This is a genomic window from Phreatobacter sp. AB_2022a (assembly GCF_026847585.1).
Lineage (GTDB): Bacteria > Pseudomonadota > Alphaproteobacteria > Rhizobiales > Phreatobacteraceae > Phreatobacter.
In genome coordinates this window covers 55,061-105,660 of sequence record NZ_JAPSET010000021.1, presented here as the reverse complement: position 1 = coordinate 105,660, position 50,600 = coordinate 55,061, and the positions used below count along the sequence as shown (strand labels likewise).

At 68.5% G+C, this 50,600-nt stretch carries 49 protein-coding genes (1 of these 49 cut by a window edge); 24 read left to right on the top strand and 25 right to left on the bottom strand.

Annotated features, from left to right (window positions below):
- Both OZ671_RS16785 and OZ671_RS16780 read right to left on the bottom strand, forming a co-directional pair.
- Nucleotides 1–527, bottom strand: a 527-nt coding sequence (locus tag OZ671_RS16785; protein WP_268861814.1) for an enoyl-CoA hydratase/isomerase family protein, incomplete at its 3' end; no start/stop codon positions are given.
- A gap of 114 nt (nucleotides 528–641) precedes the next feature.
- Nucleotides 642–1,235 (bottom strand): helix-turn-helix domain-containing protein, encoded by a 594-nt coding sequence (locus tag OZ671_RS16780; protein ID WP_268861813.1) that lies wholly within the window; start codon nucleotides 1,233–1,235, stop codon nucleotides 642–644.
- A gap of 128 nt (nucleotides 1,236–1,363) precedes the next feature.
- Here OZ671_RS16780 and OZ671_RS16775 point away from each other — a divergent pair, with 128 nt between their 5' ends.
- The 4 genes from OZ671_RS16775 (at nucleotide 1,364) to OZ671_RS16760 (ending at nucleotide 4,917) form a co-directional block, all read left to right on the top strand.
- Nucleotides 1,364–2,134 (top strand): ABC transporter substrate-binding protein, encoded by a 771-nt coding sequence (locus OZ671_RS16775; RefSeq protein ID WP_268861812.1) that lies wholly within the window; start codon nucleotides 1,364–1,366, stop codon nucleotides 2,132–2,134.
- Between the two features lie 76 nt (nucleotides 2,135–2,210).
- Nucleotides 2,211–2,864: an amino acid ABC transporter permease gene (locus OZ671_RS16770; RefSeq protein ID WP_268861811.1), complete on the top strand. Its 654-nt coding sequence runs from the start codon at nucleotides 2,211–2,213 to the stop codon at nucleotides 2,862–2,864.
- 10 nt (nucleotides 2,865–2,874) lie between these two features.
- Complete coding sequence (locus tag OZ671_RS16765) at nucleotides 2,875–3,606, top strand: amino acid ABC transporter ATP-binding protein (RefSeq protein WP_268861818.1); 732 nt, start codon at nucleotides 2,875–2,877, stop codon at nucleotides 3,604–3,606.
- A 12-nt stretch (nucleotides 3,607–3,618) separates the two neighbouring features.
- Entirely contained in the window at nucleotides 3,619–4,917 is a 1,299-nt protein-coding gene (locus tag OZ671_RS16760; RefSeq protein WP_268861810.1) for an NAD(P)/FAD-dependent oxidoreductase, read from the top strand.
- 15 nt (nucleotides 4,918–4,932) lie between these two features.
- Here OZ671_RS16760 and OZ671_RS16755 read toward each other — a convergent pair whose 3' ends face one another.
- Genes OZ671_RS16755 through OZ671_RS16735 form a run of 5 tightly spaced genes read right to left on the bottom strand, consistent with a single transcriptional unit; the run spans nucleotide 4,933 to nucleotide 10,223 of the window.
- Entirely contained in the window at nucleotides 4,933–5,619 is a 687-nt protein-coding gene (locus tag OZ671_RS16755; protein WP_268861809.1) for a nitroreductase, read from the bottom strand.
- A gap of 15 nt (nucleotides 5,620–5,634) precedes the next feature.
- Nucleotides 5,635–6,855: an ABC transporter substrate-binding protein gene (locus tag OZ671_RS16750; RefSeq protein ID WP_268861808.1), complete on the bottom strand. Its 1,221-nt coding sequence runs from the start codon at nucleotides 6,853–6,855 to the stop codon at nucleotides 5,635–5,637.
- 47 nt (nucleotides 6,856–6,902) lie between these two features.
- Nucleotides 6,903–8,123 (bottom strand): ABC transporter substrate-binding protein, encoded by a 1,221-nt coding sequence (locus tag OZ671_RS16745; RefSeq protein WP_268861807.1) that lies wholly within the window; start codon nucleotides 8,121–8,123, stop codon nucleotides 6,903–6,905.
- Between the two features lie 27 nt (nucleotides 8,124–8,150).
- Nucleotides 8,151–9,392, bottom strand: coding sequence for an ABC transporter substrate-binding protein (locus tag OZ671_RS16740; protein ID WP_268861806.1), 1,242 nt, complete (start codon nucleotides 9,390–9,392; stop codon nucleotides 8,151–8,153).
- Nucleotides 9,393–9,437: 45 nt separating this feature from the next.
- Nucleotides 9,438–10,223, bottom strand: coding sequence for an enoyl-CoA hydratase/isomerase family protein (locus tag OZ671_RS16735; protein ID WP_268861805.1), 786 nt, complete (start codon nucleotides 10,221–10,223; stop codon nucleotides 9,438–9,440).
- Between the two features lie 157 nt (nucleotides 10,224–10,380).
- Here OZ671_RS16735 and OZ671_RS16730 point away from each other — a divergent pair, with 157 nt between their 5' ends.
- The 3 genes from OZ671_RS16730 to OZ671_RS16720 all read left to right on the top strand — a co-directional run bounded on the left by OZ671_RS16730 (nucleotide 10,381) and on the right by OZ671_RS16720 (nucleotide 14,349).
- Nucleotides 10,381–11,937: a long-chain-fatty-acid--CoA ligase gene (locus OZ671_RS16730; protein ID WP_268861804.1), complete on the top strand. Its 1,557-nt coding sequence runs from the start codon at nucleotides 10,381–10,383 to the stop codon at nucleotides 11,935–11,937.
- Nucleotides 11,938–11,953: 16 nt separating this feature from the next.
- Nucleotides 11,954–13,489: an acyl-CoA synthetase gene (locus tag OZ671_RS16725; RefSeq protein ID WP_268861803.1), complete on the top strand. Its 1,536-nt coding sequence runs from the start codon at nucleotides 11,954–11,956 to the stop codon at nucleotides 13,487–13,489.
- A 134-nt stretch (nucleotides 13,490–13,623) separates the two neighbouring features.
- Complete coding sequence (locus tag OZ671_RS16720) at nucleotides 13,624–14,349, top strand: hypothetical protein (protein WP_268861802.1); 726 nt, start codon at nucleotides 13,624–13,626, stop codon at nucleotides 14,347–14,349.
- A gap of 18 nt (nucleotides 14,350–14,367) precedes the next feature.
- Here the strand turns inward: OZ671_RS16720 and OZ671_RS16715 are convergent, their stop codons facing one another.
- Nucleotides 14,368–15,432 (bottom strand): IclR family transcriptional regulator, encoded by a 1,065-nt coding sequence (locus OZ671_RS16715; protein ID WP_268861801.1) that lies wholly within the window; start codon nucleotides 15,430–15,432, stop codon nucleotides 14,368–14,370.
- Nucleotides 15,433–15,728: 296 nt separating this feature from the next.
- On the opposite strand from OZ671_RS16715, the gene OZ671_RS16710 reads away from it, so the two are divergent.
- Together OZ671_RS16710 and OZ671_RS16705 are read left to right on the top strand one after the other, a co-directional pair.
- Nucleotides 15,729–16,589: a MaoC/PaaZ C-terminal domain-containing protein gene (locus OZ671_RS16710; protein ID WP_268861800.1), complete on the top strand. Its 861-nt coding sequence runs from the start codon at nucleotides 15,729–15,731 to the stop codon at nucleotides 16,587–16,589.
- A gap of 132 nt (nucleotides 16,590–16,721) precedes the next feature.
- A complete protein-coding gene (locus OZ671_RS16705) occupies nucleotides 16,722–17,222 on the top strand; it encodes a GNAT family N-acetyltransferase (RefSeq protein ID WP_268861799.1) in 501 nt (166 codons plus the stop codon).
- Here the strand turns inward: OZ671_RS16705 and OZ671_RS16700 are convergent.
- Nucleotides 17,219–18,625: a hypothetical protein gene (locus OZ671_RS16700; protein ID WP_268861798.1), complete on the bottom strand. Its 1,407-nt coding sequence runs from the start codon at nucleotides 18,623–18,625 to the stop codon at nucleotides 17,219–17,221. The genes OZ671_RS16705 and OZ671_RS16700 overlap by 4 nt on opposite strands.
- A gap of 310 nt (nucleotides 18,626–18,935) precedes the next feature.
- On the opposite strand from OZ671_RS16700, the gene OZ671_RS16695 reads away from it, so the two are divergent.
- From OZ671_RS16695 to OZ671_RS16660, 8 genes are all read left to right on the top strand, one after another.
- The gene (locus OZ671_RS16695) at nucleotides 18,936–20,060 is read left to right on the top strand and encodes a CaiB/BaiF CoA transferase family protein (RefSeq protein WP_268861797.1); all 1,125 of its coding nucleotides are present in this window, start codon (nucleotides 18,936–18,938) and stop codon (nucleotides 20,058–20,060) included.
- 23 nt (nucleotides 20,061–20,083) lie between these two features.
- Complete coding sequence (locus tag OZ671_RS16690) at nucleotides 20,084–21,340, top strand: ABC transporter substrate-binding protein (RefSeq protein WP_268861796.1); 1,257 nt, start codon at nucleotides 20,084–20,086, stop codon at nucleotides 21,338–21,340.
- Between the two features lie 68 nt (nucleotides 21,341–21,408).
- Nucleotides 21,409–22,128: an ABC transporter ATP-binding protein gene (locus OZ671_RS16685; RefSeq protein WP_268861795.1), complete on the top strand. Its 720-nt coding sequence runs from the start codon at nucleotides 21,409–21,411 to the stop codon at nucleotides 22,126–22,128.
- Nucleotides 22,121–22,825 carry an ABC transporter ATP-binding protein gene (locus tag OZ671_RS16680; protein WP_268861794.1) on the top strand — a complete coding sequence of 235 codons (705 nt, stop codon included), beginning with the start codon at nucleotides 22,121–22,123 and terminating at the stop codon, nucleotides 22,823–22,825. The genes OZ671_RS16685 and OZ671_RS16680 overlap by 8 nt, the downstream gene beginning before the upstream one ends.
- Nucleotides 22,826–22,839: 14 nt before the next feature.
- Nucleotides 22,840–23,706 (top strand): branched-chain amino acid ABC transporter permease, encoded by an 867-nt coding sequence (locus tag OZ671_RS16675; RefSeq protein WP_268861793.1) that lies wholly within the window; start codon nucleotides 22,840–22,842, stop codon nucleotides 23,704–23,706.
- A gap of 1 nt (nucleotide 23,707) precedes the next feature.
- The gene (locus OZ671_RS16670) at nucleotides 23,708–24,739 is read left to right on the top strand and encodes a branched-chain amino acid ABC transporter permease (RefSeq protein ID WP_268861792.1); all 1,032 of its coding nucleotides are present in this window, start codon (nucleotides 23,708–23,710) and stop codon (nucleotides 24,737–24,739) included.
- A gap of 88 nt (nucleotides 24,740–24,827) precedes the next feature.
- Nucleotides 24,828–25,517: a glutathione S-transferase N-terminal domain-containing protein gene (locus OZ671_RS16665; protein WP_268861791.1), complete on the top strand. Its 690-nt coding sequence runs from the start codon at nucleotides 24,828–24,830 to the stop codon at nucleotides 25,515–25,517.
- Nucleotides 25,514–26,128: a 2-hydroxychromene-2-carboxylate isomerase gene (locus OZ671_RS16660; RefSeq protein WP_268861790.1), complete on the top strand. Its 615-nt coding sequence runs from the start codon at nucleotides 25,514–25,516 to the stop codon at nucleotides 26,126–26,128. Before OZ671_RS16665 ends, OZ671_RS16660 begins: the two co-directional genes overlap by 4 nt.
- A gap of 87 nt (nucleotides 26,129–26,215) precedes the next feature.
- Here the strand turns inward: OZ671_RS16660 and eno are convergent, their stop codons facing one another.
- On the bottom strand, nucleotides 26,216–27,514 hold the full coding sequence (eno, locus tag OZ671_RS16655) for a phosphopyruvate hydratase (RefSeq protein ID WP_268861789.1): 1,299 nt from the start codon (nucleotides 27,512–27,514) through the stop codon (nucleotides 26,216–26,218).
- Between the two features lie 171 nt (nucleotides 27,515–27,685).
- Between eno and OZ671_RS16650 the strand changes: the two genes are divergently transcribed.
- Nucleotides 27,686–28,567 (top strand): LysR substrate-binding domain-containing protein, encoded by an 882-nt coding sequence (locus OZ671_RS16650; protein ID WP_268861788.1) that lies wholly within the window; start codon nucleotides 27,686–27,688, stop codon nucleotides 28,565–28,567.
- A gap of 31 nt (nucleotides 28,568–28,598) precedes the next feature.
- Here the strand turns inward: OZ671_RS16650 and OZ671_RS16645 are convergent, their stop codons facing one another.
- The 3 genes from OZ671_RS16645 to OZ671_RS16635 all read right to left on the bottom strand — a co-directional run bounded on the left by OZ671_RS16645 (nucleotide 28,599) and on the right by OZ671_RS16635 (nucleotide 30,688).
- The gene (locus OZ671_RS16645) at nucleotides 28,599–28,961 is read right to left on the bottom strand and encodes a type II toxin-antitoxin system VapC family toxin (RefSeq protein WP_268861817.1); all 363 of its coding nucleotides are present in this window, start codon (nucleotides 28,959–28,961) and stop codon (nucleotides 28,599–28,601) included.
- A gap of 77 nt (nucleotides 28,962–29,038) precedes the next feature.
- Nucleotides 29,039–29,425, bottom strand: a complete 387-nt coding sequence (locus tag OZ671_RS16640) for a FitA-like ribbon-helix-helix domain-containing protein (RefSeq protein WP_268861787.1) — start codon at nucleotides 29,423–29,425, stop codon at nucleotides 29,039–29,041.
- A gap of 126 nt (nucleotides 29,426–29,551) precedes the next feature.
- Nucleotides 29,552–30,688 (bottom strand): acyl-CoA dehydrogenase family protein, encoded by a 1,137-nt coding sequence (locus OZ671_RS16635; protein ID WP_268861786.1) that lies wholly within the window; start codon nucleotides 30,686–30,688, stop codon nucleotides 29,552–29,554.
- Nucleotides 30,689–30,864: 176 nt separating this feature from the next.
- On the opposite strand from OZ671_RS16635, the gene OZ671_RS16630 reads away from it, so the two are divergent.
- From OZ671_RS16630 to OZ671_RS16620, 3 genes are read left to right on the top strand one after another with little or no spacing between them, the layout of a single operon-like run.
- Entirely contained in the window at nucleotides 30,865–31,785 is a 921-nt protein-coding gene (locus OZ671_RS16630) for an SDR family NAD(P)-dependent oxidoreductase (protein WP_268861785.1), read from the top strand.
- 10 nt (nucleotides 31,786–31,795) lie between these two features.
- Nucleotides 31,796–33,253 carry a hydroxymethylglutaryl-CoA synthase family protein gene (locus OZ671_RS16625; protein WP_268861784.1) on the top strand — a complete coding sequence of 486 codons (1,458 nt, stop codon included), beginning with the start codon at nucleotides 31,796–31,798 and terminating at the stop codon, nucleotides 33,251–33,253.
- Nucleotides 33,254–33,265: 12 nt separating this feature from the next.
- The gene (locus tag OZ671_RS16620) at nucleotides 33,266–34,471 is read left to right on the top strand and encodes an acetyl-CoA acetyltransferase (protein WP_038306869.1); all 1,206 of its coding nucleotides are present in this window, start codon (nucleotides 33,266–33,268) and stop codon (nucleotides 34,469–34,471) included.
- A 90-nt stretch (nucleotides 34,472–34,561) separates the two neighbouring features.
- On the opposite strand, the gene OZ671_RS16615 is transcribed toward OZ671_RS16620, so the two are convergent.
- The 3 genes from OZ671_RS16615 to OZ671_RS16605 form a co-directional block, all read right to left on the bottom strand.
- Nucleotides 34,562–35,038 (bottom strand): DUF2493 domain-containing protein, encoded by a 477-nt coding sequence (locus tag OZ671_RS16615; RefSeq protein WP_268861783.1) that lies wholly within the window; start codon nucleotides 35,036–35,038, stop codon nucleotides 34,562–34,564.
- Between the two features lie 126 nt (nucleotides 35,039–35,164).
- Nucleotides 35,165–37,852, bottom strand: coding sequence for a magnesium-translocating P-type ATPase (gene mgtA, locus OZ671_RS16610; RefSeq protein ID WP_268861782.1), 2,688 nt, complete (start codon nucleotides 37,850–37,852; stop codon nucleotides 35,165–35,167).
- A gap of 185 nt (nucleotides 37,853–38,037) precedes the next feature.
- Entirely contained in the window at nucleotides 38,038–38,304 is a 267-nt protein-coding gene (locus OZ671_RS16605; protein ID WP_268861781.1) for a hypothetical protein, read from the bottom strand.
- Nucleotides 38,305–38,746: 442 nt separating this feature from the next.
- Here OZ671_RS16605 and OZ671_RS16600 point away from each other — a divergent pair, with 442 nt between their 5' ends.
- Nucleotides 38,747–39,799: an MBL fold metallo-hydrolase gene (locus OZ671_RS16600; protein ID WP_268861780.1), complete on the top strand. Its 1,053-nt coding sequence runs from the start codon at nucleotides 38,747–38,749 to the stop codon at nucleotides 39,797–39,799.
- Between the two features lie 24 nt (nucleotides 39,800–39,823).
- Here the strand turns inward: OZ671_RS16600 and OZ671_RS16595 are convergent, their stop codons facing one another.
- The 3 genes from OZ671_RS16595 to OZ671_RS16585 all read right to left on the bottom strand — a co-directional run bounded on the left by OZ671_RS16595 (nucleotide 39,824) and on the right by OZ671_RS16585 (nucleotide 42,021).
- Nucleotides 39,824–40,381, bottom strand: a complete 558-nt coding sequence (locus tag OZ671_RS16595; protein WP_268861779.1) for a YcxB family protein — start codon at nucleotides 40,379–40,381, stop codon at nucleotides 39,824–39,826.
- Between the two features lie 60 nt (nucleotides 40,382–40,441).
- Complete coding sequence (locus OZ671_RS16590) at nucleotides 40,442–41,029, bottom strand: YcxB family protein (RefSeq protein ID WP_268861778.1); 588 nt, start codon at nucleotides 41,027–41,029, stop codon at nucleotides 40,442–40,444.
- A gap of 302 nt (nucleotides 41,030–41,331) precedes the next feature.
- Nucleotides 41,332–42,021 carry a TetR/AcrR family transcriptional regulator gene (locus OZ671_RS16585; protein WP_268861777.1) on the bottom strand — a complete coding sequence of 230 codons (690 nt, stop codon included), beginning with the start codon at nucleotides 42,019–42,021 and terminating at the stop codon, nucleotides 41,332–41,334.
- A 184-nt stretch (nucleotides 42,022–42,205) separates the two neighbouring features.
- On the opposite strand from OZ671_RS16585, the gene OZ671_RS16580 reads away from it, so the two are divergent.
- A complete protein-coding gene (locus tag OZ671_RS16580) occupies nucleotides 42,206–43,417 on the top strand; it encodes an acyl-CoA dehydrogenase family protein (protein WP_268861776.1) in 1,212 nt (403 codons plus the stop codon).
- 120 nt (nucleotides 43,418–43,537) lie between these two features.
- Nucleotides 43,538–44,560, top strand: a complete 1,023-nt coding sequence (locus OZ671_RS16575; protein ID WP_268861775.1) for a phosphotransferase family protein — start codon at nucleotides 43,538–43,540, stop codon at nucleotides 44,558–44,560.
- A 165-nt stretch (nucleotides 44,561–44,725) separates the two neighbouring features.
- Here the strand turns inward: OZ671_RS16575 and OZ671_RS16570 are convergent, their stop codons facing one another.
- The 6 genes from OZ671_RS16570 to OZ671_RS16545 all read right to left on the bottom strand — a co-directional run.
- Nucleotides 44,726–45,493 carry an outer membrane protein gene (locus tag OZ671_RS16570; protein WP_038306853.1) on the bottom strand — a complete coding sequence of 256 codons (768 nt, stop codon included), beginning with the start codon at nucleotides 45,491–45,493 and terminating at the stop codon, nucleotides 44,726–44,728.
- A 314-nt stretch (nucleotides 45,494–45,807) separates the two neighbouring features.
- Nucleotides 45,808–46,731: an arginase family protein gene (locus OZ671_RS16565; RefSeq protein WP_268861774.1), complete on the bottom strand. Its 924-nt coding sequence runs from the start codon at nucleotides 46,729–46,731 to the stop codon at nucleotides 45,808–45,810.
- Nucleotides 46,732–46,838: 107 nt separating this feature from the next.
- Nucleotides 46,839–47,960, bottom strand: a complete 1,122-nt coding sequence (locus OZ671_RS16560) for an ABC transporter substrate-binding protein (RefSeq protein ID WP_268861773.1) — start codon at nucleotides 47,958–47,960, stop codon at nucleotides 46,839–46,841.
- 25 nt (nucleotides 47,961–47,985) lie between these two features.
- The gene (locus tag OZ671_RS16555; protein ID WP_268861772.1) at nucleotides 47,986–48,783 is read right to left on the bottom strand and encodes an ABC transporter permease; all 798 of its coding nucleotides are present in this window, start codon (nucleotides 48,781–48,783) and stop codon (nucleotides 47,986–47,988) included.
- An 11-nt stretch (nucleotides 48,784–48,794) separates the two neighbouring features.
- On the bottom strand, nucleotides 48,795–49,655 hold the full coding sequence (locus tag OZ671_RS16550) for an ABC transporter permease (RefSeq protein WP_268861771.1): 861 nt from the start codon (nucleotides 49,653–49,655) through the stop codon (nucleotides 48,795–48,797).
- A protein-coding gene (locus tag OZ671_RS16545) for an ABC transporter ATP-binding protein (RefSeq protein ID WP_268861770.1) crosses the window boundary here: on the bottom strand, nucleotides 49,652–50,600 show its 3' portion. 128 nt of this gene lie beyond the right edge of the window; 949 of the gene's 1,077 nt are visible here — the last part of the coding sequence; its start codon lies beyond the right edge, outside the window; it ends in the stop codon at nucleotides 49,652–49,654. The genes OZ671_RS16550 and OZ671_RS16545 overlap by 4 nt, the downstream gene beginning before the upstream one ends.

Below are 50,600 nucleotides of genomic sequence, written 5' to 3'. Positions count from 1 at the left end.
CGCTCGGCGCCGATCCGTTCGGCCAGCACCACGATGCGCTTGGCCTTGGCCGGCCCGACGAGATTGACGATGCGCGGCAACGAGCCCCAACTCATGTTCATGCCGCGCTCGATCTCCGGCACGTAAAGGGTGGCGCTCCGCCCGACGACCCTGAGGTCGAGCGAGACGGCGAGGGCGACGCCGCCGCCGACGCACCAGCCTTCGATGGCCGCGACGGTCAAGGCCTCGATCTCGGCCCAGGCGCGGCACATGCGCGGGCCGATCGACAGAAGTTCGCGCCGTTCGGCAAGGCCGACCTCGAGCCGCCCGCCGGCCGCCTTGAGGTCGAAGCCGAGCGAGAACCGGTCCGGCCGCCCGGCAAGCACCACCGCGGTCAGGTCGCGGTCGCGCTGCAGCGCCAGCGCGCAGTCGTGGAGGGCCTGCATGGCCTCGATCGAGAGCGCATTGGCCGGGGTCCCGGTGTCGAAGCCGATCTCGGCCAGACGGCCGTCCATGGCGCGGGTGATGGTGAGGGGCTGAGCCTGCATGGCCTTGCGCTTTCTTGCGGGTCGCGGAATGCCGCCGATCAGAGGCGCATAGGCGCGGCAAGGCAAGATGGCCGTTCAGGAACCCCGCGCAAGAGCGGCCGGCCGCCGCATCTGTCAGGCACGGGTCCGGGCGTTGACCCAGACGACCCGGCTCTCGCCCTCCGCGGCATTGGCGAAACCGTGCGGCCGGGAGCTTTCGAACCGGAAGCTGTCGCCGGCCTTGAGCGTCCAGGAGCGGTCGTCGACGGTCAGGGTGATGGCGCCCTCGAGGACGAGGCCCGCCTCCTCGCCGAGATGGCTGTAGGGCTCGGCGCCCGTCGAGGCGCCGGGCGCCAGGATGATCATGAAGACGTTGAGGGCGGCATCCGGCCCGTCGGGCGTCAGGAGCTGCTTGACGATGCCCGAGCGCCAGAGCTGCAGCACGCTGCGCTGATCGGCGTGCACGACCACGGCCTGGCCATCCTCGACGGGGGCCCGCGCCTCGAACAGGCCGGCGATGGGCAGGCCCAGCGCGTCGGCGAGCGAGGCGAGGGCCTTCAGCGAGGGCGAGGAGAGGCCGCGCTCGATCTGGCTGACGAAACCGATCGAAAGGTTCGCCTTGGCGGCGACCGTCTCCAGCGACAGGCCCTTGGCCTGACGCAGGGCGCGAATGCGCGCGCCCACCTCACGGTCGACGGTCGCGGGCAGGGGGAGGACCGAGCCTGGCATGTTGGCATTCCCGGGGTGATGCACTGCTATTTCATATTAGTGAAATCCACTTGCAAGCAAGCCCGGATCGTGCGCAGGATTTCATGACAATGAAAAAAGCCGGCGCAATCCAGCAGAGGAAGCCAGTCATGACGCGCGCCATCGAACGTCGCACATTCCTTGCCGCCGCGGGGGCGGGCCTCGCCGCCGCCGCGATCCGCCCGTCCCACGCCCAGCGCCAGAGGCTGCGCGTCGGCTCGACGCCGACGGGCGTTCCCTTCACCTTCCTGGACACGGCGACCAACACCATCCAGGGCATCATGGTCGACCTGATCACCGAGGTCGGCAAGGATGCCGGCTTCGACGTCGCGGTCGAGCCGATGCAGTTTTCGGCGCTGATCGGCGCGCTCACGTCCAACCGCATCGACATCATCTCGGCCGCCATGTTCGCGACCGATCAGCGCCGGCAGGTGATCGACTTCTCCGACACGGTCTACACCTATGGCGAAGGCCTGATGGTGCCGAAGACCGACACGACCGACTATGCCGACCTTGCCGGCCTCAAGGGCAAGGTTGCCGGCGTGCAGGCCGGCACCGCCTTCGTCGAGCCCCTGAAGGCGTCGGGCGTCTTTTCCGACGTGCGCATCTACGAGAGCATTCCCGACATCATGCGCGACGTGAATACCGGCCGGCTCGGCGCCGGCTTCGCCGATTTCCCGATCGCCGCCTACAACCTGCAGCTCGGCAGGTTTCCGGAGGTGCGGCTGGTGCGCAGCTACAGGCCGGCCGTGACCGGTTCGGTCGCCTTCGGCGTCCGCAAGGCCGATGCGGAGCTCGTCAAGCGGCTCAACACCTCGCTCGCCAAGCTGAAGCAGGACGGCACGGTCAAGCGTGTGCTGGCCAAATGGGGCCAGGAATAGGCGCACTTCCGGCGCGCCGCCGCCCGTCGCGGGCGATGCGGCGCGCCCTCGATCGGGCACGCGACCAGGTTCGTTCATGCAGACCTTTTACCGGCAGGCCGTCGAGTTCCTGCCCATCCTCGCCCAGGGGCTCTGGCTGACCGTCGTGGTCACGCTGGGCTCGCTGGTACTGTCGACGCTGCTCGGCCTCGTCTGGGCGCTGATGCGGGTGTCGGGCATCCGGCCGCTGGTCGTGATCGCAGCGACCGTCGTCAATGTGATCAGGGGCATTCCGATCATCGTCCAGCTGTTCTGGATCTATTTCGTGCTGCCCGATCTCGGCATCACGCTCACCGCACTGCAGGCGGCGATCATCGGGCTCGGCATCGCCTATTCGGCCTATCACGCGGAGAATTTCCGGGCCGGCATCGAGGCCATCGATCCCGGCCAGATCGAGGCGGCGCAGACCATCGGCATGGGCTGGTGGCTGACCATGCGGCGCGTGGTGCTGCCGCAGGCGTTCCGCATCATCCTGCCGCCCTACGGCAACATCATGGTGATGATGCTGAAGGATTCCTCGCAGGCTTCCACCATCACGGTAGCGGAACTCGCCCAGCAGGGCCGGCTGATCGCGGCCTCCACCTTCCAGAACAGCACGGTGTTCACGCTGGTCGCCATGCTCTATCTCGCCATGTGCCTGCCCCTGATCGGGCTCGTTTCCTGGCTCGAGAAGCGCTTCGGGCGGAAGTGAGGTCATGGCCATGATCGAACTCGTCGACGTCAGGAAGAGCTTCGGGCAGAACCACGTCGTGCGCGGCTTCACCGCCCGGGTGGAGAAGGGCGAGGTGGTCTGCATCATCGGCCCGTCGGGCTCGGGCAAATCAACCATCCTGCGCTGCATGAACGGCCTGGAGAGCTACGATGCCGGCACCATCACGGTGGAAGGCACCACCGTCGACCGGCGCCAGCGGTCGATCCGGGCGATCCGCCAGCAGGTGTCGATGGTGTTCCAGCGGTTCAACCTGTTTCCGCACCGCACGGCGCTCGAAAATGTCATCGAGGGGCCGATCTACGTGAAGGGCGAGGACCCTCAGGCCGCGGCCGCCCGCGGCATGGCGCTGCTCGGCCGGGTGGGCCTCGGCGAAAAGGCCGATGCCTATCCCGGCGCGCTCTCCGGCGGCCAGCAGCAGCGGGTGGCGATCGCCCGGGCGCTCGCCATGCAGCCGAAGGCCATCCTGTTCGACGAGCCGACCTCGGCGCTCGATCCGGAGCTGGTGGGCGAGGTGCTGAGCGTCATGCGCAGCCTGGCCGACGAGGGCCTGACCATGGTGGTCGTGACCCATGAAATGGGCTTCGCGCGCGAGGTCGCCGACCGCGTCATCTTCATCGACGGCGGCGTCATCGTCGAACAGGGACCGGCCGAGGCGGTGCTCGGCGCGCCCCAGGAGCCGCGCACGCAGGATTTCCTGCGCCGCGTGCTGCGCCCGATCTGAAGGACATCCAGGATGGCCGTACCATTCCCGCTCGCTCCCTCGCTCTGGGCCACCACCGCGCCGGCGGCGGCAGCGACGCCGCCGCTCGACCAGTCGGTGGCGGTCGAGACCTGCATCGTCGGCGGCGGCTATGCCGGCCTGTCGGCGGCGCTGCGGCTTGCCGAGCGCGGCACCGGCGTCGTGCTGCTGGAATCGCGCGAGCCGGGCTGGGGCGCGTCCGGCCGCAATGGCGGCCAGGTCATCCCGGGCGTCAAATACGATCCGAGCGAGCTCGTCGCCAAATATGGCCCGGCGGCCGGCGAGGCATTGATCCGCTTCGTTGGCGCCACCGCCGACAAGGTGTTCGACCTGATCGCGCGGCACGGCATGGACGTGCCGCATGTCCGGGCCGGCTGGATCCAGGGCGCGCACAACCCGGCCATGGTCGAGACGGTCAAGCGGCGTGCCGGCGAATGGGCCGAGCGTGGTGTCGCCGTGACGCTCTACGATGCCGACGGCATGGCGGCGGCGGTCGGCGCCCGGCAATATCTCGCGGGCTGGCAGGACGGCCGCGCCGGCGCGATCCATCCGCTCGCCTACGCGCGCGGCCTCGTCCGCGCCGCGCAGAAGGCGGGCGCCCAGATCCATGGCGACAGCCGGGTGGTGAGCATCGTCAAGCGCGGGGAAGTGTTCGAGGTGGCCACGACGCAGGGGCCGACGGTGACGGCGCGGCGGGTGATCGTGGCGACCGGCGGTTATGGCGACGGGCTGATCCCCGGGCTGCGCGAGACGGTGATCGCGCCGAACTCGTTCATCGCCGCCACCGAGCCGCTCGGCGACAACATTGCCGGCTCGATCCTGCCCGGCGGGCAGGTGATCTCGGACACCCGGCAATTGCTGCTCTATTTCCGGCGCGACCACACCAACCGCCTGCTGATGGGCGGCCGCGGGCCGTTCCGCGAGCCGAAATCGGCCGACGACTGGGCGCACCTGGAACGGGCGGCGGTGAAGCTGTTCCCGCAGATCAAGGGCATTGCCTTCGATCACCGCTGGTGCGGCCGGGTGACGCTGACGCGGGATTTCCTGCCGCATATCCACGAGCCGGAGCCGGGCCTGATCGTCGATATCGGCTGCATGGGCCGCGGCGTCGGCCTGCAGACGGCGATCGGCGAGGCGCTGGCCGACTATGCCGCGACCGGCGACAAGGCGAGCCTGCCGTTCCCGGTCGTGCCGATCGTGCCGCTGCCGTTCCACGCGCTGCACAAGCTTTACGTCTCGGCGATCATCGGCTGGTACCGCATGACCGACGGCGGTCTGAAGGCTTCGACCTGAAACCTGCGCTATCGCTCACTCGGCGACGAAGGTGACCGCATCCTCGATCGGCGCGCGGGTGGTGCGGAAGCCGTTCACCGGCGCGTCCCTGTCGGCGAAGCCGAAGGAGATGCCGCAGATGACCATGCGGTCGTCGCCGAGGCCGAAATGGCCGCGCAGGAAGCCCGAGTGCCGGGCCAGCGCCGCCTGCGGGATGGCGGCGACGCCGCAGGCCTCCGCGGCGTTGAGGAAGTTGGCGACATAGGCGCCGCAATCGAGCGCGCCATAGGGGCCGAGCGCCTCGTCCGAGGTGATCAGCGCCAGGTGCGGCGCGCCGAACAGGCGGAAATTCTCCAGCGTCTGGCGCTCGCGGCCGGCCATGTCGCCCTTGGCGATGCCGACAGCCTCATAGAGCGCAAAGCCGGTCTCGCGCCGGCGCTGCAGGTAGACGCCGCGATATTCGCGCGGCCAGCCGAGATCGGATTCCTCGTCGATCCCCTGGGCCGCCCGCGCATGGAGCAGCTTGCGCAGGCGCTCGGTGGCCGGCGGCATGGTGACCGTGACCTGCCAGGGCTGCGTGTTGCACCAGGTCGCGGTGCGCTGCGCGATCGACAGGATCCGCCGGATGGTGGCCTCCGGCACCGCGTCCGGCCGATAGGCCCGGCAGCTGAACCGGTTCGCCAGCAGCCGGTCCAGAACCATGTCGGGTGTCTCGCCGGCCATCGTGCTCTCCCTCGCTCAGCTCGCCTTCACGAAGGCTTCGGGATAGACCACCTTCAGCGCCGCGTCGCCTGTCCATTCGACCATGAGGGCGGAGGAGTCGCGGGGCAGCCGGTCCTCGGCGAAGGCAAGGCCGTTCTGGCGTGGCATGATCATGGAAGGATGGCCGAAGGGCAGGTTGATGCCGCGGATCGCTTCCGCGATGCGCCGGCGTTCGGCCGAGCCTGCCGCCTCCAGCGCCTCCTTGATGACGAGGATCGACTGCGCCGCGAACATCGAGAACTGGCCGAATGATCGCTTCAGCCGGGCATGGCGCACGACATCGTCGATGAAGGCATTGGTCGGGCCGGGCAGGCCGGGCGCGAACAGGGCGAGGCTGTAATAGTCGCGGGTCAGCACCTGGCCGGCAATGTCGCGGCCGAGCTCGTGCCAGAGCGAGGGATCGGCCGCGCCGGTGCTGCCGATGAACACAGCGCCGCGATACTGCGTGTCGTAGCGCGCCCGGTGCAGCTTGACGATGTCGCCCTGGGTGTTGAAGCCGATCACGACATCCGGCTTCAGCGCGCGGATCTTGAGGAGCGCGGCGGTATGGTCCTGCGCCCTCACGTCGAGCGGCACGTCGCCGGCGATCGTATAGCCGGCCTCCTTCAGCCGCTCGCTGGCGAGGCGGGTGAATTTCTGGCCCGCCTCGTAGTTCGACGAGGCGGTGACGACGGTGCCGAGCTTGCGGCCGCGCTTGGCGCCCAGGAAGTCGATGAAGCCCTTCATCGACTGCACGTAGCCGCGGTCATTGTGCAGGCCGAGCGAGAACAGGAAGGGGGAGGCGCTTTCCGAGGCCATGAAGGTGACCATCGGGCAGGCGTGGGCATCGAGCACCGGGCCGATGGCGAGCGCCTCGGAGGTCAGCACGAAGCCGGTGAGCAGGGCGACGTTCTCCTGGGTGACGAGCCGCAGCGCCTCGGCGGCGGCACGTGCCGGCTGGCCGGTGGAATCGGCCAGGACGATCTCCAGCTTCGCCCCGCCGAGGCTCCTGATGCCGCCGGCCGCGTTGATCTTGCCGATGAGATATTCGACCACCGGCTGGGTTTCCTGGCCATAGGCGGCGGTCGGGCCGGACATCGGCTGGATGACGCCGATGCGGATCGTCCCGCCGGCTTGTGCACGCGCCGTGCCGCGGGCGGCAAGGCTTCCGAGCGCGCCGGACAGAAGCGCCGCGGCCTGCCTGCGATTGAGCGTCATGATGCTGGTCTCTTTCCTGATCGCACGAAATTGGATGTCGGCGGCCGTCAGCGCGCCCGCGGCCGCGGCTCGCCGGCGGCGAACTGGGCGGGATAGACGACCTCCTGGCCCTTGTCGGCGCGCCACTGGACGAGCAGGCCGTAGCTGTCGGTCAGCATCCGGTCGGGGCCGAAGCGCATGCCGTCCGGACAGGCGAGATAGAGGTTGGGATCGCCGACCGGCAGGTGGAAGCGGGCGAGGGCGGCATGGACCGCCGCCGGTTCGGGGGCTTCGGCGGTTTCCAGCACGGCCTGCAGCACGCGGCCGGCCTGGGCGGTCTGCAGCGCCGCCGTGCTCAGATGCAGGCCCGGCTGCCGCTGGATCTCCTCGACCAGCCGGCCCAGCGCCGGCAGCCGCGCACCCGGCGAGACACCGACCAGCGCGAACAGGTTGCGCGTCAGAACGGCATCGCCGATCGCCTGGCCGAGGTCGTGCCAGAAGCTGATGTCGCCATAGCCGGGCGACAGGAAGACCGGTTCGTGCACGGCGAGGCTGTGCCGGGCCTGCTGCAGCAGGACGCCGTCGCGGGGCAGGATCAGGCCGGCGACGAGATCGGGCTTGCGCGAGCGGATGCGCACCATGGCGGGGGTGAGGTCCTGGGCGCGGGTGTCGAGCGGCACCTCGTCGATCACCTCGATGCCGTGAGCCTTGAGGCGGGTCTTCAGGAAGCCGTTGACCTGCTGCCCGGCCTCGTAGTTGGAGAAGGCCATGACCGCGGTCTTCAGCCCATAGCCGCGCTCGCGGTTGAGCCAGCCGGCGAAATCGGCGATCGGCTGCGCATAGCCGCGGTCGAAGGCCAGGCCGAGCGAATAGAGGTGGTTGGCGCGGACGGTTCCGGCCCAGATCGAAATCGCCGGCACCTTCAGTTCGTCGATGACCGGTCCGATGGCGAGGCTCTGCGGCGTCGTCATCGTGCCCATCAGCACGGCCACGCGCTCCTGGGTGATCAGCCGGCGCGCCTCGGTCGCGCTGCGCGCCGGCTGGCTGGCGTCGTCGGCGAGGACGAGCTCGAGCGGCGCGCCGCCGAACTTGCGGATGCCGCCGCCGGCATTGATCTGCTTGACGATGAAGTCGAGGGCCGGCTGGCCCTGCTGGCCATAGTTCGACAGGGCGCCGCTCATCGGCTGGATCATGCCGATGCGGATCGGCCGCGGCTGGGCGCGGACGAGCGGGGCTGCGAGCGTTGCCGTGGCGGCCGCGATGACCGTGCGGCGGGTGATGCTGGACATTGGACGATCCTTCCCCTCGGTGCTCGGTCAGCGGGCCGTGATGGCCGGCTTGCGGGTGGCGAACTGCTGCGGATGCACCACCTGCAGGGTGCGGTCGGCATCCCACTGGACGACCAGGGTCGAGGCGTCGCGGGTGAGGCGGTCGTCGGCGAAGGCGACGCCGCCGGCGCGCGGCAGGATCATGGCGGGATGGCCGAACGGCAGTTCCAGCCGGCCGAGCGTCTCGGTGAGCTTCTGCGGATCGACCGAGGCGGCCTGTTCGAGCGCTTCCTTGATGACCAGCATGGCCTGGGCGGCGAAGATCGAGAACTGGCCGAGGCCGTGCTTCAGGCGCGGCAGCTCCTTGGCCTGCGTCGCGATGGCGGTGAGCGGGGCGATCGCCAGGCTCGGGGCATAGAGCGCCAGGCCGAAGGTGTTGCGCGGCAGCACGCGCGCGCCGATCTCCGGTCCGAGATCGGTCCAGACCGAAGGGTCGGAGACGCCGAGATTGCTGATGAAGATGCTGTCGAAATATTGCAGGTCGTAGCGCGCGCGCTGCAGCAGCAGAAGCTCGCGCTGGGTCTGCAGGCCGACCACCGCGTCGGGACGCAGCGAGCGGATCTTCAGCATGGCCGCGCCGAGGTCCTGCGCCTTGGTGTCGAGCGGCACGTCGCCGACGAGATCGAAGCCGCGCGCCTTCAGCTTGGCCGTCAGGAAGCCGGTGATCTGCTGGCCGGCCTCGTAGTTGGAGCTGGCGGTGACGATCCGCTGCGCCCGCGCGCCGTGATCCTTGCGCAGCGCTTCCAGGAACGTGACCATGGTCTCGGCATAGCCGCGGTCATAGGGCAGGCCGAAGGAGAACAGGTAGGGCGAGCGGCTGGTGCCCGAGACGAAGGAGATCATCGGCACCTTCAGCTCGTCGAGAGCCGGGCCGACCGCGAGCGCCTCGTGGGTGATGATCGCGCCGGCGAGGATCGACACCTTCTCCTGGGTGGCGAGCCGGCGGGCCTCGTTCGCCGCGCGCGCGGGCGAGCCGCCATTGTCGGCCAGCACGATATCGAGCCGGGCGCCGCCGAGGCTCCTGATGCCGCCGCCCGCATTGATATTGGCCGCGACCATCTCGACGACCGGCTGGGTCTCCTGGCCGTAGGCGGAGAGCGGGCCGCTCATCGGCTGCACGAGGCCGATGCGGACAGCCGGCCCCTGGGCGCGCAGCGCGGGGGCGGCGAGGGGCATGATGATGGTGCCGGCGGCCGCCTTGACGGCGGTCCGGCGCGTCAGCGTCGGCATGGGGCGGTCTCCCTCCGTGACGCGGGCCTCTGCGGGCCCTTCGCGTCAAATGGCTGTGAAGTCGGGTTTGCGTTTCTCCAGGAATGCGCGGACGCCCTCGGCGAACTGGTCGCCGCCGAAGGCCACGGCCTGGGCCATCGCCTCCTTTTCCAGGAAGGCGGGGAAGGTCGGGCCGAGCGCCTCGTTGAGGAGCATCTTGGTCAGGCCGAGCGACAGCGACGGGCCGGTCGCGATGGTGGTGGCCAGCGCCATGGCCTCGTCCATCAGGCTTGCCGCCGGCACCGCGCGCAGGGCGATGCCGAGCGCCACCGCCTCGTCCGCCGCGACCCGCCGGTTGGTCAGGAGCAGCTCGCGGGCGCGCTGGACGCCGATGACGCGCGGCAGGGTGTAGGCAAGGCCGAGGTCGGGCGCTGCGCCGATATTCGGAAAGCCGGCGCGGAACGAGGCCGTGTCAGCAGCCAGCACGAGGTCGCACAGCATGGCGAGCGAGAAGCCGGCGCCGGCGGCTGCGCCGTTGACGGCGGCGACGACGGGCGTCCGGCCGTTGACCAGCCGCTCGACCCAGGCATAGGTCCGATGCATGCGTTCCATCACCTGGGGCGCGCGCCGGTCCTTCATGTTGCGCAGGTCGCCGCCGGCACAGAAGGCATTGCCGGTTCCGGTGATGACGATGCAGCGCACCGCGGGATCGTCGACCAGCGCCGGCACGCCGGCGCCCAGCCCGGCTTTGACCTCCGGGCTGATGGCATTCATCGTTTCAGGCTGGTTGAGCCGGATCACCGCAACCGCGCCGCGTCTCTCGATCACCACCGCGTCCACGGCATTCTCCATATGCAGAAATCGATTTTGCATCGTCACCGATGTCGGCGATGCTGTCCATCGGCCGAACGGCCATCGTTGCAGAAATCGATTTCGCATTGCGGCAAAGCGCGCCTCTGTGAAATCATGCCGGCAACTGACAACGAGACGATGCGGGAGATGCGCCACGATGGGTCTGACGCAGTGGCTGACGCGCGCCAGCCGGCAGCGCGGCGAGGCGGTCGCGCTGGTGTTCGAGGACAAGTCCTATAGCTGGCGTGCATTCGAGGACCGGGTCAGCCGGCTCGCCGGCGTGCTGCGCGACCTCGGCGTCGGTACCGGCGACAGGGTGGCGATGCTCGCCAACAGCAGCCATCGCTACATCGAATATTATTATGCGACGCTGTGGGCGGGCGGCATCATGGTGCCCCTCAACACGCGTCTCGCCCTGCCCGAAATCATCGAGCAGGCGCGCGACGCCGAACCGGTCGTGCTGATCGTCGACGAGGCCTTCGCCAGCCAGGCGCGGCCATTGATGCAGGCGGCGCCGTCGTTCCGCCATGTGATCCTTGCCGGCGACGGCCCGGCGCCCGAGGGCATGATCGGCTACGAGGCGGCGATTGCCGCTGCCAGTCCGATCGCCGATGCCGGCCGCGACGGCGACGACGTCGCCTGCCTGTTCTATACCGGCGGCACGACCGGCCGGGCCAAGGGCGTCATGCTCAGCCACGGCAACCTGATCGCCAACGCGCTGAATACGCTCGAGGTCAACGGGTTCGACGAGACGCTGGCGCATCTTCATGCCGGCCCGCTGTTTCATCTCGCTGCCGGCGGACGGGTGTTCGCGACCACGGTGGCCGGCGGCCGGCACGTGGTGGCCGCGCGCTTCACGCCGAAGGACGCTCTGGAGATCATCGCCCGCGACAAGGTCACCACGGCGACCTTCGTGCCGACCATGCTCGGCATGATCCTGCAACTGCCCGACTTCGACGCCTACGACCTCTCCTCGCTGACGCGCATCACCTATGGCGCCTCGCCCATGCCCGAGGCGCTGCTGCGGGAGGGGCTGGCGCGGTTTCCGGGGGTCGCCTTCGCCCAGTCCTACGGCATGACCGAGCTGTCGCCGATGGCGACCTTCCTCGCGCCCGAGGACCATCGTCTCGACGGCGACACCCGGCGGCTGCGCTCGGCCGGGCGGGCGGTTCCCGGCGTCGAGGTGCGGGTCGTCGACGAGGCCGACCAGCCGCTGCCGCCGGGCAAGATCGGCGAGGTGGTGGCGCGCGGTCCGACCGTCATGAAGGGATATTGGCGCCAGCCCGAACTGACCGCGATCGCGCTTCGCGGCGGCTGGATGCACACGGGCGATGCCGGCTATTTCGACGAGGACGGCTATCTCTATGTCGTCGACCGGACCAAGGACATGATCGTCTCGGGCGGCGAGAACGTCTATTCGACCGAGGTCGAGAATGCGGTGAGCCAGCACCCGGCGGTGGCGCAGTGCGCGGTGATCGGCATTCCCGACGCCAAATGGGGCGAGGCGGTGCATGCCATCGTGGTGCCGCGCGACGGCCGGGAACTGAGCGAAGCCGCGGTGATCAGCCACTGCCGGACGCTGATCGCCGGCTACAAATGCCCGCGCAGCGTCGAGGTCCGGCGCGAGCCGCTGCCGCTGTCGAGCGTCAACAAGATCAACAAGGCGGCGCTGCGGGCCCCGTTCTGGGCCGGCCGCGACCGGCAGGTGAACTGAACAGCGGGAGAATGCGATGAAGTTGAGGACCGGCCTCGTCAGCGGCGACCGGCACATTTCGGTCGCCGAGCATGACGAAAGGGTCCGGCGGGCCGCCGTCGGCTTCACCGGGCTCGGCATCGGGGTCGGCGATTGCGTGGCGCTGCTCCTGCGCAACGACTTCGCCTTCATCGAGGCGACCAGCGCCGCCCAGCGGCTCGGCGCCTATGCGGTGCCGATCAACTGGCACTTCAAGGCCGAGGAGATCCGCTACATTCTCGAGGATTGCGGCGCGCGCGCCCTCGTCGTGCACGCCGATCTCATCGCCGGGCTCGCCGGCGCCGTGCCGGCCGCCGTCACCGTGCTGGTCGTCGAGACGCCGCCGGAAATCGTCGCGGCCTACCGCATCGCCCCGGATCTCGCCCGGCCGGCGCCCGGCGCCATGGTCTGGGAAGCTTTCCTGCAGGCGCAGGACCCGGCGCTCGCCGCGCCGCCGCGATCCAGCGAAAGCATGATCTATACGTCGGGCACGACGGGGCGGCCGAAGGCGGTGCGCCGGCAATTGCCGACCGCCGAGCAGGCGGCCAAGGTGATTGCGATGCGCACCGCGATCTACGGGCTGGAGCCGGGCATGCGCACTGCGGTCAGCGCGCCGCTCTACCACTCCGCGCCGAACAGCTACGGCATGAACGCCTCGCGCCAGGGCGGCCTTCTCATGCTGCTGCCGCGCTTCGATCCCGAGCAGGTGCTCGCCATGATCGAGCAGGAGCGGCTGACGCACATGTTCATGGTGCCGACCATGTTCGTCCGCCTCACCAAGCTGCCGCCCGAGGTGAAGGCGCGCTACGACATCTCCTCGATGCGCTTCATCATTCACGCCGGTGCCCCCTGTCCGCCGGACGTGAAGGAGGCGATGATCGCCTGGTTCGGGCCGATCGTGCACGAATTCTACGGCGGCACGGAATCGGGACCCGCGGCCTATTGCACGCCGCAGGAATGGCTCGCCCATCGCGGCACGGTCGGCCGGGCGATCGACGAGGCGACCATCGAGGTGATCACCGACGACGGCCGCAAGGCCGGCGTCGGCGAGACCGGCGAGATCTTCATGCGCATCCACTACTATCCCGATTTCACCTATCACAATCAGGACGAGAAGCGCCGCGAGATCGATCGCGACGGCCTCATCACCTGTGGCGACGTCGGCTATTTCGACGAGGACGGCTTTCTCTACATCTGCGATCGCAAGCGCGACATGGTGATCGTCGGTGGCGTCAACGTCTATCCGGCCGAGATCGAGGCGGCGCTCGCCGCCATGCCCGGCGTGCGCGACTGCGCGGTGTTCGGTATTCCCGACGCCGAATATGGCGAGGCGCTGATCGCGCTGGTGCAGCCCTTCACCGAGGGCAGCCTGACGGCGGAGGCAGTCAGGGCCTATCTGAAATCCCGCATCGCCGACTACAAGGTGCCCCGGCGCATCGAGTTTCGCGCCGACCTGCCGCGCGAGGATTCGGGCAAGATCTTCAAGCGCGTGCTGCGCGAGCCCTATTGGCGGGAGGCCCGGCGCGCCATCTGAGCGCAACGGCCGGCAAGCCTGTGCAATGGTGCCGGCGCCACGGCCCGCGCGAGCCTGCGCCATGCGGCCGCCCGGAGGACGAGCGGCCGCCGGCACCTTTGCGGAGGACGACCATGGCAGGAAGGATGGCAGTCTTGGTAGCGCTCGTCCTGGCGGCGGCCTCGCCGGCCGCCGCGCAGGGCCTTGCCGCCGTACCCAATACGATGGCGCCGATCTACATGAACTCGGCGATCGGGCTCATCGGGATCGATGCCGCGCGCCGTGCGAACGAAGCTCAGGCCCGCCGCGCGGCAAGGCCGGGCGCCGAGACCGCCCGGCCAGCCGGTCCTGCCGCCGCGGTGGTGCCGGGTGGTTTCGGAATCGGCACGGACCCGGCGGTTTCGGAGCAGGTGCGCGATCAATTCTTTGCCCGGTTCCGTTCGGCGGGGCAGACCGCCCAGGCCGTGGCGGCGCTCTACACGGTGCGCCCGGTGCGGCAGGCCTTCCTGGACGCGGCGGCGCCCTACGGCCTCACCGATACCGACATGCGTGACGTCACGACGGCCCATTTCGTCACCGCCTGGATGATCGTCAACGGCGCACCGCCGCCGACCCGCGCGCAGGTGCAGGGCGTGCGTGCGCAGGTGGCGGCACGGATGGAGATCAGCAGGCCGCCCGCCGGCGCGCGCGAGCGGCAGATGGCGGCCGAGCAGATGATGTATGACGTCACCGCCATGCTCTACGCCCGGGAGGCGGCATCGCGCACCGGCACCCCGGAGGCGGGGCGGCAGCTCTCGGCGCAGACGGCGGAAAGCTACGTGCGGCGCGGCTTCGACCTGCGCAAGGTCGCCCTGACCGATCGCGGCTTCGTGCCGCGATAGCGGGGTGGGCCGGGCGCGCTATTTGCGCGCCGGCCGGGCCGGCTGGTCACCGCCGAGCTGGGCGACGATCTTGCGGGCGGCCTCCGCAAGCTGGGGGCCGGCCTCGGCGGTGACGTAGTCGGGCGAGGCGAGATAGGCGGGGCCGGCAATGCCGATCGCATAGATGCCGAGCCCATCGGGCAGCGGAATGGCCGCGCCCGCGCCGTTGATGTCCTTCTGCCAGTCGCCGATCGACAGGCAGAAGCCGTTCTCCTCCATGTCCCGGATCGCCCGGTCGATCGCCCGGCGCATGCCCGGCCATTCGTCGCCGTGCCGGTCGCGGATCTCGTCGAGCAGGGTTTCCCGCTCGGCCTCACCGATGACGGCGAGATAGGCCCGCCCCATGGCCGTGGTGGCGAGCGGCACGCGCGAGCCGGCATAGAGCCGCAGGCCGATCAGCGCCTGGCTCATCGCGGCCTCGACGTTGAGGATCATCAGCTTGTCGCGCAGGCCCAGCGCCGCGGTCATGTTGGTGCTGTTGGCGAGCTCCTGCATGAACGGCCGGGCGATGCGCCTGACGTCGAGATTGGAAAGCGCGGCATAGCCGAGCGACAGGGTGGCGCCGCCGAGCTCGTACTGGCTGAGCCGCTGGTTGTAGTTGAGATAGCCGAGCTGGGTCAGCGTATGGGTGATGCGCGAGACCGTCGGCTTGGGCAGGCCGGTGCGCTCGGCCAGTTCTTGGTTGCCGAGACGGCCTTCGCCTGGACGGAACGCGGCGAGCACGTCGAGCCCGCGCGCGAGCGCCGTGACGAACTGCCGGTCGCCGCCTTCGCCGCCGTCGAGGTCGTCCTCCTCGCGCATCCGCGGCCGGCGGGTGGCATGGCGCGAGGCGCCGGTGCTCCTGGCCGCCTCGCGCGGGCTTCGCGCCTCGGCGGCCACGGCGCGGGGGGCAACCGCCTTCACGGCACGCTTGCCGGCGGCCGCGATCACGGCCGCTTCCGACCCGCCGTCCTTGTCGAGCGGACGGGCCTCGCCGCTGTTCTTGGACTTGCCGCCATTCTTGGTCTTGGCGAGATTCCTGGCCGGCGAGGGGCTGCGCGGCATCGTGGTTCGGTCCTTTCGGTGGCGCGGCCCGCCGGCGCGAACGGCATGGATTGCGAAGCGTGGTTTCGCCGGGGCGCAAAGGCCGTCGATCGAACCGTGGAGGCGCCGTTTTTGCGGCGTCCCGCGGCGAGATCTATTGACTTCGCAGCGATCCGACAAGCCCGCCTATCGTCCCATCGACCAATGTCGCATTTCGTATTGCAGAAATCAATTCCGCATGTGTTAGCCTGCGGGTCATCGTGCGGGGGCTGCGCAGGGCGGCCCCGTGCCGGGACCCGAGCTTGAGGACATGCCCCATGCCGATCGATCGCCAGCAACTGCTGAACTGGCCGTTCCAGGACGTCGAGCAGACCTATACCGCGCGCGACACCATTCTCTATGCGCTCGGCGTCGGGCTCGGCGCCGATCCCCTCGACGAGGCGCAGCTGCCGTTCGTCTATGAGAACGGGCTGAAGACGCTGCCGACCATGTCGGTCGTGCTCGGCTATCCCGGCTTCTGGCTGAGCGACCCGCGCACCGGCGCCGACTGGAAGCGCCTCCTTCACGGCGAGCAGTCGCTGGAAGTGTTCGCGCCGCTGCCGGAGGCCGGCACGGTGATCGGCCGCACCCGCGTTGTCGATGTCATCGACAAGGGCAAGGACAAGGGTGCGCTGGTCATTTCCGAGCGCGACATCATCGACAAGGCGAGCGGCACGCTGCTGACGCGCCTGTCCTCGACCTCGTTCCTGCGCGGCGATGGCGGCTTCGGCGGTCCGTCCGGCCCGGTCGCGGCGCCCCATGTCCTGCCGGAGCGCGCGCCCGACCTGACGGTGAGCCTGCCGACCCTGCCGCAGGCGGCGCTGATCTACCGTCTGTCGGGCGACTACAATCCGCTGCACGCCGATCCGAAAGTCGCGCGCGCCGGCGGTTTCGACCGGCCGATCCTGCACGGGCTCTGCACCTTCGGCGTCGCCGGCCACGCGCTGCTGAAGGCGGTCTGCGGCTATCGCCCCGAGGCACTCAAGTCCATGCGCGTGCGCTTCACCGCGCCGGTCTATCCCGGCGAGACGATCCGCACCGAGATCTGGCGCGACGGCACGGTGGTCTCGTTCCGCTGCCTGGTCGAGGAGCGCAATCTGATGGTGCTCGGCAATGGCCGGGCGGATCTCGCGCTTTAGGCGCCCGTCGACGCGCTTTCGTCACGCGTATCGGCAGTCCCTTCGCTCGAAAACGGTCGGCCCGGGCCGGTTCCGGTTGGCGGAAGCCGGCGCGGCTGCTAGTCCGGGCGGATCGAGACGGGAGCCGATGCCATGAGCCGAACGGCCGAGCCCGTGATCGTCACGATCGACGCGGGCTTTCAGCGCTGGGACGAGTTGCTGGCGCTGATCCATGACAGCTTTGCCTATATGCAGGGCGTGGTCGATCCGCCGGCATCGGGACTGGCGCTGACGGCTGCGGCGCTGCGCGCAAAGGCCCTGTCCGAAACGGGGCTCATCGCGCTGGCAGGCGGGCGGATCGTCGGCTGCGCCTTCGTGAGCCCGCGCGAGGATCATCTCTATCTGGGCAAGCTCGCCGTCGCCCGCGACCTGCAGGGCTGCGGCATCGGCCGCCTGCTGGTGAGTCATGCCGAAGCGCTTGCGCGTGCGGCCGGCAAGCCCGCGCTGCAGCTGCAGACGCGCATCGAGCTGACCGGCAACCACAAGGCCTTCGCACGCCTCGGTTTCGTCGAAACCGCCAGGACGGCCCATCCCGGCCATGACCGGCCGACCTCGGTCACCATGCGCAAGGCGCTGGCCGGCGGGGCCGGCTAGAACAGTGCCAGCCCGAGGCTGAGCAGCGCCAGGGCGAGTGCGCTGAACAGGCCGTTCCAGCGCGGCCCGACCTCGATCGGCGTCCGCTGGATCAGCGGCGCGACCAGCAGCACGGAATTGCTCAGCGGCGCGACGCCGACCGACAGGGCCCAGCCGCCGGCGAGCGCGACCGCGAGCTTGATCGGGTCGAGTTCGGGCGGCGGGCTCTGGCCGAGCGCGGAGGCGAACAGAGCCACCGTCACCATGGGGGTGAGGCCGGCGAGCGCCAGCGCCACCACGAGCCAGACCAGCGCGACCAGGAACAGGCCGGGATGGCCGGCGAACAGGCCGACGAGCCAGGGCGCGGCACCGGCGGGGATGAGGTCGACCGCGCCGGCGCTGATCAGGCCGGAGGCGGCGAACAGCGCGGTCTCGTTGCGGCCGGCCGGAAAGCTTGCGCGCGCCGCGCCGCCGATCTGGCCGATCGATCGGCCGATCGCCGCCCTCCAGGCGGCGGGCCCGGTCCAGGCCTGGGCCGTGGCCCAGGCCAAGGTGAAGAGCGGCACGACCAGCATGGTGGCGAGCTGCAGGCTGGAGCCGGTGAGCCAGGCGGTGGCGATGCAGAGCGCGGTGAGCGCCAGGATCAGCCCCGCGAGGCCGAGCACCGCGGTCCAGGGGCCGGGATCGGCCTCGACCGGCGCGACGCTGCGCGGGCGATATTGCAAGCGGTCGACGAGCCAGCCGAGCACGATGATCGTCGCGGCGAGGGCGAAGCCGACGGGGGCGACGTCGATCCAGTGCAGCGACGGCGTGCCCTGCAGGATGGCGATCAGTGCGATCGAGGTCGGCGACCACAGCGGCATGGTGATGAAGCCGCGCATGACGGCGGTCACCATGCGCTTTTCCCGGATGTCGCGAATGCGCGCGTCGGCCGTCGTGTTGGACTGCCGGATCATGGTGGTGAGCAGCGTCAGCGCGCCGAAGGACAGGAGCAGGCCGATCAGGTGACCGCCCCAGGTCAGCGCCCAGTAGCGTCGGCCGGGCGGCTGATTGACCAGGTACCGGCTGGCCCGGAGCATCAGCGGCGAGGTGACCGCGGCCTCGCGCAGCAGCGTCATGGCCACCGGGAAGGCGGCGAAGAACGAGGCCCGGGCGACGGCCTCGGGCAGCGGGGCGGCATTGCCGCGGCGGATCATGGCGGCCACGACCACGGCGATGCCGATGGCGACGAGCAGGCGCGGCACCGGCCGGATGCCGGGCCAGCCGGCGACAAGATAGAGCACCAGGGCAAGCCCGGCCGGGATCAGCCAGACCGACGCGCCGCTCATGCCCTGCGCGATGGTGGCGGCCAGCACGGTGCCGAGCGCGACAGCGGGGACCGGGCTCGGCGCGGCGGAGGTCACGGTCGGCGATGTCACGGCCATGGGCCAGGCTCCGGCATGATCGAGGCGCCGGCCGCGGGCTGCGGCGTGGCCGCCTGCTGCGCAACCCGGCTGGACGGCAATGGGTTACGGGCGCTTGTTGAATCGGAAAATCAGGTCGCGCCCATACCCAGACTGAAGCGGATTTCAGCGCGGCACTACCAACGGCACTGCGGACCGGTCATGCGTTGAGGAAAGTTGCGAAATTGTGTTTCGCATATCCCCAACGGCCTATTGCGGCAGCCGGTGGCGCTCGGCTAGCATCGGTAAAAATAGCGATGGCGAAAAGCCGTTTCGCGTCCTGGAGGAAAACATGCAGTCACCGCTCGCCGGCGTTCGCGTCGTCGACCTGTCGGAGCTTTTGCCGGGGCCCTACGCGACGCAGCTCCTGGGCGATCTCGGCGCCACCGTGATCAAGGTCGAGCGGCCGGGCGGCGACAATGCCCGCGCCATCCTTCCGGGCCTGTTCGCGGCGGTCAACCGCGGCAAGGACAGCATCGTCATCGACCTGAAGACGGAGGACGGCGTCCGCCGCCTGCATGGGCTGGTGGCCGAGGCCGACGTGCTGGTCGAGGGCTTCCGGCCCGGCGTCGCCCGGCGCCTTCGCGTCGACTATCCGACGCTCGCGGCCATCAATCCGAGGCTGATCTATGTTTCCTTGACCGGCTACGGGCAGGCCGGCGCCATGGCCGACCAGCCCGGCCACGACCTCAACTATCTCGCGGCCAGCGGCGTGCTCGGTCTCTATCCGACCCCGGAGCCGGGGCGGCCCTACGGCATCGGCCTGCCGGTCGGCGACCTCGCCGGCAGCATGTTCGCCGTCGTCTCGGTGCTGGCGGCGCTGATGCAGCGGCAGACGAGCGGGCAGGGGCAATATCTCGACGTCGCCATCACCGACGCGCTCAAGCACTGGATGACGCCGCGGCTCGGCATGCTGCTTGCGGACGGGCCGGGCCAGCTCGGCCAGCGTCCCGGCTACGGCCTGTTCACCTGCGCCGACGGCGGCGTGCTGGTGCTCGGCGCGATCGAGGACCATTTCTGGCGCCGCCTCGTCGCCGTGCTCGGGCTCGAGGCGCTGGCAGGCCCCGACCTTGCGACCTACCGGCAGCGCCAGGCCCGACACGAGGCCATCCGCGCGCAGCTCGAGGCGGCCTTCCGGCGCGAGCCGCTCGCCGTCTGGCTCGCCCGGCTCCAGGCCCATGACGTTCCGGCCAACGGCGTGACCGCGCCGGAGGCCATGCTCGATGCGCCGGACGACCGGGTGCTCGGCCGGAGCGGCGGCAGCCTGATCGCCCGGTTCCCGGTCGCGATGCCGGCGCTGCCGCCCGACAGGCGGGCATCGCCGGCCCTCGGGGCCGATGACGCGCGCTACCGGCCCGAGCCGGCCGGGCACAAGACATCACCGGCCGGACTGGTCGCGGTCGAGGCCGGGGCATGACGCACCGGAGTGGAGAGGGAACGATGCACGGTTCGAAGCCGATGATTCTGAAGCGCCGCGCCTTTCTCGCCGGCACGGCGGCGACGGCCGCGAGCCTGTCGATGCCGGCCCTGGCGCGGGCGCAGGGCGCGCCGGTCGTGAAGATCGGCATGATCCAGCCGATGAGCGGCAATCTTGCCGCCTATGCCACCGAGGGTCAGCCGGTCTTCGACTACATGATCCGGAAGATCAACGGCGAGGGCGGCATCAAGAGCCTCGGCGGGGCGAAGATCGAGGTGATCCTCGCCGACGATGCCAGCCAGCCGGCGCGCACTGCCGCCGAGGCCAGGCGGCTCGTCACCGAGCGGCAGGTGTCGATGCTGGTCGGCAGCATCCTGTCGGCGCAGATGCTGGCGCTGACGCCCGTCGTCGACGAATTGCAGATCCCGACCCTGTCGATCTGGGCCGGGGCGGCGCGCTCGAACCAGATGTTCTCGCTCGGCTTTCCCTATGACAAGGGGTATGCCGAGACGCTGGCGGCCTTCATCCGGGAGCTGGCCAAGGCGCCGGCCTTCCGCGTCAAGACCGCGGTCATGGCCTATTCGAACTACGAGGCCGGCCAGCAGGTCAATCACTTCCTCAAGGCCAAGCTCCAGGCCGCCGGCATCCAGGTGATCGGCGACGTGCCGCTCGACACCAAGGCGCAGGACCAGACCGCCGCCATGGTGCGCATCCGCTCGTTCAAGCCCGACGTGGTGACCGGCCTCGTCACGCCGCGCGACGGCATCCTGCTGCACCAGGCGCGTTTCAACCTGAACTATCACGACAGCCTGTTCGTCGGCGGCACCGGCGGCTATTCGGACTTCTCGCTGTGGAAGGAGCTCGGCCAGAACATCGGCGCCTCGGTGCTGACGCGCAACACGTTCGGCATGACCGGCTTCAGCCCCGGCGCGAAGCTCGAATCCATGCAGGCGATCGTGCGCGAGTTGCGGGCCGCCGATCTCAAGGTGGAGATCGGCCAGGCCGCGGTGCAGGCGGCACAGGCCGCGCGCGTCCTGCAGCATGCGCTGGAGGCGGCCGGCAGCCTCGACCGCGCGGCGCTGATGAAGGGGCTGAAAGCGGTCGACATTCCCTTCGGCCACGAGCACCTCTATCTCGCCCGGCCGCAGGGACTGAAATTCGGCGAGGACCGGATGCCGGCGGACAGCACGGCGCTGATGATCCAGTGGCTGCCGGATCATCAGCAGCAGGTCGTGTTCCCCGCCCAGTTCGGCGACGTCGCGCCGCGCCCGCGCGCCTGACCGAAGCGCGGCCGGAGCCGGTGCCCGCCGCGCGCGATCTTCCCCGAGACACCTGATGAGGCGCCTTCGTGGCCATTCTTGAAGTCGACAATGTCAGCAAGCGCTTCGGCGGGCTCAAGGCCGTGTCGGATGTCAGCTTTTCCGTCGAACCGGCCGAAATCCTCGGCATTATCGGCCCGAACGGTGCCGGCAAGACCACGCTTTTCGGGCTCGTTTCAGGCTTCCTGCCGCCGAGCGGCGGCGACGTCCGGTTCAAGGGCCGGTCGATCGTCGGGCTGCCGCCGCACCGCGTCGCGCGGCTCGGCCTCTCGCGCAGCTTCCAGATCGTCCAGGTCTTCGCGGCGATGAGCGTCATCGACGTGGTGACGACCGCCGCGCTGCTGCGCCATCCGATGCGCGAGGCGATCAAGCGGGCGACCGCAGTGCTGGAGCGCGTCGGGCTGCGCGACAAGGCCGAGGAAACGCCGGCCTCGCTGTCGCTCCAGGACAAGAAGCTGCTGGAGCTCGCCAAGTGCCTCGCGACCGAACCCGAAATGATCCTGCTCGACGAGGTCATGGCCGGCCTTACCCTCGGCGAGGCGCAGGTGCCGCTCGCCATCATCCGCGACCTGAGGGCCTCCGGCATGACCTTCGTCATGGTCGAGCACGTCATGCCGGTCATCATGAACACGGCCGACCGGCTGGTCGTCCTCAATTTCGGCGAACAGGTGGCCGCCGGCACGCCTGATGAAATCGTCGCCGATGCGCGTGTCCGCGAGGCCTATTTCGGTGACGATTCCCATGCTTGAGGTCCGCTCGATCACCGCCGGCTATGACGGTAGCACCGCGCTCGACGACGTCTCGATGGAGATCCGCCAGGGCGAACTCGTCGGCCTGCTCGGCGCCAACAATGCCGGCAAGAGCACGCTCATCAACTGCCTGTCCGGCGCCGTCGTGCCGCGGTCCGGCTCGATCCGCTTCGAGGGCGAGGAGATCGTCGGCCTCGCGCCGCACGAGGTGGTCGAGCGCGGCATCATCCAGGTGCCCGAGGGCCGGCTGGTCTTCCCGCAGATGAGCGTGCGCGAGAACCTGCTGATGGGCGGCGTCGGCCGACAGGCCCGCGCCGGCCGCGCCGCGCGCATGGAGGTCGTGCTCGAGACCTTCCCGCGGCTCAAGGAGCGCCTGACGCAGGACGCCGGCACCCTGTCCGGCGGCGAGCAGCAGATGCTGGCGATCGGCCGCGGCATGATGGCAGGCGCCCGCGTCCTCATGCTCGACGAGCCCTCGCTCGGCCTGTCGCCGCTGTTCGTGCAGTACATCTTCGAGACGATCCGCAGCCTGCATGAAGGCGGCCTGACGATCCTGCTCGTCGAACAGAACTCCAACCTGACCTTCCGCCATGCCTCGCGCTGCTACGTGCTGGAGCGCGGCAAGGTCGCCATCGAGGGCCCGAGCGCCGTGGTCAAGGACGACCCCGCGACGCGCAAGGCCTATCTCGGCCTCTAGACCGGAACCGCTTCATGGATACCGACATCCTTCTGCAGGCCGTGGTTCAGGGCCTGCTCATCGGCAGCACCTACGGCACGGTCGCGCTCGGCCTCGGCCTCATCTACAGTGTCTCGGGCGTCGTCAATTTCTCCCATGGCGATTTCCTGTCGCTCGCCATGTTCGTCAGCTATGCACTCTACGCCGCCTTCGCGCTCGACCCCTATGTCTCGGTCTTCGTCACCTTTCCGGTGCTCGCGGTCACCGGCGCGCTGGTCTACTGGACGCTGATCCGACCGGTCATTTCCGGCCACCTCCTGATGATCATCCAGCTGACGCTGGGGCTCAACCTGATCCTGCAGAACGGCATGCTGATGGTGTTCGGCGGCCAGCCGCTCAGGGTGCCCTCGATCATGGAGACCAAGCTGCTGATCGTCGGCGACATCATCATGCGCTGGCCGCTGGTCATCGCCTTCTGCGCCTCGGTCGTGCTCGCCGGCCTGCTGTTCCTGATGCTCAACCGCACGGATTTCGGCCGCAGCATCCGTGCGGTGCACCAGAACCCCAAGGCGGCGGCGCTGATGGGGGTGAACGTCGCGCGCGTGCGCATCCTGGTCTTCGCCCTCGGCATCGGCCTCCTTGCCATTGCCGGCGCGCTGCTGCTGCCCGGCACGCCGCTGCATCCCAGCATGGGGCTGCGCTACACCGTCATCACGCTCCTGACCCTGGTCCTCGGCGGCATGACCAACTTCGTCGGCATCTTGCTCGGCGGGCTGGTCATCGGGCTCTCCGAGGCGATCGGCACCATCTACATCTCCGGCATCCTCGGCATGATGCTGCCCTATCTCATCCTGGTGGTGATCCTCCTGTTCCGCCCCGCCGGCCTTCTGGGGAAAGCCTGACATGCGACCGAACTTCTTCCACGTCGTCCTGTCGCCGTTCTGGTGGGCGGCGCTCGCGGCGCTCGCGACCCTGCCGCTCTGGCTGCCGAGCTATTATCTGCATATCGCGACGCTGGCGCTGATCTATGCCGGTCTTGCCAGCGCCTGGAACATTGTCGGCGGCCTGACCGGGCAGATCTCGCTCGCCCATTCGATCTTCGTCGGCATGGGGTCGGTCTTCGCCAGCGCGCTGCTGCTGCAGCTCGGCATCAATCTGTGGCTCGCGGCCGGCATCGCCGCCGCGCTGTCGGCGGCGATGGGGGCGGCGATCGCCTGGATCGACCATCGCTTCCGGCTCGGCCACCTGTCCTTCGCGCTGATCACGCTCGCCTTCGCCGAAATGGCCGAGCTCGTCGTGCTCGGCTGGGACTTCGTCGGCGGCGCCTCCGGACAGTCGCTGCCGCGCGACGAGGGCCACGTCCTGTTGTTCCAGTTCGGCGGCTCCCACGGCTATTTCTGGCTGGTGCTGACGCTCGCGGCGCTGGCGCTGGTGGTCAACCTTGCCATCATCAATGCGCCGCTCGGCTATTTCCTGCGTGCCATCCGGGACAACGAGAACGCCGCCCAGGCGCTCGGCGTCGGCCTGCTGCGCAACAAGATGATCGCCATGGCGATCAGCGCGGTGCTCACCTCGATGATCGGCACGGCCTATGCGCGCTATTCGACCTTCATCGACCCGCACCTGTTCGCCTCGCCCGTGCTGACCATCGAGATCGTGCTGTTCGCCACCATCGGCGGCCTCGGCACCGCCTTCGGGCCGGTGGTCGGCGCCATCCTCCTGGTGCCGCTCGGCGAACTGCTGCGCGGCCAGCTCGGCGGCGTGCTGCCGGGCCTGCACTACTTCATCTACGGCACCATCGTCGTCGTGGTGATCCTGGCGCTGCCACAAGGGATCGGGCCGACCTTGGCGCGGCTGTTCCGCGGCCTGCGCCGCGCGCCGCCGGCCGAAAAGGCGGGAGCATCGGCGCCGGCCGCCGAAGGGCAGGGCGGCTGAGGCCTCCAGCCTTGCAGGCATGTTGCGCCGGCGCTGGCAATCGGCGCCGGCTTTCGCCACAGTCGGCCGGTCAGGCGGAGAAACCGGAATGATCGACCTCTACTACTGGCCGACGCCGAACGGCTGGAAGATCAGCATCATGCTGGAGGAGGCCAGCCTCGACTACCGGACCGTGCCGGTCAATATCGGCGCCGGCGAGCAGTTCTCGGAGGACTTCCTGCGGCTCAGCCCGAACGGCCGCATGCCGGCCATCGTCGATCACGATCCGCCCGGCGGCGGCGCGCCGGTCAGCATCTTCGAGAGCGGGGCGATCCTCCTCTATCTTGCCGAGAAGACCGGCCGGTTCTGCCCCGCCGACGTCAAGGCCAAGGCGAAGGTCACCGAATGGCTGATGTGGCAGATGGCAGGCTTCGGCCCGATGCTCGGCCAGAACGGCCATTTCAAGCTCTATGCGCCTGAAAAGATCCCCTATGCCATCGACCGCTACGAGCGCGAGGCGAACCGGCTCTACGGCGTCCTGGACGCCCAGCTCGGGCGGACCGGGGCCTGCGTCGCCGGCGACTATTCGATCGCCGACATGGCGATCTTTCCCTGGGTGGTGACGCACAAGCGGCAGGACATCCCGATGGCGCGGTTCCCGCATGTCCAGCGCTGGTTCGCGCAGGTGCGCGCCCGGCCCAAGGTGCAGGCCGGCATGGCGCTCCTGCGCGACAAGGTATCCAACGCCGCGGCCGACGACGAGAAGGCGCGCGACATCCTGTTCCGGAGGCCGGCATGACGATGCTCGAGTTCTTCTTCGACCTGTCCAGTCCCTGGACCTATCTCGGCTTCACCAATGTCCAGCCGCTGGTCGAGCGCACGGGCGCGCGCCTGGTGCTGCGGCCGATCCTGGTCGGCGGTGTGTTCAACGCGGTCAACCAGGACCTCTACAAGCAGCGCGAGAACATGGACAGTCCGCGCATGCGGCACAATGCCAAGGCGCTCAAGGACTGGGCGGCCTTCACCGGCGTCACCATGAACTTCCCATCGGCCTATCATCCGGCGAAGAGCATCCACGCCATGCGCATGGCGACCGCGCTCGAAACCGACCAGCCGGCGCTCCAGCGCTTCGCCAAGGCGGCGTTCGAAGCCTATTTCGGCCGGGCCGAAAATCTCGACGATCCCGACGTGCTGGTCGCGGCGGCCAATGCTGCCGGCCTTGACGGCGCCGCCATCCGCGCCTCGTCGGTCACCGACGAGATCAAGACTCGGCTGAGGGCCAATACCGACGAGGTGATCGCGCGCGGCGGCTTCGGCTCGCCGACACTATTCGTCGACGGCGACGACATGTATTTCGGCAACGACCAGCTGCCGCTCGTCGAATTGGCGCTGAAGCGGCGGAAAGGCTAGCGCGCGGGCGCGCGTCGGGCGCGTTTCCCGACGCTCCTCGGCGCCGGGTGCGGTCGCGCCTGCGGGCCGCGATCGCCTGTCCGGGCCTCAGTCGAGGCGGCGCGCGGCAAGGGCCCGGTCGAAAAGGCCGCGGCCGGCATAGCGGGCCTCACTGCCGAGCTCGCGTTCGATCCGCATCAGCCGGTTGTATTTCGCCGTCCGGTCGGATCGCGAGAGCGAGCCCGTCTTGATCTGGCCGCAGCCGGTCGCCACGGCGAGATCGGCGATCGTGGTGTCCTCGGTCTCGCCCGAACGATGCGACATCATCACGGCATAACCGGCCTTGTGGGCGTGCTCGACGGTGCGCAGGGCTTCGGTCAGCGTGCCGATCTGATTGACCTTGACGAGGATCGCGTTGGCGATGCCTGAGCGGATGCCGTCGTCGAGAAGACCGATATTGGTGCAGAACACGTCGTCGCCGGTGAGCTGGCATGTCGCGCCGATCGCGCGGGTGATCGCCTGCCAGCCTTCGGCATCGGTCTCCGCCATCGGATCCTCGATCGCGCAGATGGGATATTGGCGGACCAGGTCGATCAGGTAGTGCAGGTGCTGCTCGGTGGAGCGGACGAGGTTCTCGCCCCGGTAATGATAGGCGCCGTCCTCGAAGAGCTCGGATGCAGCCGGATCCATGACGATGGCGATGTCGCGGCCGGCCCTGTAGCCCGCCGCATCGATCGCAGCGAGAATGGCGTCGATCGCCTCCGGCGCGCTGCGGATATCGGGGGCGAAGCCGCCTTCGTCGCCGACATTGGTCCGGTGGCCGGCGCGCATCAGCTGCAGCCTCAGGGCGTGGAAGACCTCCGAGCCCATGCGCACGGCTTCGGCAAAGGTGGCCGCGCCGACAGGCATGATCATGAACTCCTGGAAGTCCAGCGGATTGTCGGCATGGGCGCCGCCATTGATGATGTTCATGCCCGGCGCGGGCAGGAGATAGGCATTCGCGCCGCCGATGGCGCGATAGAGCGGCAGCTTCATCGCGGCGGCGGCGGCCCTGGCGACGGCAAGCGAGACCCCGAGCATGGCATTGGCGCCGAGGCGGCCTTTGTTCGCCGTCCCGTCGAGAGCGATCATGGCGTGGTCGATGCCGGCCTGCGACAGCGCGTTCATGCCGTTGAGGGCGGGAGCGATCTCGGTATTGACCGCCGCGACCGCCTTCAGCACGCCCTTGCCGTGGAAGCGGGTGCCGCCGTCGCGAAGCTCATGCGCCTCATGCATGCCGGTCGAGGCTCCGGACGGAACGGCGGCCGACGCCATGGTGCCGTCGTCGAGGACGACATCCACCTCGACCGTCGGATTGCCGCGGCTGTCGAGGATTTCGTGGCCGCTGATATGCCTGATCGCCGTCATCACCGATGCCTTTCCGGCTCTGCCATATGTGAGCCATGTGCACGATAGGGGAGGCCCGCCTCACTCCTGGCGTCGCCGAGCCTCCATGCCTGATGGCTATCGCGGCAAGGCCGGTTCTGCTATCGAGTTAATTGCCTCCATGCGTGAGCTTTTCTGACGAAAGGACAAGTTATGGCCCGGCGCCTTCCGCCGCTCGCCTCGCTCAAGGCTTTCGAAGCGGCCGCGCGGCTCGGCTCGGTGACCCGGGCGGCGGAGGAGCTCGGCCGCACGCATGGCGCGGTCAGCCGGCAGGTCCGCGCACTGCAGGATTTTGCCGGCATCGCCCTGTTCGAGAAGGCCGGAACCGGTCTGCGGCTCAATGCTTCCGGGGAGGCATTGCTGCCGGTGGTGACGCAGGCGCTGGACCAGCTCGAGGCGGGGTGGCAGCGCGTGCTCGACGATGCGCGCGCGCCGAGCGTCCATGTCGCCTGCAGCGCGACCTTCGCGATGCGCTGGCTCGTGCCGCACCTTGCGGGGTTCTACCGGCGCCATCCGGACATGCACGTCAGGCTGTCGATGACGTCGGCGCGCGAGATCCGCCATCAGGGCGCGGACCTGATCGTCGCGTGGGATCGCGCCACCTATCCGGAGCGTGACCAGGCCCGCTCCATCCGGGTCGCCGATGTCGCCTTCGGCCCGGTCTGTGCGCCGGACTATCGGGTTGCGATCAAGGGCCGGCGGCTGACCTGCGCGACGCGCATCCTGCACGAATATACGTCGCGGGCCTGGAGCCTGTGGCAAGCCCATGCGGGGCTGGCCGTCGCCAACACGGCCGAGCTGAGCTTTCCGCACACGCATCTGTGCATCGAGGCCGCCGTCGCCGGGCTCGGCGTGGCGCTCGTCGAGCGGCGCATGGTGCGGGACGACATCGCGCAGGGCCGGCTGGTCGCTCCGGCGGGCTTCGTCGCGTTCGCGGACGGGCTTGCCATCGTGCCCGCCTCGGAACGGTTGGAGACGCCGGCCGCAAAGGCTTTCACCGCGTGGATCGCGGACGAACTGGCCGACGGTCCGTAATCGGGCAGGGCAGCCGATTTCCTCTCAGGTTTCAGCCGGAGCCAGCCGAAATCCGCCGCAAGGTCACACAGAGGTCGGTGATTTCACGTGGAGCCTTCTGCGCGAGCACCCGTATCAGTCGCTCATCGGCGGTCACGAAGCGCCAGTTCCGGCGCGCCGCGAGACAGATATACATGCAGTCATAGGCCGGATGGCTGATATCCGCTGCCAGTGCAGTCGCTCGGGCGAGCAATGCGCGCATGCCGAACAGCTCGATATCGCTGTGCTCGAGCAAATTCGCCGCGAGTGCCGCCTCTTTGCGACTGAGTTCGCCACGTTGAACTTTTTTCGAGAGAATGTTGGCACACTCGACTATCAGCAGCTCCGGTGCCGCAAAACGATGACCTTGCCGCAGGCCGAGCGCGCGAGGCGTCGCGTCTTCTCAGGCCACGCATTTGATGGCGATGCTGGCATCGATGACCGGCGTTTCCGTCACCGCTCATCGCGCCCTTCGCGTAGCAGGACCTCGGCTGGCGTCTGTTTGCGCCGCGCCGTGAGCCGCCTCAATTGGGCCGCGAGTTCATCGAATGAGGGTTCGACCTCGGTTTCCAAGGCCTGTTTTAGAATCTCGCGATGCTCTGCTTCCGCCGAGCGTCCGTGACGGGCGGCACGCGTCTTGAGTTTGGCGATGAGGTGGTCGTCCAAATTGCGGACATGAAGGTTCCCGGCCACCCGATCCTCAATGATCTCATTGAGCACAAAGATGGCAATTGCCGCCCCGCTGATCAAGATTTCGAGCCAGTCACGCGCAAGGTCGCGGACGATTGTCCGAGTCGAGCCGGCAAAGGTGGGCGTTGCTCGTGACGCCCGATCGATCATGACGATCGCAGCGGATAAACCGCGCGAGCAATCCAGTTGTCCTCGTTCGGTCTTGCGGCGTTCGCTCGCCGCCCGATCCGGACCGCGAGCGAACTTTGCAGGTCTGATGGTCGCTGCGCCTCCTCGTCAGAGATTGCGGGCGATCAGCTCCAGCATGATCTCGTTGGCGCCGCCGAAGATCCGGCGAACGCGGGCGTCGGCATAGGCGCGGGCGATCGGGTATTCGGTCATGTAGCCGTAGCCGCCATGCATCTGCAGGCAGGTGTCGACGAGCCGGCCTTCCATTTCGGTGACCCAGTACTTGCACATGGCGGCGGTCTCGACGTCGAGCTTGCCGTCGAGCAGCAGCTCCGTGCAGCGGTCGACGAAGCTGCGGCCGATGGTCACCTGGGTCTTCATCTCCGCGAGCTTGAAGCGGTTGTACTGGAAGTCGGCGATCGACTGGCCGAAGGCCTTGCGGTCGCGGGTATAGGCAAGGGTCGCCTCCAGCGCGCCCTCGGCGCCGGCCATCGAGGACATGGCGACCAGCAGGCGCTCCTGCGGCAGCTCGGCCATCAGCGTGCGGAAGCCGCGGCCTTCCTCGCCGAGAATGTTGGCGACGGGAACGCGCATGTCGTCGAAGAACAGTTCGGACGTGTCCTGCGCCTTCATGCCGAGCTTGTCGAGATTGCGGCCGCGCCGGAAGCCCGGCTGGTCGGTCTCGACAAGCAGGAGGCTGACGCCCTTGGCCCCTTCGCGCGGATCGGTCTTGCAGGCGAGGATCACGACATCGGCGAGCTGGCCGTTGGTGATGAAGGTCTTCGAGCCGTTGACGACGTAGTGGTCGCCGTCGCGAATGGCCGTGGTGCGGATGCCCTGCAGGTCGCTGCCAGCCGCAGGCTCGGTCATGGCGAGCGCGAAGATCACTTCACCGGTCGCCATTTTCGGAAGCCATTTTCGCTTCTGCTCCTCGCTGCCCTGGTGCAGGATGTAGAAGGCCGCGATGTCCGAATGCAGGCGGAAGCCCGGCCCGCTGTAGATCTGCCGGGCGAATTCCTCGGTCATGATCGCGCTGTGGCGGAAATCGCCGCCGCCGCCGCCATATTCCGCGGGGATCGCGGTGCAGAGCAGGCCGAGCTCCCCGGCTTTTTTCCAGAGCTCGCGGCTGACCTGGCCGTCCTTCTCCCACTGGGCGTGATGGGGGGCGACCTCGCGGGCGATGAAGCGGCGCACGCTGTCGCGGAACATCTCGTGTTCGGGCGTGTAGATCGTCCTCGGCACCATGGCCATTTCCTCCTGCGAAGCGTGTCCCTGTGTGTTGGCCTATTCCGTAAGGCGGAATTGATTTCCGCACAAGTTTGACCTTTGATGGAGCCGTATCGAAGATGGGCCCGTCGGACGCAGCGCGGCGGCCGGCCTTGGGCGCCTGGAACGACGGGCGCGATGAGAGAGGAAACCAGATGAGCCAGACGACAAATCTCGACGGCAAGGTGGTGATCGTCACCGGTGCCGGCCGCGGCATCGGCCGCGAGATCGCGCTGCTGGCGGCGGCCGAGGGGGCCAAGGTGGTGGTCAACGATCTCGGCGGCTCGGCCGATGGCGATGGCGCCAGCGCCGCGCCCGCCGAGGAGGTCGTCGCCGAGATCAGGAAGCGCGGCGGCACGGCGGTGGCCAATTTCGACAGCGTCGCGGAGCCCGCCTCCGCCAATGCCATCGTCAAGACGGCGCTCGACAGCTACGGCCGGCTCGACGGCATCGTGAACAATGCCGGCATCCTGCGCGACGCGATCTTCCACAAGATGAGCGTCGCCGATTTCGAGCTGGTGGTGAAGGTGCACCTGCTCGGCAGCTTCTACGTCTCGCACGCGGCCGCCCGGCTGTTCCGCGACCAGGGCAGCGGCTCGATGGTGCACTTCACCTCGACCTCCGGCCTCATCGGCAATTTCGGCCAGGCCAACTACGCGGCCGCCAAGCTCGGCATCGTCGGCATGTCCAAGTCGATCGCGCTCGACATGGCCCGCTTCAACGTGCGCTCCAACTGCGTCTCGCCCTTCGCCTGGAGCCGGCTGATCGGCACCATCCCAACCGAGACCGAGGCGCAGAAGGCGCGGGTCGCCAAGATCCAGGCGATGGGCCCGGAAAAGATCGCGCCGCTGTCGGTGTTCCTGCTGACCGACGCCGCCAAGGACGTGACCGGCCAGATCTTCGCCGTGCGCATGAACGAGATCTTCCTGATGGGCCAGTCCCGGCCGGTCCGGTCGATCCACCGCTCCGAAGGCTGGAGTTGCCAGTCGCTCGCCGAGCACGGCATTCCGGCGCTGAAGACGGCGTTCTATCCGCTCGAGCGGTCGGGCGACATCTTCACCTGGGATCCGATCTGAGGTGACCGGCATGTCCATGGGAATCCTGAGCTACGGCGCGCATGTGCCGCGCCTGAGACTGCAGCGCCAGGCGGCGGCGGAAGCCAATGCCTGGTTCAATCCGGCCCTCAAGTCGCTCGGCAAGGGCGAACGGTCGATGGCCGGCTGGGACGAGGATCCGATCACCATGGCGGTGGAGGCGGCGCGCGACTGCCTCGGCGACCTCCCGCGCGAGACGCTCGGGGCGGTGCATCTTGCATCCACCACCTTGCCCTTCGCCGACCGGTCGAACAGCGCGGTGGTGGCCGCCGCGCTCAACCTGCCGTCCAGCATCCGCACGCAGGACCTGACGGGTTCGCGGCGCGCCGCGACCTCGGGCCTGATCGCCGCGCTGGAAGCGCCGGCCGGGCGCGGCCCGACGCTGTTCGCGGCGAGCGAGAAGCGCAAGGCCAAGGCAGGCAGCGCGCAGGAGCTGCAATATGGCGACGGCGCCGTGGCACTGCTGGTCGGCGAGGGCCGGCCGATCGCCAGGCTCGTTGCCAGCCATAGCGAGACGGTCGATTTCGTCGACCAGTTCCGCGCCTTCGACCGTGCCTTCGACTATGGCTGGGAGGAACGCTGGATTCGCGACGAGGGCTATCTGAAGATCGTGCCGCCGGCAATCGCCGCGGCGCTCGGCAAGGCCGGCATGGCGCCCGACGCGGTCGGCCATTTCTGCATGCCCGGCATATTGCCGCGCATCGCGCAGATGGTCGCGCAGAGGAGCAAGCTGCCGGAAGCATCGGTGCGCGACAATCTGGCGGGCGTCTGCGGCGATACCGGCGCGGCCCATGCCCTGGTGATGCTGGCGCAGACGCTGGAAAGCGCCAAGCCCGGCGAGCGCATCGTGGTGGTCGGCTTCGGCCAGGGCTGCGACGTGCTGGTTTTGGAGGTGACCGAGGCGATCGGCGCGCTTCAGCCCCGGCGCGGCGTCACCGGCAGTCTCAAGCGCCGGCGGCCCGAGACGAGCTATGCCAAGTTCCTGGCATTCAACGACCTGATCCCGCTGGAGCGCGGCATGCGGGCCGAGCTCGACAAGGCCACCGCCATGACGGCGCTCTACCGCAACAACGAGATGGTCCAGGGACTCGTCGGCGGCCGCTGCACGGCCTGCGGCACGCTGCAATTTCCCAAGACCAAGATCTGCGTCGGGCCGAACTGCCATGCGGTGCATACGCAGGTCGACCATCCCTTTGCCGAAATGACCGGCGAAGTCATGTCCTACACGGCCGACATGCTGACCTACAGTCCCGAACCGCCGCAGCATTTCGGCATGATCCAGTTCCGCGACGGCGGGCGCATCATGATGGACATCACCGATGTCGAGCTCGGCAAGGTGGAGGTCGGCATGCCCATGCGCATGGTGTTCCGGATCAAGGATCAGGACCAGCAGCGCGGGTTCACGCGTTATTTCTGGAAGGCGGCGCCGGTCGCCGCCGCTGAGAGCTGAAGGAGCGGGGTTATGGCTTCAGGCATTCGCGACAAGGTCGCCATCCTCGGCATGGGCTGCTCGAAATTCGGCGAGCGCTGGGACTGCAACGCCGAAGACCTGATGGTCGAGGCCTATGAGGAGGCGCTGACCGACGCCGGCATCGAGACCAAGCAGATCGAGGCCGCCTGGTTCGCCACCGGCATCGAGGAGCAGCATGTCGGCAAGTCCGGCGTGCCGCTCGCGGTGGCGCTCAGGCTCGGCTACATCCCGGTGACGCGGGTCGAGAACTATTGCGCGTCCGGCTCGGAGGCGTTCCGTGGCGCGACCTATGCGGTCGCGTCGGGCGCCTGCGACATCGCGCTGGCTCTGGGCGTCGAGAAGCTGAAGGACACCGGCTATGGCGGCCTGCCGCAGCGCGGCCGGGGCGTCGTCAATTCCATGTACTGGCCGAACCTGTCGGCGCCCGGCGTGTTCGCCCAGCTCGGCGCCGCCTACCGTGCCAAGCACGGCGTCGATGCGGGCGACTTCAAGCGCGCGCTCGCCCATATCTCGGTGAAGAGCCACGACAACGGCTCGCGCAATCCGAAAGCCCATCTGCGCAACAAGATCACCGAGGAAACGGTGATGAAGGCGCCGATGGTGGCAGAGCCTCTCGGGCTGTTCGACTGCTGCGGCGTGTCCGATGGTGCGGCCTGCGCCATCGTCACGACGCCGGAGATCGCGCGCAGCCTCGGCAAGCACGATCTCGTCTCGGTCAAGGCGCTGCAGCTTTCGGTCTCGAACGGCACCGAGGCCCAGCACAATTCCTGGGACAGCACCTATTTCGCCACCACCAGGATCGCCTCCAAGCGCGCCTATGCGGAAGCCGGCATCACCAATCCGCGCGAGCAGATCTCGCTCGTCGAGGTGCACGACTGCTTCTCGGTGACCGAATTCGTCACCATGGAGGACCTGCATCTGTCGCCCGAGGGCGGGGCGCTGCGCGACGTGATGGACGGCTTCTTCGATGCCGACGGCAAGATCCCCTGCCAGATCGACGGCGGCCTGAAATGTTTCGGCCATCCGATCGGCGCGTCCGGCCTGAGGATGATCTACGAGATGTACCTGCAGATGCAGGGCCGGGCGGGCGAGCGCCAGCGCCAGCAGCCGCCGGTCTTCGGGGTGACGCACAATCTCGGCGGCTTCCCGCACCAGAACGTCTGCTCGGTCGTCGTCATCGGCCAGCACGGCGCCTGACCGGCGCCGCAGGAGGCATGGATAACCTCGTGGGCCTGTCCCCTTCCTCCCGGGGGCGGGCCTTCTTTTGTGCCGCGGCGCGCCCTCGCCTCACTGCAGCGGTGCGCTCAGCACGGGGTGGTGATGGCGCCTCAGCCTCGCGGCGCCCCACGGTCGGCCCTCCGGCTGATCCTCGGCAGCGGCTTCGCAGCCGTCCTGCAAGGCCTCGGTCATGCCCGCGCCAGCCCTGGCATGCAGCACCGGCAGCCCGGCGGCCCTGGCCATGCGCAGGAGTTCGAGCGTGTCGCGCCCGCCCGGAAAGGCGATGACGAAGTCCGGCCGGCTGTCCGTCAGCATGAAGGCATTGCGGTGTGCCTCGGCCCTGCTGCCGAGCAGCGTCCAGTTCGGCGGATAGCGTATGACATGGACATTGTGCTCACGCGCCCAGGCTTCGGCCGCCGAGCCGATACCCGCGAGTCCGCCGTGAACGAGAACGCTGACCGGCCGTTCGCGATGCTGGCGGTCGAGCGCCTGGCGGATGGCGTCGGCATCGTCGTAGTGGCGCCCGCCACAGATCAGAAGACGCATGGGGTTTCTCCGTTTTGATCGTGGCCCGGCGGCGGCTTTGCGCTGGCGGTCCCGGACCTTGTTTCGAATGGATCCCGGCCTTTGCGGTGGCCCGGCCGGCATGGCTTTCCGGCCGGGCCGCGCGCTTCACAGCCAGGTCTTGAAGTGGCGGATGTAGAGCGTCTTGACGATCTGGGTCAGCACGCAGTAGCCGGCGAGGGTCGCCACCAGCCATGGGAAATAGGCCGGCGGCAGGGGCTGGAGGCCGACGGCCGCGCCGATCGGCGAGAACGGCAGGTAGATGCCGAAGGCCATGATCGCGCCGGTCAGGAGCAGGACCGGCCAGGCCGCCGTGCTCTGGGCGAACGGGATCTTCTGCGTGCGGATCATGTGGACGATCAGCGTCTGCGACAGCAGGCCCTCGATGAACCAGCCCGACTGGAACAGCGATTGATGTTCGGGCGCATTGGCGGCGAAGACGAACCACATGAGGCAATAGGTCGAGATGTCGAAGATCGACGAGATCGGCCCGATGCAGATCATGAACCGGCCGATATCACCGGCGGCCCATTTGCGCGGCTCGCGCAGGAACTCGCGGTCCATCCTGTCCCAGGGCAGCGAGAGCTGGGAGATGTCGTAGCAGAGGTTCTGGATCAGCAGATGCAGCGCCAGCATCGGCAGGAAGGGCAGGAAGGCGCTCGCCACCAGCACCGAGAAGACGTTGCCGAAATTCGAGCTGGCGGTCATCTTGATGTATTTGATGATGTTGCCGAAGGTCTCCCGGCCTTTGATGATGCCTTCCTCCAGCACCATCAGGCTCTTTTCCAGAAGGATGATGTCCGCCGATTCCTTGGCGATGTCGGCGCCGGTATCGACGGAGATGCCGACATCGGCGTCGCGCAGGGCCGGCGCATCGTTGATGCCGTCGCCGAGGAAGCCGACCGTGTGGCCGTTCGCCTGCAGCGCCCTGACGACGCGCGCCTTCTGCAGCGGCGACATCTTGGCGAAGACGGCATGGGCCTCGACGGCGGCGCGCAGCGCGGGCTCGTCGAGCTTTTCGACATCGCGGCCGAGCAGCGGCTCGCCAGGCTCGAGCCCCACGTCGCGGCAGATCTTCGACGATACGACGGCGTTGTCGCCGGTCAGGATCTTGACCGCGACGCCATTGCCGCGCAGCGCCGCGATGGCGGGGCCTGCGGTCTCCTTGGGCGGGTCGAGGAAGGTCAGGAAACCCTCGATGGTGAGGTCGCGCTCGTCGGCATTGGCATAGAGCTGCTTCACGTCGCCGGCGACCAGGAGGCGGGTCGCGACGATGAGGACGCGGAAGCCGTCGGCATTCTGGGCGCGGGCAAGGCCCAGCAGCGCGGCGCGGCGCGCATCGTCCAGCGGCACCACGGCGTCGCCGTCGCGCACATGGCTGGAAACGGCGAGCATTTCCTCGACCGCACCCTTGGCGATCATCAGATGCTCGCGTTTCAGCGTCTCGACCACGATCGACAGGCGGCGGCGGACGAAGTCGAACGGCAGCTCGTCGATCTTCCTGTAGAGCGTGGCGTCGCAGCCCCGGCCCTTCTCCGCCATGAAGCGCAGCACCGCCTGGTCCATCAGGTTCTTCATGCCGCTCTGGTGATGGCTGTTGAGGAAGGCGAGGCGAAGCACTGCCTCGTCGTCCCGTCCGTGCACGTCGAGATGATGCTCCAGGATGACCCGATCCTGGGTCAGCGTGCCGGTCTTGTCGGTGCACAAGACGTCCATGGCGCCGAGGTTCTGAATGGCGTTGAGCCTTTTCACCACCACCTTGCGCCGGGCCATGGCGACCGCGCCCTTGGACAGATTGGCGCTGACGATCATCGGCAGCATTTCCGGCGTCAGGCCGACCGCAACCGAGATGGCGAACAGCAGCGCCTCGCTCCAGTCGCCCTTGGTGAAGCCGTTGATGGCGAAGACGACGGGCACCATGACCAGCATGAAGCGGATGAGCAGCCAGCTCACGCTGTTGACGCCGCGGTCGAAGCTCGTCTGCGCGCGCTGGCCGACGATCGATCTTGCCAGCGATCCGAAATAGGTGCGCCGACCGGTGGCGACGACGATCGCCGTGGCGGTGCCGCTGACGACATTGGTGCCCATGAAGCAGATATTCGGTAGATCGAGCACGTCGGCGGGATCGACGGCCGGCAGTTGCGCCGACTTTGCCGCGACGTGGCCTGATGTGTCGTATTTCTCGATCGGGATGGATTCTCCCGTCAGCACGGCCTGGCTGATGAACAGGTCGCGGGAGGTGATCAGCCTGACATCGGCCGGCACCATGTCGCCAGCGGAAAGGCGGATGACGTCGCCGGCGACCAGGTCACGCATATCGATCTCGCGCGGCGTGGCCTCGCCCTCGTCCCAGCCGCGGCGCAGGACGGTTGCCGTGGTGCGCACCATGGCCTTCAGCCTGTCGGCGGCACGAGCCGAGCGGAATTCCTGCCAGAACCGCAAGGCGACGCTGACCCCGACCATCACGGCGACGATGATCACGGGCTTGAGCTCGTCCGGGCTGGAGACGAACTGAATGACGGCCAGCGCCACCAGGACGAGGATGAAGGGGTTGTTGAAACAGCCGGCAAGCTGCAGCAGCCAGTGCGGCGGCCGATCATGCGCGACCTCGTTCCTGCCCTCGCGGCCGAGCCGCTCGACCGCCTCCGCCACGGTCAGCCCCTCGGGGCCGCCTCTCACATTGGCAAAGGTCGCCTCGAGGCTGTTTTGCGCCTCGCGCACGGCGCGCATGGACAGGCGCTTGTCTTCGATGGGTTCCGCCTTCCTCAGGTCGGAACGGAAAGTGATCTGGTTCATGGCTCTGCCTCCCGCTACGCGCGGCGGCAGGCCAGGTCATCACCCGCTGGACGGGCGTGCCTCGGCGTGCCGATCCGCATGTGGCGTGACCGGTTCAATGGGCTCGGTGGGATCGACGAAGGCCCGCCCGGCCGGCGCCGGAGAATGGGCGCGGGCCGGGACGGGACTACTAGAAGGGTCGTCCATCATGGCCTCCCTTGTGCGGATGCGCCGTGCCGGCGGCAGCGACTGCCGTCGCCTTGCGGTTCGGCCGACCAGCGCAGCACCGGTCGTCCGGTGACAGGGCAGATGCGCCAGGCGGCGCGCGGGCGGGACGCCCGACCGGCGCCGGCCACGCCGCGGTACGGTTGATGAACGACGCGCATCGCGCGGGGACGATCGCCGGCATGCCGGCGGTTGTTCTCGGGCCGCGGGGCCCGCACGGCAAGAAGCGTTGCGAACGTGAAGTTCATGGCTCACCTCCTGACCGGATCGGACCCGGCCGGAGGCGAGCGACGATGGAGCCCTTAAGCCCTGGCGTCGATCACCCGACCGATCGGGTCGGATCCCGTCCTGCTCAGTTGTTGGAGCACCCGGGCGGTCAGGCCGACCGCCGTGGTACTACTAGGGTAGCTGTCCATCGATCTGCTTCGATTGTGGGAAAAGGGCCCGGACGAACCAGGCACGACCGGCGTAGTGCGGGCGGCTCGGCCTGTCAACCCAAAAGCGGCCACCGCGCCCGATCTTCTCCGCCTTTGCTATCCTCATGCTCCGTCTGCATTTTTCCGGCCCGCGCGATCTGCGCGCGGCGCGGGCGGCATCTGTCGAAAGGCCGCTGCCATTTTCGCGATGCAGAATTATATTTCATGGTCCGCCGTCGCATTCGGGCCTGGCGGGGACGAGGGAGACGAGCGGGTGTCGGGTGATGCGAGGCGCGCCTATCGGCCGGCCGAGACCGAGGACGCGGCGGGCCTCCCGCCGGCCGCGGGCGAGCCGATGCCGGTCGCGCCCGGGATCTTCCTGGTGCGCCTGCCGCTGTCCTTTTCGCCGTGGCACGTCAATGCCTGGCTGATGGCCGACGGCGAGGGCTGGACGCTGGTCGATGCCGGCACCGACGATGCCGAGAGCCGCGCCCTGTGGGACAAGGTGTTCGCCGGCCATCTCGCGGGACGGCCGCTGAACCGGCTCATCGTCACCCACGCCCATCTCGACCATGTCGGCCTTGCCGGCTGGATCGTCGAGCGCTTCGGCGTGCCGCTCTGGATCTCCAGGACCGACTGGCTGCTGGTGCGCCACACGCTCGCCGAGGACCCGGCCGCTTCGCTCGCCCGTGCCCAGGCCTTCCACCGCGCGGCCGGCTGCAATGCCGGCTTCCTGGATTATCTCGCCGGCCATCAGTCGTTCTACACCGACCTGGTCGGCCCCTTGCCGCCGTGCTTCGTGCGCCTTGCCGACGGCGACGAGATCGGCATCGGCGGGGCGGGCTGGCGCGTCATGGTCGCGGCCGGCCATGCACCCGAGCAGATCTGCCTGTTCGAGCCGCGCCGGCGGCTGCTGATCGCGGCGGATCATGTCCTCGAAACCATCTCGCCCTATATCGGCGTCGTCGCGCAGGAGCCGGACGGCGATCCGCTCGGCGACTATCTCGCCGCCCTCGACCGGTTCAGGGCCCTGCCGGAGGATACGCTGGTGCTGCCGTCCCACGGCATGCCGTTCCAGGGGCTGCACCGCCGCGTCGATGCGCTCGTCGCCGGCCACGAGGCGCGGCGGGCGAGGATCCTCGTCCAGTGCGACGGCGCGCGCAGCGCCGCCGACATTGCGAGCGGCCTGTTCCGGCGGCCGCTCGACCACAGGCAGATGAAGTTTGCCGTGGGCGAGACGCTGGCGCATCTCAATCATCTCCTGCGCCGTGGCCGCGTGACGCGCCGGCCCGACGATGCGGGCGTCTATCGTTATGGGCTCGTCTGACCGCGAACCGCCGGCGGCTGGTAGTCATGCGCCCGGGCGGACGGCGCCTGCCGCCACGCTCTGGCTGGCGAGCGCCAGCAGCCGGTCCCGATCCTCGGGCGCGAACGCCCGCCAGGGCAGATAGCGCCAGGCGCGCGTGTTCAGTTTCAAGAGCAGCAGATGCCGGGTCGTCCTGGTCTGCTGAACCATGGTCCAGGGCACTTTCAGTTCCGTGCCGGCCGCGTCGCGCGTGACGATACCCTCAGCGTCGATCTCATAGCGGAGCTGCCGGTTCAGCGCCGGTATGCGATGGAACTGCACCCAGCTCAGCACGACCAGCAGGACGGGCCAGAGCGCTGTGAGGGCAAGCGGCATCCAGCCGGCGTCGGTGAGGAAGCGCCTGATCCCTGCCGCGGTGTCGGCGTCGAAATGGGCGCGCTCGGCATCGGTCAGGAGAACGAACCACAAGATGACAAAAAGCATGGTCGACAGCACAAACATGCCGATCAGGACACGCGGCAGCTGGGCGGCAAGGAAAGCGAAGGAGTCGCCCAGGGACAAGGTCGTCTGCCCGACGATCGGGGGCCGATCGGATGTCGTCATCGCGGCCTCAAAATTCTCAAGGGTGGTAGGACGGGCGTGGCCATGGCGAGGGCGTGCCGATCAACCGCCCTGATCGCGCCTTGGCGCGTTTGCATTTGTGGCAAGGCGCCGCTCGATCAGGGCCTGCAAGCGTGCCTGATCTTTCGGAGAAAAGGCACGCAGCGGCAGGTAGCGCCACGCCCGCGTCCTCAGCTTCATGACGAGGAGATGGCCGGTCGCCTTCACCTCGCGCAGCATGGCCCAGGGCAATGTCAACGCGGCGCCGGCCTCGTCGCGGGTGATGAGCGCTTCGTCATTGGCTTCATATCGGACGGCACGGCTCGCCGCAGGCACGCGGTGGAACTGAAACCAGCTCAATGCGAACAGGACAAGGGCATAAAAGGCAGTGGCGGCGACGGGCATCCAGCCGATGTCGCCGAGGACGTCCCGAAGGCCCTCCCAGGGATTGGCGAGGTAGTAGGCGCGCCGCCGCGCCGGCATGCCGAAAAGCCATCCGGCGACGAAGGCGATACAGCACAGGCCGAACATGATCGCGAGCACGCGCGGCAGCCAAGCGAGGAGGAAGCGGAGCTGGTCAGTTTGCCGCAGCGTGGTCTGGCCGGTGATGGCCGCGGGCTCGGCCGTAGCGTCTTGATGCGGATCGGGCATGTGCTGGTGCGAGTGCGCGATGGATGATCAAATCACGTGAACGGTCCGGAAATTTCGGCCGGCGAGGCTGCCATGGCAAGCGATGATTTCCAGCTTGCTCCGCCGCCGGTGTCCGGAAGGCGATGTGGTCTCTGGCTCCAGCATGTCGGCCAGGCAGGCGCGCCGCCCGGGGCGACCACGCGCCGGATCCGCCGATGGCGACGGCATGTGCATCGGGTTTCACGGCTGGCGGGACGGGGATTTCAGCGCCCATGGCCGGCCGGCCACGGCAACGCCGACGGCGGGCGCGCCGGCGGCTGCGGTCAGCGTTGCAGGATGGCGCTCTCGATGAAGTCGATCAGCGCGGCCGCAAAGGCTTCCGGGCTGACATTGCGTTTGCGATATTTGGCGCGCTTGACGTACCAGTCCTGGATCATCGGCTTGATCAGGGCGGCGGTCATGGTGATGTCGCCGACGGCGAAGGAGCGCCTCGCCTTGCCGGCCTCGAGAATGGCGGCGATCATGCTTTCCGTGCGCTGCTCGCTCATCGTCGCCTTGCGGCGCTCCTGCGGCGGAAAGGCCTTGGCCTCCATATAGGCGAAGACGAACCAGGGCAGCATGGTTTCCGACAGAAAGACGTGGCTGCGGACGAACCAGCGCAGATGCTCGGCCGGGTTGCCGGCGATCTCGCCGGGCGGCGCATCCAGCACCTCGACGACGATGCCGGTGACGGTGTCGAGGATCATCGCCAGCAGCGTATCCTTGGTGTCGACATAGGCATAGAGCGCTCCCATGCTGAGCCCGGTCTCCTCGACGAGGTCGCGCACCGTCATGGAATGGAAGGCGGTGCGGTTGGCGAGCTTCAGGGTGGCGTCGATGATGCGGGCGAGGTTGGCGGTCGCGACATGCGCCTTCTTGACCCGAATGGTCTCGCGGTGGCGCTTGAGGATACGCGCACAGAGCGCCTCGGTGCCGAGATCGTAATGCGCCTGGAAGCTTGAAAGCCTGTCCATCCCTGTCGCTCCGGTCGGCCGGCGCGCGGCGGTGAGCCGCGCCGGGCCTGCTTCTCTCGATTGCCGAAAGCGGCCGTCGCCGCAAGGCCGTCTCTCCACCGTTCGGCGGAGGCGCGTCCGCATTGCACCATGGCACGGTCCGATCTATAAAGCGAGCGCTCGCTCGTTTTTGAAAGGTACGTCGATGGACTTCACGATCTCAGCCGAACTCGACGACCTGCGCCGGCGCATCGCCGCCTTCGTGGAGACCGAGGTCCTGCCGCTGGAGACCGATCCCGCCTCCTATGACGCGCACGAAAACATCGAGCTCGGCCTGCTCGACCGGGTCAGGGCCAAGGCGCGCGCGCAAGGGCTCTGGTGCCTCCAGCTGCGGCCGGAGACCGGCGGGCTCGGCGCCGGCCGGGTCGGCATGGCGGTCTGCTACGAGGCGATGAACCGCTCGATCTTCGGCCCCGCCGTGTTCAATTCGGCGGCGCCCGACGACGGCAACATGATGGTGCTCGAAGCGATCGCGACGCCCGACCAGAAGCAGCGCTGGCTTCAGCCGATCGTCGAGGGCAAGGTGCGCTCGGCCTTCGTCATGACCGAACCGCATCCGGGCGGCGGCTCCGACCCGTCGATGATGATGACGCGCGCCGAGCGCCAGGCCGACGGCTCCTATCGCATCTACGGCCACAAATGGTTCATCACCGGCGCCGCCGAGGCCGCGCACTTCATCCTGATCGCCCGCACGGGCGAGGATGCCCGCGGCGGCCTGACCGCCTTCATGTTCCACCGCGACCAGCCGGGCTGGAAGATCGTCAGGCGCATCGGCATTATGGGGCCGGAGGAGCATGGCGGTCATTGCGAGATCGCCTTCGACGGCCTGGTCATCCCGCCCGAGGACGTGCTGATGGGCGAGGGGCAGGGCATGAAGATCACCCAGATCCGCCTCGGCCCGGCGCGGCTGACCCATTGCATGCGCTGGTTGGGCCTAGCCAAGCGCTGCGTCGAGATCGCCAACGACTATGCCGCGACCCGGCAGGGATTCGGCGTGCGGCTGGCGGACCGGGAAAGCGTGCAGCTGATGCTCGGTGGCCTCGCCATGAACATCGAGATCGGCCGGCTCCTGGTGATGAAGGCGGCCTGGGAGCTCGATCGCGGCAATTTCGCCCGCAAGGAGGTCTCCATGGCGAAGATCCAGGCGGCCAATACGCTGCACCAGGCGGCCGACGTCGCGATCCAGATCAACGGCGCCCGCGGCTATTCCAAGGACACGGTGCTCGAATGGATCTATCGTTACGCCCGGCAGGCGCGCATCGTCGACGGCGCCGACGAGGTGCATCGCATGGTGCTGAGTCGGGCCCTCAGCGGCGAGGGATCCGACTTCTGGCGCTGGCCGGTCGCGCGCGACTGACGCAGCCTCGTTGGGGGAAACGGCGCACCGCGACGCCGGTGCGCCTCAGCTTTTGGACGGCTGGCCATCGGCGCCCGCAGCCTCTAGGGCTTGAGGGCGGAATCAAGGCCGGGAGAGATCATGGCGGAAACGAGCAAGGGCGGGCTGACGCCGGCCTTCGATGTCGCGAAGCTGGATGGCTATCTGAAGGCCGAGCTCGGCGTTTCCGGCCGGCCGGAGATCGAGCCAATCTCCGGCGGCCAGTCCAATCCGACCTTCTTCGTCACCTATGACGACCGCAGGCTGGTGCTGCGCAAGCAGCCGCCCGGCGAGCTGCTGCCTTCGGCCCATGCCATCGATCGCGAATTCCGGGTCATCTCCGCGCTGGCCGGCACCCCCGTGCCGGTGGCGCCGGCGCTCGCCTTCTGCACCGATCGCAGCCTGATCGGCACGCCCTTCTATGTCATGACCAGGCTCGAAGGCCGGGTGTTCCACGATTGCGCCCTGGCGAATGTCGCGCCGTCCGAGCGGACGGCCATGTACCGCTCCATGGCCGAGACCCTGGCAGCGCTGCACAATGTCGACCCCGCCGCTTGCGGCCTTGCCGATTTCGGTCGGCCGGGGGCCTATTTCGCCCGGCAGATCAGCCGCTGGACGCGCCAGCTCGAAGCTGCCGGCAGCGATGCCAATGCCGATTTCAGGCGGCTGATCACGTGGCTGCCGGCCCATATCCCCGATGACGAGACCTCAGGCATCGCCCATGGCGACTACCGGATCGGCAATCTGATGTTCCACCCGACCGAGCCGCGCGTGATCGCCGTGCTCGACTGGGAGCTTTCGACGCTCGGCCATCCCCTGGGCGACCTCAGCCACAGCTGCACGGCCTGGCTGACCGCGCCGGACGAATATGGCGGCCTGGCCGGCCTCGATCTCGCCACCCTCGGCATTCCCGGGCAGGAGGCCTATGCGGCGGACTACTATGGCGCCGTGCGCCATGAGGCGCGGCTCGCACCCTTCCACATGGCCTATGCGCTGTTCCGCTGGGCGGCGATCTTCGACGGCATTGCCGTCAGGGCGAGGGCCGGCACGGCGGCGGCGGCCAATGCCGGCGAGGTTGGGCGTCTTGCCGGCGTCTTCGCCCGGCGCGCCGCCGCCTTCACCTGAGATCCGACAGGAGGCCGAGCGCCGCGGCGGCTTCGCCGCCCCGCCGTGGCTGTCACGCCTTGCCGATTCGCGCCGCTCCATGGTCCGCGGACGCCGGTCCAAAACGAAACGGGCCGCCCGAAGGCGGCCCGTCCGTCATGATCTTCTGATGAAGATCGATGCTTATCAGTAGCGAGCAACCACGGCGCCCGGGCCGGTCGAGAACAGGTAGTTCACACCGATCTTGATCAGGTGAGCGTCGTTGTTCTGCGAACGGAAGCGGTAGTTGAAGCCGTCCGAGGCCAGAGCGTTGATGGTCTGGTTGCCGAAGCTGACGTAGTTGTACTCGAGCTTGACGGTCCAGTTCTGGTACGCGGCGTATTCGATACCGCCACCGATCGTCCAGCCGACATTCGACGAACGCGAACCCGACAGGGTCAGCGGGCCGCACGGAGCCGCCGAGCAGGTATCGGTCACGCGGGTGCTGCCACCGCCGAGAGCAAGACCGCCCTTCACGTAGATGAGGGTGCGATCGAAGGTGTAGCCGAGGCGGGCAGTGATCAGGCCGTAGACGCTGTCGTTGATACGGCCGACCGTGTCGAGGCCCGGCGAGGTCGGGTCAGCGCGGCGAGCGCCACCGAGATAGCCGAGTTCGCCTTCAACACCGACGAGGAAGTTCGGCGACACCTGATAGTTGTAGCCGATGGTGCCACCGCCGAGGAAGTTGGCGGTGTTCTTACCCCAGGTGCCCGGCGTGTTGTAGCCGTCGAGGTCGTTGAAGCGGGCGTTGCGGAGGCTGACGCCGAGATAGCCACCGACGTAGAAGCCGGTCCAGGAGAAGACCGGGGCAATGACAGCGGCCGGAACTTCGACGCGACGAACGCCGAGGTCGGCGGCCTGAGCGCCGGAAGCGAAGGCGGCGAGCGCGGTGCCGGCGAGGAGCAACTTCTTCATGACTATGCCTTTCTAATCCTGTTTGGACTGCGCCCTGTTGCAGTCAGCCAGAGATCTGAACAGCGAATTGTCCAACTCCCGTTGAACGTCGGTCTCGAAAAGGTGGCTGACCGATTTCGTTGTTATGCTTGGGATACTCCACCGTTCGGAGGAGTCAATCGGCCAGAGGCTGCGCTTGGGGTCTTTCGGGCTGCCGCCGGGGTCTTCAAGGGGGACCTGTGCCCTGACCGACACAGGTTTTGACGGCAACTGGCCGAATTTGTGGCGGATATGAGGCGGGCGGTCAACCCCCCGGATCGGGCCCGAGGAGAGACTCAGGCCGCGCCCGCCGCCTGGTGCTGGCGTGCAATCAATTGCAGGGCGTTGAGCGCCACGGTCGCCGCGAGCAGGGCCGACATGCCGCCGACATCGTGGGGCGGGCTGACCGTGTTGATATTGATTCCCACGAGATTGAGCCCGCCGCAGGCCTCGAGCACGGCGAGGCCCTCGCGGGCCGAGGCACCGCCCCAGGTGGGGGTGCAGACGCCCGGCGCCACCGAAGGATCGAAGAAGTCCATGTCGTAGGAGAGGTAGACCGGGCGATCGCCGATGGTGCGGCGGATCTCGGCGAAGACATCGTCGATGCCGCGCGACAGAAGCTCGTTCATCGGAACAACCCGGTAGCCCAGCGCCAGGCCGTGAGCATGCACGCCGGGCACCATGGTGGCGCCGCGCATGCCGACCTGGAACGAGCGCCCGGCGTCGACGAGGCCTTCCTCGACCGCCCGGGAGAAGGCCGTGGCGGTGTTGTAGCCGGGGATCGGATAGGCATCGGTATGGGCGTCGATGTGGAGGATGACGAGGTCGGGATAGACGCGGTGGAGGGCGCGCATCTCGGGCAGCGCGATGGCGCCGTCGCCGCCGAGCGACACCACCACGGCGCGCTTCTCGGCGATGGCCCCGACCGCGGCCTCGATGGCGGCGTAGGACGGCTCGACCTCGCCCGAGAGGACGCGCGCGTCGCCGACGTCGATGACGCCGAGCGCCTCGAGCGGGTTGATGCCGGTGGTCCAGTCATAGGCGCGCAGGAGCTGGGACTGCTCGCGGATGGCGGCGGGCCCGAGGCGCGAGCCGATGCGCTGGGGATGGGTGCCGCAGTCGAAGGGCAGGCCGAGGATCACCGCCTTGGCATCGCCGATCTCGGTGCGGTGGGGCACGCCCATGAAGGTGGGCGCGAAGGCGAAGGGGGTCGCCGTCATGATGGGTCCTGCTGCCTTTTCGGAGGGTGTCGCAGCGGGCCGGCGCTGGCCGGCCCGCAAGGGATGCTTGAGCGGACGGCGCTTCGGCGCGAAGCGCGCGAGCGCGATCAGGACGCGATCACGTCCATGTAGCGGTTGAGGGCCGCAGCATAGTGCTCGGCATACCACTCGGCGTCGACGATCACCTGCTTGGCGAAATTCTCCGGCGACCCGCAGTCGAGCGCCTTCAGCTCGGCCGGCACCAGCGCCGAGGCTGCGGGATTGATCGGGCCGTTGCCGACGCGCTTGAACAGCTCGACCTGGCTTTGCGGATCCTGGGCCGAGGCGATGAATTTCCAGGCGAGCGGGCCGGCCGGATTGCCCTTCGGCACGATCCAGGCACCAGCGAACAGCACGCCCTGGTCGAAGGTGAACTGGATGCGGTCGCCGACCTCCTTGGCGAGCAGCATCGAGCGGGTGTGCCACAGATTGCCCATGACCACCTCCTTGTTGCGGAACAGCTGCTGGCTCTCCGCGCCGGTGCTCCAGAAGATGGTGTGCTGCTTGATCTGCTTGATCTTGTCGAGGGCGCGGTCGACATTGATCGGATAGATCTTGTCGGGCGCGACCCCGTCGGCCATCAGGGCCGCTTCCAGCATGCCCTCGATATTGTTGCGCAGGGTACGCTTGCCCGGGAAATCCTTGACGTTCCAGAAGTCGGCCCAGGATTTCGGCGTCGCGCCCTTCAGCGCCTCGCGGTCGTAGGTCAGCGCGAAGGAATAGAGATAGGCGCCGACGCCCCAGTCGGACCGGTGCGCCGGGCGCAGCTTGTTGTAGGCGACGATGTTCCAGTCGACCTGCTCGAGCAGGTTCTGGCGGCCGAGCTCGAGCGAGGCCGGCATCGTCCGGTCGCAGACGTCCCAGGTCACCGCGCGGCTCTCGACCATCGCCTTGATCTTGCCCGAGGTCGGGCCGGCGCCGTTGATCACCGCCTTGACGCCGGCATTGGCGGCGGAGAAGGGCTTGGCCCAGATGTCGTCATAGGCCGGCACGGCGTCGCCGCCCCAATTGACCACCACCACTTCGGAGGCGGCGGCATGGGCCGGGGTGAAGCGCAAGCCGGCCGGCACGACGCCGAGGGCGGCGATCGCCTGCAGGAAACGGCGGCGATGCACGCGCTTGCCCTCGCTCCCTTCGCGCAGGATGGCGAGGCAGTCCTCGCGGAATTCCTGGTGTTCTGACGTCGACATGCTGCCCTCCTCTGTGGTGCCCGCTTCAGGCCCTGGCTTCGCGGGTCCGGAATGTCTTGACGGCGACGACCGCGACCGTCGCCACGATCATCAGCGTGCCCATGGCGGCGATCGCCGGATCGATATTGTCGGCAAGTCCCTCCCAGATGCGGCGCGGCAGGGTTGTGACGCGCCGGCTGGTGACGAACAGCGCGACCACCGTCTCGTCCCAGGAGGTGATGAAGGCGAAGACCGCGCCGGAGGCGACGCCGGTGGCGATCTGCGGCAGCACGACCCAGCGCATCGCCTGGGAGGCGGTGGCGCCGAGGCTGCGCGCGGCCTGCTCCAGCTTGTGGTCGAGATTGGCGAGCGAGCCGGCCACCGTCAGCACGACGAAGGGCAGGCCCTTCATGGTGTGGATGAGGACGAGGCCGAGATAGCTGTCGAGCAGGCCGATCACCGCCCAGGCCTTGTAGAAGGCAATGGCGTGAACGATCGGCGGCACGATGATCGGGGCCAGCATGAGCAGCCTGAGGCGCCGGGCGAGCGGCACGCCGAGCCGCCAGGCGCCGACCGCGAAGGCGGTGCCGAGGCCGCCGGCGAGGACGGTTGCGCCGAGCGCCACCATCAGGCTGTCGAGAATGCTCTTCGACCAGCGCGCATCGTTGACGAGGCTCGCATAGTGGCGCAGCGACAGGCTGCCCGAGGGGAGCGAAAGATAGCGCTCCGGGGTGAACGAGATCGGGATCACCACCAGGATCGGCAGGATCAGGAAGGCCGCCGTCGCCCAGGCAAGGATGCGGGGGAGGGACAGGCCGGTCGGGCGTTCGTCTTGCAGTGCCATGGTCGCGCCCGTCACTTCTTCAGCGCCGCTTCGACATCCATGAAGCGGCTGAGCCAGAAGACCAGGAGGAGGACGCTGGCGAGCAGGGTGGAGGCAAGCATGGCGGCGAGGCCCCAGCGCAGGGTCTCGGAGATCTGCACGCTGACATATTCGGCGACCATGATGGTCTTGCCGCCGCCGAGGATGGCGGGGGTGATGTAGAAGCCGAGCGAAAAGATCAGCACGATCACGCCGGCGCCGATCAGGCCGGGCAGGCTCATCGGCAGGAACACCCAGCGGAAGGCCTGGAAGCGCGTCGCGCCGAGCGCGCGGGCCGCCGGCATCAGGCTGCGGTCGATGCCGGCCATGTTGGCGTAGAGCGGCAGGATGGCATAGGGCAGCATGTAGTGGATCATGCCGATCATCACGCCGGTTTCGTTGCGCACCAGCTGCAGCGGCGCATCGATCAGGCCGAGGCCCATCAGGGTCGCGTTGACGAGGCCCGAGGACTGCAGGATCGCGACCCAGGCGAAGGCGCGGATCAGAGCGCTGATCCAGAAGCTCGCCAGCACCACGGCGAGCAGGATCTGGCGCTCGCGCGGGCCGCATTGGACGAGGGCATAGGCGACCGCATAGCCGAGCAGGAGGGTCACGACCGTCGTGATCGCGCCGATCCTCAGCGTGGTGATCAGCACGCGCTGCACGGCGCCGTTGCTGGCGAGTTCGGCATAGTTGGCAAGGCCGGTCTTCGGCACGGTGACGCTCATCACCAGCACGTTGGCCACCGGCACCACATAGAACAGGCCGAGCACGATGCAGGGCGCGATCAGGAGCGCCCAGTAGAGCCACTCGCCATGCGCGCGGCCGGGACTGTCGATCGCGGCGGCGCTCATCGGCCGGGCTCCGCCCGCGGCTCCACCAGGATCGCCGCGTCAGGGGCCCAGGAGGCGACGATCTCGTCGCCTTCGGCAAGGGCGATGGCGCCCGCCGGCATCAGGGCGGCGAGCTGCGATCCGTCCGCCAGGGTCAGCGTCACCTCGCAGGTCGCGCCGAGATAGGTGAGCTCGCTGACCCGGCCGCGCGCCGAGCAGGCATCCGCCGAAGGCTCGGTGCGGTGCAGGCGGATCTTTTCCGGGCGCAGCGCAGCGACCGCCTGGGCACCCTCGCCAAGGTCCTGCTGCCGGCCGACCGCAGCCCAGCTCGTCAGCGCCGGCCCGGCGATCTCGGCAAGGCCGTCGGCGCGGCGGCCGATGCGGCCGCGCAGGAAATTGCTCTTGCCGAGGAAGCCGGCGACGAATTCGGTGGCCGGCCGCTCGTAGAGCTCGGCAGGCGGCGCGCATTGCAGGATGCGGCCGCGGTCCAGGATGACGATGCGGTCCGACATGGTCAGCGCCTCCTCCTGGTCGTGGGTCACATAGATGAAGGTGGTGCCGACCTGGCGGTGGATCGCCTTGAACTCCGACTGGAAGTCCTTGCGCAGCGCCCGGTCGAGCGCGCTCAGGGGCTCGTCCAGCAGCAGCAGCTCGGGCTCGAACACCAGCGAGCGGGCCAGCGCCACGCGCTGCTGCTGGCCGCCGGAAAGCTGGCGAGGCAGGCGGCCGGCAAAGGCGCCGAGCTGGGCCATTTCGAGCGCCGCCTCGATCTTCGGGCGGGCCGCCGCGCCGCGGATGCCGCGGGCGCGCAGCGGAAAGGCGACGTTGTCATAGACGGTCAGGTGCGGGAACAGCGCATAGCCCTGGAACACCACGCCGAAATTGCGCCGCTCCGGCGGCAGGCCGGTCACGTCGACCCCGTCGAGCAGGATCTGGCCCGAGGAGGGCGCGACGAACCCGGCAATG

Bases quoted from the DNA above. Each gene is read 5' to 3' on its own strand.
- OZ671_RS16780 (WP_268861813.1), bottom strand. From the start codon at position 1,235: ATGCCAGGCTCGGTCCTCCCCCTGCCCGCGACCGTCGACCGTGAGGTG.
- OZ671_RS16660 (WP_268861790.1), top strand. From the start codon at position 25,514: ATGACGATGCTCGAGTTCTTCTTCGACCTGTCCAGTCCCTGGACCTAT.
- OZ671_RS16570 (WP_038306853.1), bottom strand. From the start codon at position 45,493: ATGAAGAAGTTGCTCCTCGCCGGCACCGCGCTCGCCGCCTTCGCTTCC.
- OZ671_RS16620 (WP_038306869.1), top strand. From the start codon at position 33,266: ATGGCTTCAGGCATTCGCGACAAGGTCGCCATCCTCGGCATGGGCTGC.
- OZ671_RS16695 (WP_268861797.1), top strand. From the start codon at position 18,936: ATGCAGTCACCGCTCGCCGGCGTTCGCGTCGTCGACCTGTCGGAGCTT.
- OZ671_RS16595 (WP_268861779.1), bottom strand. From the start codon at position 40,381: ATGACGACATCCGATCGGCCCCCGATCGTCGGGCAGACGACCTTGTCC.
- OZ671_RS16725 (WP_268861803.1), top strand. From the start codon at position 11,954: ATGAAGTTGAGGACCGGCCTCGTCAGCGGCGACCGGCACATTTCGGTC.
- OZ671_RS16690 (WP_268861796.1), top strand. From the start codon at position 20,084: ATGCACGGTTCGAAGCCGATGATTCTGAAGCGCCGCGCCTTTCTCGCC.
- OZ671_RS16635 (WP_268861786.1), bottom strand. From the start codon at position 30,688: ATGGTGCCGAGGACGATCTACACGCCCGAACACGAGATGTTCCGCGAC.
- OZ671_RS16765 (WP_268861818.1), top strand. From the start codon at position 2,875: ATGATCGAACTCGTCGACGTCAGGAAGAGCTTCGGGCAGAACCACGTC.
- OZ671_RS16715 (WP_268861801.1), bottom strand. From the start codon at position 15,432: ATGCCGCGCAGCCCCTCGCCGGCCAGGAATCTCGCCAAGACCAAGAAT.
- OZ671_RS16700 (WP_268861798.1), bottom strand. From the start codon at position 18,625: ATGGCCGTGACATCGCCGACCGTGACCTCCGCCGCGCCGAGCCCGGTC.
- OZ671_RS16615 (WP_268861783.1), bottom strand. From the start codon at position 35,038: ATGCGTCTTCTGATCTGTGGCGGGCGCCACTACGACGATGCCGACGCC.
- OZ671_RS16550 (WP_268861771.1), bottom strand. From the start codon at position 49,655: ATGAGCGCCGCCGCGATCGACAGTCCCGGCCGCGCGCATGGCGAGTGG.
- OZ671_RS16590 (WP_268861778.1), bottom strand. From the start codon at position 41,029: ATGCCCGATCCGCATCAAGACGCTACGGCCGAGCCCGCGGCCATCACC.
- OZ671_RS16740 (WP_268861806.1), bottom strand. From the start codon at position 9,392: ATGCCGACGCTGACGCGCCGGACCGCCGTCAAGGCGGCCGCCGGCACC.
- OZ671_RS16565 (WP_268861774.1), bottom strand. From the start codon at position 46,731: ATGACGGCGACCCCCTTCGCCTTCGCGCCCACCTTCATGGGCGTGCCC.
- OZ671_RS16675 (WP_268861793.1), top strand. From the start codon at position 22,840: ATGGATACCGACATCCTTCTGCAGGCCGTGGTTCAGGGCCTGCTCATC.
- OZ671_RS16575 (WP_268861775.1), top strand. From the start codon at position 43,538: ATGGCGGAAACGAGCAAGGGCGGGCTGACGCCGGCCTTCGATGTCGCG.
- OZ671_RS16640 (WP_268861787.1), bottom strand. From the start codon at position 29,425: ATGATCGATCGGGCGTCACGAGCAACGCCCACCTTTGCCGGCTCGACT.
- OZ671_RS16580 (WP_268861776.1), top strand. From the start codon at position 42,206: ATGGACTTCACGATCTCAGCCGAACTCGACGACCTGCGCCGGCGCATC.
- OZ671_RS16760 (WP_268861810.1), top strand. From the start codon at position 3,619: ATGGCCGTACCATTCCCGCTCGCTCCCTCGCTCTGGGCCACCACCGCG.
- OZ671_RS16770 (WP_268861811.1), top strand. From the start codon at position 2,211: ATGCAGACCTTTTACCGGCAGGCCGTCGAGTTCCTGCCCATCCTCGCC.
- OZ671_RS16755 (WP_268861809.1), bottom strand. From the start codon at position 5,619: ATGGCCGGCGAGACACCCGACATGGTTCTGGACCGGCTGCTGGCGAAC.
- eno (WP_268861789.1), bottom strand. From the start codon at position 27,514: ATGACGGCGATCAGGCATATCAGCGGCCACGAAATCCTCGACAGCCGC.
- OZ671_RS16560 (WP_268861773.1), bottom strand. From the start codon at position 47,960: ATGTCGACGTCAGAACACCAGGAATTCCGCGAGGACTGCCTCGCCATC.
- OZ671_RS16730 (WP_268861804.1), top strand. From the start codon at position 10,381: ATGGGTCTGACGCAGTGGCTGACGCGCGCCAGCCGGCAGCGCGGCGAG.
- OZ671_RS16710 (WP_268861800.1), top strand. From the start codon at position 15,729: ATGCCGATCGATCGCCAGCAACTGCTGAACTGGCCGTTCCAGGACGTC.
- OZ671_RS16625 (WP_268861784.1), top strand. From the start codon at position 31,796: ATGTCCATGGGAATCCTGAGCTACGGCGCGCATGTGCCGCGCCTGAGA.
- OZ671_RS16665 (WP_268861791.1), top strand. From the start codon at position 24,828: ATGATCGACCTCTACTACTGGCCGACGCCGAACGGCTGGAAGATCAGC.
- OZ671_RS16745 (WP_268861807.1), bottom strand. From the start codon at position 8,123: ATGTCCAGCATCACCCGCCGCACGGTCATCGCGGCCGCCACGGCAACG.
- OZ671_RS16630 (WP_268861785.1), top strand. From the start codon at position 30,865: ATGAGCCAGACGACAAATCTCGACGGCAAGGTGGTGATCGTCACCGGT.
- mgtA (WP_268861782.1), bottom strand. From the start codon at position 37,852: ATGAACCAGATCACTTTCCGTTCCGACCTGAGGAAGGCGGAACCCATC.
- OZ671_RS16735 (WP_268861805.1), bottom strand. From the start codon at position 10,223: ATGGAGAATGCCGTGGACGCGGTGGTGATCGAGAGACGCGGCGCGGTT.
- OZ671_RS16605 (WP_268861781.1), bottom strand. From the start codon at position 38,304: ATGAACTTCACGTTCGCAACGCTTCTTGCCGTGCGGGCCCCGCGGCCC.
- OZ671_RS16555 (WP_268861772.1), bottom strand. From the start codon at position 48,783: ATGGCACTGCAAGACGAACGCCCGACCGGCCTGTCCCTCCCCCGCATC.
- OZ671_RS16775 (WP_268861812.1), top strand. From the start codon at position 1,364: ATGACGCGCGCCATCGAACGTCGCACATTCCTTGCCGCCGCGGGGGCG.
- OZ671_RS16680 (WP_268861794.1), top strand. From the start codon at position 22,121: ATGCTTGAGGTCCGCTCGATCACCGCCGGCTATGACGGTAGCACCGCG.
- OZ671_RS16705 (WP_268861799.1), top strand. From the start codon at position 16,722: ATGAGCCGAACGGCCGAGCCCGTGATCGTCACGATCGACGCGGGCTTT.
- OZ671_RS16585 (WP_268861777.1), bottom strand. From the start codon at position 42,021: ATGGACAGGCTTTCAAGCTTCCAGGCGCATTACGATCTCGGCACCGAG.
- OZ671_RS16670 (WP_268861792.1), top strand. From the start codon at position 23,708: ATGCGACCGAACTTCTTCCACGTCGTCCTGTCGCCGTTCTGGTGGGCG.
- OZ671_RS16650 (WP_268861788.1), top strand. From the start codon at position 27,686: ATGGCCCGGCGCCTTCCGCCGCTCGCCTCGCTCAAGGCTTTCGAAGCG.
- OZ671_RS16750 (WP_268861808.1), bottom strand. From the start codon at position 6,855: ATGACGCTCAATCGCAGGCAGGCCGCGGCGCTTCTGTCCGGCGCGCTC.